The organism is Neorhodopirellula pilleata (assembly GCF_007859915.1).
In the GTDB taxonomy this organism is placed as follows: domain Bacteria; phylum Planctomycetota; class Planctomycetia; order Pirellulales; family Pirellulaceae; genus Rhodopirellula; species Rhodopirellula pilleata.
Genome location: NZ_SJPM01000011.1, coordinates 1 through 57671, shown reverse-complemented (window position 1 = coordinate 57671; position 57671 = coordinate 1). Strand labels below are relative to the sequence as shown.

The 57671-nt window shown below is 55.6% G+C and carries 29 protein-coding genes (1 of these 29 running past the window's edge); 10 read left to right on the top strand and 19 right to left on the bottom strand.

Annotated elements, in window-relative coordinates:
- The 3 genes in view from Pla100_RS21710 to Pla100_RS21700 are tightly spaced (at most 8 nt apart) and all read left to right on the top strand, a layout consistent with a single transcriptional unit that may run on beyond the window.
- On the top strand, positions 1-277 hold the end of the coding sequence (locus Pla100_RS21710; RefSeq protein ID WP_146580120.1) for a sigma-70 family RNA polymerase sigma factor. The gene continues 353 nt to the left of window position 1, outside the view; the window shows 277 of its 630 coding nt (coding positions 354-630); its start codon lies off the left edge, out of view; its stop codon occupies positions 275-277.
- Positions 278-281: 4 nt separating this feature from the next.
- Complete coding sequence (locus Pla100_RS21705) at positions 282-4043, top strand: PSD1 and planctomycete cytochrome C domain-containing protein (protein ID WP_231603330.1); 3762 nt, start codon at positions 282-284, stop codon at positions 4041-4043.
- A gap of 8 nt (positions 4044-4051) precedes the next feature.
- A complete protein-coding gene (locus Pla100_RS21700) occupies positions 4052-5557 on the top strand; it encodes a DUF1501 domain-containing protein (protein WP_231603329.1) in 1506 nt (501 codons plus the stop codon).
- 238 nt (positions 5558-5795) lie between these two features.
- On the opposite strand, the gene Pla100_RS21695 is transcribed toward Pla100_RS21700, so the two are convergent.
- From Pla100_RS21695 to Pla100_RS21685, 3 genes are read right to left on the bottom strand one after another with little or no spacing between them, the layout of a single operon-like run.
- Complete coding sequence (locus tag Pla100_RS21695; protein ID WP_146580118.1) at positions 5796-6623, bottom strand: hypothetical protein; 828 nt, start codon at positions 6621-6623, stop codon at positions 5796-5798.
- Complete coding sequence (locus Pla100_RS21690; protein ID WP_231603327.1) at positions 6620-7765, bottom strand: NAD(P)/FAD-dependent oxidoreductase; 1146 nt, start codon at positions 7763-7765, stop codon at positions 6620-6622. Before Pla100_RS21690 ends, Pla100_RS21695 begins: the two co-directional genes overlap by 4 nt.
- Positions 7766-7818: 53 nt before the next feature.
- On the bottom strand, positions 7819-8637 hold the full coding sequence (locus tag Pla100_RS21685) for a TIGR04282 family arsenosugar biosynthesis glycosyltransferase (RefSeq protein ID WP_146580114.1): 819 nt from the start codon (positions 8635-8637) through the stop codon (positions 7819-7821).
- 133 nt (positions 8638-8770) lie between these two features.
- Here Pla100_RS21685 and Pla100_RS21680 point away from each other — a divergent pair, with 133 nt between their 5' ends.
- Entirely contained in the window at positions 8771-10288 is a 1518-nt protein-coding gene (locus tag Pla100_RS21680; protein ID WP_146580112.1) for a serine/threonine protein kinase, read from the top strand.
- A 326-nt stretch (positions 10289-10614) separates the two neighbouring features.
- On the opposite strand, the gene Pla100_RS21675 is transcribed toward Pla100_RS21680, so the two are convergent.
- Entirely contained in the window at positions 10615-12873 is a 2259-nt protein-coding gene (locus Pla100_RS21675) for a DEAD/DEAH box helicase (protein WP_146580110.1), read from the bottom strand.
- Positions 12874-12892: 19 nt separating this feature from the next.
- On the opposite strand from Pla100_RS21675, the gene Pla100_RS31020 reads away from it, so the two are divergent.
- Positions 12893-13066 (top strand): hypothetical protein, encoded by a 174-nt coding sequence (locus tag Pla100_RS31020; protein ID WP_197168141.1) that lies wholly within the window; start codon positions 12893-12895, stop codon positions 13064-13066.
- A gap of 169 nt (positions 13067-13235) precedes the next feature.
- Here the strand turns inward: Pla100_RS31020 and Pla100_RS21670 are convergent, their stop codons facing one another.
- The 6 genes from Pla100_RS21670 to Pla100_RS21650 form a co-directional block, all read right to left on the bottom strand.
- Complete coding sequence (locus tag Pla100_RS21670; RefSeq protein WP_231603326.1) at positions 13236-15233, bottom strand: MASE1 domain-containing protein; 1998 nt, start codon at positions 15231-15233, stop codon at positions 13236-13238.
- A gap of 63 nt (positions 15234-15296) precedes the next feature.
- Positions 15297-16844: an NAD(P)/FAD-dependent oxidoreductase gene (locus Pla100_RS21665; protein WP_231603324.1), complete on the bottom strand. Its 1548-nt coding sequence runs from the start codon at positions 16842-16844 to the stop codon at positions 15297-15299.
- The gene (locus Pla100_RS31015; RefSeq protein ID WP_197168138.1) at positions 16832-17791 is read right to left on the bottom strand and encodes a hypothetical protein; all 960 of its coding nucleotides are present in this window, start codon (positions 17789-17791) and stop codon (positions 16832-16834) included. The genes Pla100_RS21665 and Pla100_RS31015 overlap by 13 nt, the downstream gene beginning before the upstream one ends.
- Positions 17788-19116 carry an asparagine synthase-related protein gene (locus Pla100_RS21660; RefSeq protein WP_146580104.1) on the bottom strand — a complete coding sequence of 443 codons (1329 nt, stop codon included), beginning with the start codon at positions 19114-19116 and terminating at the stop codon, positions 17788-17790. The genes Pla100_RS31015 and Pla100_RS21660 overlap by 4 nt, the downstream gene beginning before the upstream one ends.
- Before the next feature lie 97 nt (positions 19117-19213).
- The gene (locus Pla100_RS21655; RefSeq protein WP_146580102.1) at positions 19214-19708 is read right to left on the bottom strand and encodes a BLUF domain-containing protein; all 495 of its coding nucleotides are present in this window, start codon (positions 19706-19708) and stop codon (positions 19214-19216) included.
- A 408-nt stretch (positions 19709-20116) separates the two neighbouring features.
- Complete coding sequence (locus tag Pla100_RS21650; protein ID WP_146580101.1) at positions 20117-20722, bottom strand: phosphoesterase; 606 nt, start codon at positions 20720-20722, stop codon at positions 20117-20119.
- Positions 20723-20960: 238 nt separating this feature from the next.
- Here Pla100_RS21650 and amt point away from each other — a divergent pair, with 238 nt between their 5' ends.
- Positions 20961-23072: an ammonium transporter gene (gene amt, locus Pla100_RS21645; protein ID WP_146580099.1), complete on the top strand. Its 2112-nt coding sequence runs from the start codon at positions 20961-20963 to the stop codon at positions 23070-23072.
- Positions 23073-23185: 113 nt separating this feature from the next.
- On the opposite strand, the gene Pla100_RS21640 is transcribed toward amt, so the two are convergent.
- The 5 genes from Pla100_RS21640 to Pla100_RS21620 all read right to left on the bottom strand — a co-directional run bounded on the left by Pla100_RS21640 (position 23186) and on the right by Pla100_RS21620 (position 37978).
- On the bottom strand, positions 23186-25516 hold the full coding sequence (locus Pla100_RS21640; RefSeq protein ID WP_146580096.1) for a polysaccharide biosynthesis tyrosine autokinase: 2331 nt from the start codon (positions 25514-25516) through the stop codon (positions 23186-23188).
- Between the two features lie 186 nt (positions 25517-25702).
- Positions 25703-27127: a wax ester/triacylglycerol synthase domain-containing protein gene (locus tag Pla100_RS21635; protein ID WP_146580094.1), complete on the bottom strand. Its 1425-nt coding sequence runs from the start codon at positions 27125-27127 to the stop codon at positions 25703-25705.
- Positions 27128-27940 carry an SDR family oxidoreductase gene (locus Pla100_RS21630; protein ID WP_146580092.1) on the bottom strand — a complete coding sequence of 271 codons (813 nt, stop codon included), beginning with the start codon at positions 27938-27940 and terminating at the stop codon, positions 27128-27130. It abuts the gene before it with no gap.
- On the bottom strand, positions 27937-29124 hold the full coding sequence (locus tag Pla100_RS21625) for an aromatic ring-hydroxylating oxygenase subunit alpha (RefSeq protein ID WP_146580090.1): 1188 nt from the start codon (positions 29122-29124) through the stop codon (positions 27937-27939). The genes Pla100_RS21630 and Pla100_RS21625 overlap by 4 nt, the downstream gene beginning before the upstream one ends.
- A 4-nt stretch (positions 29125-29128) precedes the next feature.
- Positions 29129-37978 (bottom strand): type I polyketide synthase, encoded by an 8850-nt coding sequence (locus tag Pla100_RS21620; protein WP_146580088.1) that lies wholly within the window; start codon positions 37976-37978, stop codon positions 29129-29131.
- A 238-nt stretch (positions 37979-38216) separates the two neighbouring features.
- On the opposite strand from Pla100_RS21620, the gene Pla100_RS21615 reads away from it, so the two are divergent.
- The 4 genes from Pla100_RS21615 (at position 38217) to Pla100_RS21600 (ending at position 44280) form a co-directional block, all read left to right on the top strand.
- Positions 38217-40028 (top strand): B12-binding domain-containing radical SAM protein, encoded by a 1812-nt coding sequence (locus Pla100_RS21615; RefSeq protein ID WP_231603323.1) that lies wholly within the window; start codon positions 38217-38219, stop codon positions 40026-40028.
- A 186-nt stretch (positions 40029-40214) separates the two neighbouring features.
- Positions 40215-41309 carry a hypothetical protein gene (locus Pla100_RS21610; protein WP_146580087.1) on the top strand — a complete coding sequence of 365 codons (1095 nt, stop codon included), beginning with the start codon at positions 40215-40217 and terminating at the stop codon, positions 41307-41309.
- Between the two features lie 62 nt (positions 41310-41371).
- On the top strand, positions 41372-42703 hold the full coding sequence (locus tag Pla100_RS21605) for a polysaccharide biosynthesis/export family protein (protein ID WP_146580085.1): 1332 nt from the start codon (positions 41372-41374) through the stop codon (positions 42701-42703).
- Between the two features lie 185 nt (positions 42704-42888).
- Positions 42889-44280: a hypothetical protein gene (locus Pla100_RS21600; protein ID WP_146580083.1), complete on the top strand. Its 1392-nt coding sequence runs from the start codon at positions 42889-42891 to the stop codon at positions 44278-44280.
- A gap of 33 nt (positions 44281-44313) precedes the next feature.
- Here the strand turns inward: Pla100_RS21600 and Pla100_RS21595 are convergent, their stop codons facing one another.
- The 4 genes from Pla100_RS21595 to Pla100_RS21580 all read right to left on the bottom strand — a co-directional run bounded on the left by Pla100_RS21595 (position 44314) and on the right by Pla100_RS21580 (position 57573).
- Positions 44314-45042 carry a hypothetical protein gene (locus tag Pla100_RS21595; protein ID WP_146580081.1) on the bottom strand — a complete coding sequence of 243 codons (729 nt, stop codon included), beginning with the start codon at positions 45040-45042 and terminating at the stop codon, positions 44314-44316.
- Between the two features lie 607 nt (positions 45043-45649).
- Entirely contained in the window at positions 45650-47428 is a 1779-nt protein-coding gene (locus Pla100_RS21590) for a serine/threonine protein kinase (RefSeq protein ID WP_146580079.1), read from the bottom strand.
- An 8-nt stretch (positions 47429-47436) separates the two neighbouring features.
- Entirely contained in the window at positions 47437-54837 is a 7401-nt protein-coding gene (locus tag Pla100_RS21585; RefSeq protein WP_197168137.1) for a hypothetical protein, read from the bottom strand.
- A 105-nt stretch (positions 54838-54942) separates the two neighbouring features.
- A complete protein-coding gene (locus Pla100_RS21580) occupies positions 54943-57573 on the bottom strand; it encodes a protein kinase domain-containing protein (protein ID WP_146580075.1) in 2631 nt (876 codons plus the stop codon).
- Between the last annotated feature and the right edge of the window lie 98 nt (positions 57574-57671).

Here is a 57671-nt window from a genome sequence, read left to right as displayed (position 1 = left end):
GCCGCAACAAAGCGATCTGGAATCTCGACGATTACGGATCGGTCAATGTCTTGAAAAACTAACGTCCGCTCAGCGAATATTGATCGATCAGTTTTATCAACAAGGCTTGACGCTCAATCAGATCGCCGAAGCCAACGACACGACCATCAACGCGATCGGACAACGATTGCACCGAGCTCGTTCGGCACTCGTCAAGTGCGTCCGACGCTCCCTCGCAATCGACGCAGATCCAATCACCTTCACTCCTTCCCTTGTCGACTCGAATGAATCGGCTTAACGCTATGAATGACCATCCACTGACCCGTCTCGACGAGCTGATGCAGGCTCGCTTGAGTGACGCGTTGACCGAGGCGGAATTTTCGGAGCTTCGCGCGATCCTCCGCAGCGATCCCGACGCGATGGATCGCTATTTGGATTTCTGCGAAATCGATATCGCACTGGCTACGCCCTTGCCAACGTTTCTCGCACCCGAGATGAGTAGGATGGTACCGAGTCACGACCTTAGCATCGCGGGAACAGTAAGTGGTGGCGACTTTCAGTCGCCAAACCCTGAAACGTCGACTGAAAGTCGACGCCACGTTAGGAATCCATCACTTATTGTTCACGCGATGCTTAGCGGCGGTCCGCGTCAGCGGAGTCGTGTTTTCGGAAGCTTCAAACACGCAGCGGACTTTTGGATCGCGGCCGCTTCGATCCTGTTGATCGTCGGCGGTTTGGGGCTGAGTTCTTGGATCGCCAAATCGCAATCCAACCGGATCGCCTGGCACCGATCCATTGCGATCAACGAAGCTCTTAGCGATGTCGCATTCGAACAAGATTCCGATACCCATCCCGAAGCCGAGATCGATGCCAATTCACGGACGGTCATCCCGCGTCGAAACGAGTGGAAGACGATTCAGTCGACCGGTTCGGTGAAGCATCCGCCGCTGATCGATACGGCCGTTCCCGTAACGGCCAAGACGGCCGTTCGCCCGATCCGATTCAACCGTGACATTCGACCGATCCTTTCGGAAACTTGCTTTCATTGCCACGGCCCCGACGAACACGGCCGTCGCGCCGACTTGCGTTTAGACACGCCCGAAGGGGCCGCCGAAGATCTCGGCGGTTACCAACCGATCGTTGCCGGCGACCTCGAGAAAAGCGAAGCTTGGCAGCGAATCATTTCAGATGATCCGGACACTTTGATGCCGCCGCCGGAATCGCATCTGGTTCTGATCGACGATCAAAAACACTTGATTCGAAGGTGGATCGAAGAAGGCGCGCTCTACGAAGGCCACTGGGCGTTCGCGCCACCAGCCCGACCGTTGGTTCCCGAAGTAACGATCCAAGACACCGCTGGAGAACCATGGGGGCAAACACCGATCGACGCGTTCGTCGCGGCACGAATGGCCGAAGCCGGTTTGACACCGTCGCCCGAAGCGAATCCGCGAACGTTGATTCGACGCTTAACGTTTGATTTGACCGGCTTGCCACCCACGATCGAGCAGGTTCGCCGGTTCGTCGCCGATTACCAAGCCCGAGGCGAAGAGGCTTGGCAAGACGCGATCGGTAGGTTGCTCGAGTCGCCCCACTTCGGCGAACGAATGGCCGTCCCGTGGCTCGATCAAGCACGCTACGCGGATACCAACGGATACTCGATCGATGGCGGTCGAGACATGTGGTTATGGCGTGATTGGGTGATCCACGCTTACAACGAGAATCTACCCTTCGATCAATTCTTGGTCCAACAGATCGCCGGCGACCTGCTGCCCGATGCGACCGAAGCCGAGCGGATCGCAACGGGATTCAACCGCAATCACATGGTCACCCACGAGGGAGGCACGATTCCGGAAGAAAACCTGACCAATTACGCCGCCGATCGTGTCAAAACGACCGGCGAAGTGTTTCTCGGATTAACCATGGGATGCGCCCAATGTCACGATCACAAATACGATCCGATTTCACAAAAAGAGTACTACCAGTTCTTCGCGTTCTTCAACGAACTCAGTGACAGGGGACTCGACGGCAACGCGGGCAATAACCCCGCACCGAAGATCATGGCTAAAACGGTTCTGCCCAAAGAGGAGCTGCCCGAGCTGCGAGCCGAATTGACGACATTGCAAAACACGCTGCAAAAAACCCGTGACGGCTTCGACGCATGGCTCGCCGACGCCCAAGCCCACGAAGCATCTCGGGGAAATCGGTTTCAAACACACCGCCTCAAATCACTCGATGTGTCCAGCCCCAATCGACCGGGTGACTATGTCGTGCGAGATGACGGTTCGGTGTTCTTTGAAAATCCCAGCGGCGGGCTCAACGCGATGAGTCACGTGCTCGAGCTGCCTGGAAATCTGGCGACCGGCCAAACGATCGACGGCATCCGCATTCGATTCTTTCCGCACGGCGAGGGCGATGCGAAACGACTCACCCCGCACGCGGCGAAAGTTCCGCAGGTGACCACGGTATTGGTTTCTGCAGGGGAATTGCCCGCGAAACAAGTCGATATCTATCGTCAAAAGTCATTCGCCCAAGCGACCGCGTCGTCGGCGGCCGAGAACCGTGCGGCCTATCACGTTTTGGACGAACGCAACGACGATTGGTGGATGCCGGTCCAACCGGATCAAGAACAACACTTGACGCTCACCTTCGATGAACCGGTGCGCGTCGATCAAACGCCTTACCTCAGCGTGATGGTGTTCTTCGGTGTCAATCAATCTTTGCCGCACCACTGGCGGATCGATGCGTTCAGCGGCATCGACACCGACAGTCGCTTTGCGCCGAGCGTTGCCGAAGCGATCGCCACGCCGCAAGAATCGTGGACGGACGAGCAACGTGACCTCGTTCTGCAAACGTACCGCCAAGACGCGCCGGCACTTGAGCGATTGCAGGTCCGCATCGCCAACGTGCAAGAACGCATCGACGTGTTGACCAAACCGTATCAGACCATGGTGATGGACACGGCGGCCAAACCACGGGAAACGTTCGTGCTCGCCCGTGGTCAATACGACGCGCCGGGTGAAAAGGTGACGCCTTCGACGTTGGAGGTGCTGCCCGACTTGTTATCGCCGGAATCAGATGGTGCAGAATCGCCCGCACGTGCAACTCGATTGGACTTGGCACGCTGGATGATCGATCCGAAACATCCGTTGACCTCGCGGGTCGCGGTCAATCGCATCTGGTCGTTGTTCTTTGGGACGGGGATCGTCGCCACCTCGGCGGACTTTGGTTCCCAAGGCGAATGGCCCAGCCATCCGGAATTGCTGGATTATTTGGCAACCGAGTTCGTTGCCGGGGGATGGGATCAAAAGGAATTGATCCGCCGAATCGTTTCCTCGTCCACTTATCGTCAAGACAGTTTCGCGTCCGCCGAGAATCGCCGCATCGATCCGAAAAACCGCTTGCTCGCTCGCGGTCCGAGTTTCCGATTGTCGGCCGAGTTCATTCGCGACCAAGCACTCGCGGTCAGTGGGTTGCTCGTGCCGCGAATCGGCGGACCGAGCGTTCACCCCTACCAACCTGCGGGACTTTGGAAAGAAGTCAGTCACTTCGGCAGCACGCCGGCGACGAAACAAGTCTTCGTTCAGGACCACGGCGAAAAACTTTATCGGCGTAGTCTCTACACGATCACCAAACGGACCAGCCCTCATCCGAGCATGAGCGCCTTTGACGCTCCCAATCGTGAAATGTGTACGGTCCAGCGGGGCATCACCAACACGCCGCTGCAAGCACTCGTGACGCTCAATGACACGCAGTTCGCCGAAGCCGCTCGGGTGCTCGCGGGCGATCTACTTAAGTACTCGTCGCCGGCGGACGAGAACGAGCGATTGAAAACAGCCTTTGAACGGGTTACCAGTCGCTTGCCCAACGAAGATGAACTGACGATTTTGAAACAATTGCTCGCCGACGAACGCAAGCGATATGAATCGTCACCGGAACAGGCTGTGGCGACGATCAGCGTCGGCGAATGGCCGGTCGAACGTGACTTGGATCCGGTTGAACACGCCGCGTGGACTCAAGTCGCGGCTCTGCTCTTAAACCTCAGTGAAACGGTGACCCACCTATGAATCGTGACATGCGAAAGAATCAACCGATGACGATGGAAAACGTCCTCAACGAAAAGCACAGCCAACTGATGACCCGACGGACGTTGTTCGGCGGATCGGCGGCAGGGATCGGTGCGATCGCGTTGGGCAATCTGCTCGCCGATGACGTGAACGCCGCACCCGCTAATGTCATTCTGAGCCAGTCGTCCTCCGGCGGACTTCCTGGTTTACCACACTTTGCACCGAAAGCGAAACGAGTCATCTACTTGTTTCAGTCCGGTGGACCGAGCCACGTCGACCTGTTCGATCACAAAGACGAACTGGATCAACTGCACGGGACCGATTTGCCCGATTCGGTTCGCGGTGATCAGCGACTGACCGGAATGACGTCAGGCCAGAAAAGTTTTCCGATCGTCAAGCCGTTGTTCGGCGGCAAGCGATGCGGGCAACACGGGACTTGGATCGGCGATCTGTTGCCGCATACGCAAAGCGTGGCCGACGACCTGACGATCATCCGTTCGATGTGGACCGAGGCGATCAACCACGATCCCGCCGTGACGTACATCAACACGGGGTCTCAACAGATGGGGCACGCGTCGATGGGTGCGTGGCTGAGCTATGGTCTCGGCCGCGAGAACGACAACTTTCCGGCCTACATGGTGTTGCTCAGCCAAGGGACCGGAAAGAATCCCGGTCAGCCCCTGTTTTCGCGGTTGTGGGGCAGTGGTTATTTACCGTCCAATCACCAGGGCGTGATGTTGCGACCGGGGGCCAATCCGGTGTTGTATCTGCAAAACCCGCCGGGAGTCTCGCGTGACGGGCGTCGGAGATTGCTCGACGCGTTGGGCAGCCTGAATCAAATGCAAGCCGAGGCCGCCGGCGATCCGGAAACGTTGGCCCGGATCGAAGCCTACGAAATGGCATACCGGATGCAAACGTCGGTTCCGGATTTGACCGACCTGTCCGACGAACCGGAATCCACGTTCGAACTTTATGGCGAAGAATCGCGCCGACCGGGCACGTTCGCAGCGAATTGTTTATTGGCACGGCGGATGGCCGAGCGCGGCGTTCGATTCATCCAACTGTTCCATCGCGGATGGGATCAGCACATTTCGATCGAAGGTCAACTTCCCCGGCAATGCCTCGACACCGACCAAGCGTCTGCGGCACTGGTTCAAGATCTCAAACGTTTAGGCATGCTCGACGATACACTCGTGATTTGGGGCGGCGAATTCGGACGCACCGTCTATAGCCAAGGCGAACTCGGAGCCCCGACGTCGGGACGCGACCACCACGGTCGCTGCTTCACGACATGGATGGCCGGAGGCGGAATCAAGCACGGTTTTGATTACGGTCGAACCGACGAGTTTGCGTACAACATCGTCGAAAACCCAGTGCACATTCGCGACCTCAACGCCACGGTGCTGCACCAGATGGGCATCGACCACGAGCGTTTCACGTTCAAGTTCCGAGGCCTCAGCCAACGCCTGACCGGAGTCGAAGAAGCCAAAGTGATCGAGGAAATCTTGGCGTAAAAGTAGGCTGGGTGGAGGAGGCTTTGCGACGAACACCCGGCGGGGGAGATTGAAGATTGAAGATTGAAGAGTGAAGAGTGAAGAGTGAAGAGTGGAGAGATCGGTCGGATTGGACTGATCGGTCAGTTCATATCCAACTAACAACTAACAACTAACAACTAACAACTAACAACTAACAACTAACAACCAACAACCGCTTCTTGCCGGGTCTCCGCTGTCGCTGCGACCCGGCCTACTTTTAGGTTCGTCGGGGGCGGTAGAGGTCCAGGTTGGGGCGACCGGCTAGGCTCGCGTAGACGGCGGCGATTTGTTGCCAACCGGATCGTAGCCATTGCTCCGCATCGGCCATATCCGTTGCTGCGTCGGGGTCAATCTCGAAGTAGTAGTCGGTGGGCAAGTCGAACGTTCGTTGCCAACCGCTCGTCGGAATGTCGGCGACGATCACGCATTCACAACGCAGTGGATGGTTGTCCGTGTCGTCGGCGTGTTGAGTCAGCGGTGATCCGGCAAGCGTCAACAGGAAATCCGGCGGGACTTCTTCGAACTCATCTGCGGAATCATCGGTAGGGTCATCTCCCGATTTGTCGTCCTCTTCGACGGCCACCAAGTCGATCGATTTCACGAACGTGTCGGTGAACACTCGACCTCGCAGCAAGTCGGTTCGAATGACTTCATACAGGCCCACTTCGATCCATTGCCGTATCGTGCTCGGTCGCGGACGCAATCGGTCTTGCTGTTGGGCGTCGATGGCCGAAAACGCAAGTGGCGACAAACAGCGATCGGGCATCATCGGCATCGGGTCGTTCCAGCGAACCTCAAGGTCGTCGGATTTCAACCAGTGGTTCGCGAACCAGTCGTCTCGAAACGTCGGGCCGATGCGTTGAAATACGGCGTTGGCGAACGGTCGCGATTGCCAGACATCCGCTCCCGCGATCAGCGTCACGTCGTAACCAAGATATCGTCCATAAAGTGCCGCTTCGATCCCGATCGGCGTCGTACCTAAGACCGCGATCGTTCCAGGTGGATCGAGTGTGAGTGGATCCAAATCAGAGGTATCTTCGTTCATTGTGCGTGGGCTTGTTGTCGTCCGACTGAAAAGGGTGTCATGTCCATAAACGTGGGTTGGTTTTCGATGCCATCGGCGATCGCCACTGCGGTCGCTGGTGCGAAATGAATGCCGCTACGATAATGTCCGGCCGCGACGAAAACAGAGTGTCGGTTAGGAACGCGACCGATCATCGGAAATCCATCGAAGGTCATCGGTCGCAAACCCGCCCAACGCTGAATCTCCGGTGCGTCCGTTAGCTCGGGATTCAGCCGACCGGCGAATTGGCGGAGAGTGTCAATCTCGTCGTCGGTAGTCGATCGATCGAAGCCAACCTCTTCTTCGCATGAACCGACGAGCACGTGCCCGTCGCCACGAGCGATCAGGTAGCGGTTACCTAAGTTGACCACGATGGGATTGTTCATGGACTCACACCGCAACAACAAAATTTGTCCGCGAATCGGGATCAAGGCGTTTTCTAGGTTCAGATCGACGTCGACCAACCCCGCCCAGGTTCCGCCACACACGATGATCGGTTCGTCTTCGCTTTCCCTTGTCACGTCCGACAAGTGGGAAACGGAATCACCGTGGCGGAACTGAACGCCATTTTTTTGACAAGCAGCCACGAGCGCCTGCAGTAGTCGCGGCGGGCGAACTTGGTATTCGTCGGGTACCCACCAAGCAGCCGCGTCAGGGTGTTCTTGGATCCAAGGATTTTGATCGGCCCACGATCCTAACCAGGGTTGTTTCGTTCGCAAATTATCCGGCGACACGGCTTCGCAAACGATCCCCATCTCATCCCAATACGACACCATCCCGATCATCGCGGCGGCTTCACCGGCGGTTTCGGCTAGGTAGTATCCGCCGCAGCGAACGAACCCAGGATCGATCTCCGATTGTTGATGAAGTTGCTCGGCCCACTGCGGCCAAAGTTGATGACTAAAGCCTCGAAATCGCTCCATCGGATCGGTCGCGAGTTCGAAGTTTGCCGGCGGCAGAATTCCACCCGCAGTCCAGGACGTCGGTTGTTCGACCGGGGCAATGGATTGATCGGCGTTGCGTTCGATCAACGTCACCGCATGGCCGCGGCGTGACAGTTCCCACGCCACGGATAGACCAATCACACCACCGCCGACAATGTTCACCTTTTTCTTGATATTCACGCGAGAGTCGTTGTTCGAACGGGGATCGGCTGAGCGGCGGTTCACCGAGGAGATCATGTCGATGGAAAGTTTAAAATGCGGATTAAGTCTTCACGAAATTGATCCACCGAATCGGATCGGCGGGACGGAAACGAAGTGAGCAATTCGGCGAGATCTTCGGCGGAGTCCACATCTCGCTTTGGAGTGAGCATGGCCAGCGACCAACCCAAGCTTTCGATCGCATCGATCGTTTGGTTCAAGACCGTCTCGGTGCTCCAAGCGACGTCGTCGAAAACAGTCGCCAACTCTTCTGGACGGCGGTCACCGGCAATTCCAATGAGATAGTAACCGCCATCGAACGCCGGGCCCAAAACGATATCGTGATCGCCCAGCAAATCCCAGGTGCCTTCCAGGTCTCCATGGCTCAGAAGTGGGCAGTCGCTGCCGATCAGCACCGCAGCGGCTTCGCGTCGCTGCCCGGTTCCCCGCTTATCCATTTTCGTCGTAAACCATCGCTTCATCCGATCGCCTAAGTTTCCGGTACCCTGATCGACGACTCTCCATTTGGGCCCGGCGATTGCGCCCATCCCGACGAGCGCCTCCTTGGGGGACCCTACTAACTCACGCGTGTCCCCCGAATCTTGCAATTCGTTGAGTAATTGGACGACAAATCGCTCATGCAGGCGCGCCGATACGGTCAACAATTGAGTTCGAACGTCAAGACCTCGACGGGCTCCGAGCAAACCCAAAAAGTGTACGTCCGTGCACTCTTGGAGGGCTTCGGGGCAAACAAGCAGGGACTGAGCCAGCCTCGTCTTGACTCGTCCTGGTTCCCAATACTTCGCCATGATTCCGATCGTCGTTTCAAAACGTTCTGCGTTGGCTGGAAACATGGATCAAAAACCGTTAGAAAACTGCATCGTTTCGGATAATGTTCGGCTAAACTAAACCGAATCGAATTAAGACGCGAGCGTATTACCTGTTGCCGCGTTTGCCTTTTCTGGTGGGATGACGACCGGCTTGTCTATGTCTTCGATTACTTCCGAACGCTTCGTGACGATGGTTGCCAAGAGCAACCTCATCGACGAGAAAACGCAGGAGCGTTTTGTTGGGAAGGTGCGGGAAAAGTGTGGAGGCGAGTTGCCGACGAATGTTAAGAAATTAGCCACCGCCTACAAGAAAGCGGGGCTGTTAACCGATTGGCACGTCGAAAAGATTTTCGCCGGAAAGTACCGCGGCTTCTTTTTGGGTAAGTATAAACTGCTCGGTCATATCGGGACCGGTGGGATGAGCAGCGTGTATTTGGCCGAGCACACTGGATTGCACGATAAACGGGCGATTAAAGTACTGCCTAAAAAGCGAGTCCACGACGCGTCGTATCTCGCTCGATTTAAATTGGAAGCCCAAGCAATCGCGTCGTTGAACCATCCCAACATCGTGTGTGCCTACGATATCGATAACGAAGGCGACACGCATTTCATTGTGATGGAGTACGTCGACGGTCTCGACTTGCAGATGCTCGTGCGACGCGACGGCCCTTTGGATTTCTCGACGGCGGCCGACTTGATCGCTCAAGCCGCTCGAGGTCTGCAACATGCTCACGAGCGTGGCGTCATTCACCGGGACATCAAACCCGCCAACTTATTGATCGATCAAGGCGGTCGACTGCGGTTGCTCGACATGGGACTGGCGTTGATGGCGTCGGAGTCGGATCATTCAGTGACCGTCGCGAACAATGAAAATGTGCTCGGGACGGCCGATTACTTGGCACCCGAGCAAGCGGTCAACAGTCACCAGGTGGATCATCGCGTCGACATCTATGGTCTCGGTTGCACGTTGTATTTTTTGCTGACCGGTCGTCCGCCGTTTTCCGATGGCACGCTCGCTCAACGGATCATCAAGCATCAAAACGAGATGCCCCGCAGCATCCGAGAACTTCGCCCGGATTGCCCCGGCGAATTGGAGGGCATGTGCGTCAAAATGTTGCAAAAGGATCCCAAGTATCGCTATCAAACGGCAGGCGAAGTCGCCAATGCGTTTGAACGATTTGCCAAGGCGATCCCCAGGGGCGAACGGGTGCGGATCGGTTTAGGCGAGGCCCCCGAGGCGATCGGCGACCTTTCGTCGCTGAGCTTCAGCGGCAGCAGTAGCTCGAACGGGTTCGACCAAGAGAACCAAAACGACACGATCACCAATCGCAACGACGACACGCTCGCGAGCAGTCGATCCAAACTCATCCGCGAGCAGAATCAACGCGCAAGTGAGAGCGGCCGATTGGTCAAGGTTGAGTCGATGGGGGCTCCCTTGAGTTCGGCCAGCGGAAGCTTGCTCGATTTGGAACTGGAATCCGGTTTCCGCGAACCGAAGCGTGGCTCGAACCACAAAGATCAAGAGATTCTTCACAGCGACACACGATTGAGCCGCGCGAGTCCCCGAAGTAAACAGCAACAGGGCATCGACCCGTTGTTATTGGGCACGATCCTTGCCGCGTTGTTTATCGCGGCTCTCGCTCTGGGTTATTTTTTGGCCCGGGTGACTTCCTGATCCTAGTGCTTCGTCAAACCCTAAAATTAGGGTTAGTGAAGTGAGCCGACGGCGCCAGCCGCGGGCATTGCTCAACGCCCGACGCTACCGGCGTGTTGATTTAATCGTAACCCGAAGCGTGAGCGAGGGATGAGTCAATATCAATTATCCCTCGCTTACGCAGCGGGTTACGAAAAAAGCGCAACTTCAAAAAACGTCAGCGAGGGATTCAACGCCATTAAATCCTCTGTATGTATCCCTCGCTCACGCTTCGGGTTACGATGCAAACTAAATCAACAGCCCGCTAACGCGTTCGGCTCATCCTAAAATTAGATTTTGACGAAGGCCTAGAAATTCTTTCGTTTCTTCTTGCCGTTGAAGGGACGCTTCCCTTGCTGCCCTTTTCCGGGTCGCGGTTTGAAGCTCGATCCACCTCCGGAATGAGGGCGACCGCCGCGTCGTTCGGTCTGTTCTTCGTCGCCACGAGAAACTTCCAAATTCAACCGCTTTCCGGAAACCCAAGTCTTGCGAAGTTTTTGATAGATGTCTTCGGGCATGCCTTCGGGTAGATCGATCGTGCTGAACTCGTTCCGAATGCTAATCGGACCGATGTATTGTCCTTCGATGCCGGCTTCATTGGCCACCGCACCCACGATGTTGCCTGGCTTAACACCATCGTTCCAACCCACATCGATTCGATACCGAACCATACCGGCCTCGGGTGGTCCGAGTTGACGTGGCGGTCGCCCCGCATCGCCGCCGCGATCTTTTTCCTTTCGGTCACCATAGCGATCGCCTCGCTCACTGCGGTCGTACGAATCCTCTCGCCGATCGAAATCTTGAGGGCGTTTGCCTGCGGGGCGGTCCTTCATCAAAAACGGACGTCCTTGCTGTGCGATCTCGGCAAGGGCAGCGGCGATCATCTCGAGCGGCTTGCCAGTTTCGGCGGCGTATTCGGTGATCATCTCCTTGAATAACGTTAAGTCCTTCTCAGCGGAAACGTCCGTGATCTTTTGCGTGAAACGTTTAACACGCATCGCGTTGATCTGTTTGGCCGTCGGCACGTCGATGATTTCAATCGGCTGCTTGGTTGTGCGTTCGATCAGACGCAGTTTGCTTCGCTGCGCGTTGGTTAAGAAAATGATCGCTTCCCCATTGCGTCCGGCGCGTCCGGTCCGGCCGACTCGGTGAATGTACGATTCACTGTCATGAGGTAAGTCATAGTTGAAGACGTGACTAATGCGTGGCACATCCAATCCGCGTGCGGCGACGTCGGTGGCGACCAAGATATCGAGCTTGCCACTTTTAAGTTGGCTGATCGTTCGTTCGCGGACCTTCTGAGGCATGTCGCCGTTGAGTGCCACTGCGGACAGGCCTTCCCGGACGAGGCTTTCGGCGACGCTGATGGTGGCGTCTTTGGTCTTGGTAAAGACGATCACGCCGTCGGTTTCCTCAACTTCTAACAAACGAACCAGGGCGTCGATCTTCTCTTTGGGAGGGACGAACAAGGCTCGCTGGCGGATCGAATCGGCGGTCGCGGTTTTCTTCTTGATCGTGATCCGAGCGGGGTCGCGGAGGTATTCATCGGCGATGTCGCGAATCGGCCCCGGAAGTGTCGCCGAAAACAAAGCGACCTGTCGATCATCAGGAGTCTTCTCCAAGACAAACTGCACGTCTTCAAGAAATCCCATGTTGAGCATTTCATCGGCTTCGTCCAAAACCAAGCATTTCAGACGGCTCAGATCCAACGTGCCGCGGTTGACGTGATCGATCACGCGACCGGGGGTTCCGACGACGATTTGCACACCACGGCGAAGTTGTCGCAATTGCGGTTCGTAGTCTTGGCCGCCGTAGATGGCGACGACTTCGAAACGCTCTAGATTGGCACCATAGGTCGAGAACGATCGGGCCACCTGGATGGCGAGTTCGCGCGTCGGGGCCAGCACTAATACTTGCGGTTCGCGGACGTGCATATCGATCGTACTGAGGATCGGAAGCGCGAACGCTGCGGTTTTACCGGTGCCGGTTTGCGATTGAGCCAACACGTCGCGACCGGCCAGCATGTGAGGAATGATTTCGGCTTGAATTGCGGTCGGCGTGGCGTAGCCAGAGTTCAAGACGGCCTGCAAGACCTCAGGTCGAAGTCCGATGGCGGAAAAACCTGGGTCGTCATTCATTTCGGTTTCTGACTCGACCGCAACGCCGATAGGATCGTTCGCCATCGGCTCAGGCCGATTCGACGGCTTTTGTGGCTCGGCTTGGGCGGTCGCTTCGGCTAGCAACCGAGCGGCCAGTTCTGCGGCGGCCTGTTCCTCGGCGAGGCGCTTTTTCTTCTTCTTTTTCTTTTCAGGTTTCATAAGCAGAGAGGACACCTCCTCCGAAACCGGAGATTCGATCGGAGCCGACTCGTCGGTGATCGCTAACAACGCGTTGACTTCTTCTGCCGGTGAGGGAATACATTCGAGGGTGTTATCTTGAAAATAGCTGGCCAACAGGGCGTCCGGGCTCGGCCCTTGTTCGGCGGCAACGGACATGGCTTCTTCGAAGAACGACGAGGCATCCGTCGCATTTTCGTTTTGTTCGGTGGGTTCAAAGGAGGTCGACATAGGGGCCTTTCAAGGCGCAATGATCCCCAAGGCGATTCACGAGATCGACCGCAAGGGAGTGGTGGAAACAGATGGCGTGGCGAGGGAGCCGATTGTTGAAACAATCAACCAGCAAAACACAGATCGCGACGCTGCTTTCGTTCCCAAGGCGGTCAATGTATCCGCCGGTGATGGCCAAGTTCACTTGATGTGAACGACCCGAAAAGACTTGTCGCGTAGGAAGCCCGTGAAGAACCGCCTAGTTTGAAAGCGGTCCGAGTCGAAGTCCTGTGACCTTCGACGGCTCGAACGACTTGCGATATTAACTCAAGGAGCTCGATTCGGACAGGTCTTAAATGGCCACGCTGATGAAATTCGGACGTTTAGCTCGGGGACGGGAATACGAGGCGGAATGTGGCCCCATTCCCGAGTGCCGACTCGACTTCAATTTGTCCGCCGTGGCGTTGCATGATGCGGTCGCTAATGGCCAAGCCCAGACCGGTGCCGGGATAGTCGGCACGGCGATGCAATCGTTGAAAGATCTGGAAAATCCGTTTCTGGTCTTTTGGATCGATTCCTAATCCATTGTCCGAGATCGTTACGACAATGCATCGCCCTCTTGTTGAGGAGCTAACCTCGATTTGTGGTTGGATCCCGTCGGCAACGAACTTCAACGAGTTGATAAAAAGGTTTTGAAACAGTTGCCGAAGTTGCGATTCGGATCCCGAAACGACCGGAAGAGCGGTCGTTTTCACGGACGCAGACTTCAATTTGATTGTGCCATCTAGGTCTTTGAGAACTTCCGCAACGATCAGATTCAAATCAACCAAGTTCAACTCGAAGTTTCCGCGACTAATCCTGGAATACTCGAGAAGGTCGTTGACCATTTGAGTCATGCGGTCGGCACCTTCGATCGCCTTGTCGACGAAATCCAAGGCTTCAGTGGGCAACTGGTCTGCGAAGTCTTCCTTCAAGAAACGACAATATCCGTTGACCGCGCGGAGTGGTTCTTTCAGATCATGCGATGCGATGACGGCAAACTGCTCGAGATCTTGGTTGCTTTTCTCGAGTTCCTCTTCAATTAACTTGCGTTCGGTGATGTCGGTCAATACAACCAAAACGCCCGGTTCCTTTCGGCCTGCTGAAGGTAACGGCATCTTGTCGGTTTGGACCCATCTCCGTTCCCCACTGGGCAGGACGACCGATTCTTCATAACCGATCTTGGCCACTCCGGTGCGAATCACTTCTTGGTCATCGTAAAGGTATTGGCCATGGGGGCCTGGGTGAATTTCCTCGGTCGACTTGCCTTGAATCTCCTCGATGAGCATTCCCATCCAAGCAGCGGCGGACCGGTTCAGCCTCAAGATGCGGTTGTTGCGGTCCTTGTAAAATACCATCGAAGGGATGGTGTCGAGCATCAATTGGGTTTCGCGTTGCAGATTCGCCAGTCTTCGGCCCGTCTGTTGGCTGCGCCGCGTCAATCGACGACTGCGCTGCAAAGCGGCCGATAACACCAACGCACACACGCCCACCGTGGTCAAGAATACTTGGCTGACGATTGTTCTCGTGGAGTTGGAAATGTCCTCACCCATCGCTCCGTAACCTTGAGACGTGCAAGTGAGCATCACGATGGCGACAACGAAGCTTCCCATCGCCGCGCCAACGATTTCAAACCGAACAACCATCCATAGCATCACCGGCGCGACCAAGAAGGAAACGGGGACCGATATGAATCGAAAAATGACAATGGAAATTCCGGCGAGCAATCCCAACAACAAGAACAAATAAGCGAAATTGCAACGAGATCCTACCAAATCTTTGCATCGGAATTGATTTCGACCGTTGGCCCAACCGATAAGCACCAACGTTAAAGGTGATACCACCATGATCCCCACGACGTTCCCGAAGTACCAGGATGGGAAACTCTCATACCAAGGGTTTCCATAAGCAAAAAGCAAAGTGAGTGAACCGATTGCGCCGGACAAAATCGGTGAAATCAAACATCCACCAATCGTGAACACAGCTATTTCGCTGGGTTGGTCTAGCCGAAACCGTCCGGGCAATCTCCATTGCAAGATTGTCGCACCCAGCAACGTGCGACTGACGTTGGCGAGCATGAAACCGAACGTCACGACAGGCTCTTTGTCTTGAATATAACCGTTGTAAATCACGCCGGAGAGAATGCTTGCGATACCCCAAAGCCACCAACTTTTCTTGGATGTGTAAGCAAAAACAGCCAAGGCGAAACCCGCCGGTAACCACACGGCGGCGAAATTGCCCGGGAACGACAAAGACCGACTAAGTAGCGCAAGTACCAAGTAGCAAGCGATGTAAGCGACAAACTTGAACAGCAGCATCCAGCGTGTTTCGGACTTCTTCATCAACTCAATCCATTTCATCTTCATTCTTACTCGAACGAGACCAGCTTTTAGCAAGGCCTCCTATTAAGCAAACGTGTAGCCGTACAGATTATCGTCGCGACAAGCAAGTTCGACGTGGCAGATCGTCTGCAGACAATCATGGACGATCGCCGGATGAAGCGGTTTCTGGTACGAGAAAGACCGCATCAACGAGGTTTCAATCTGCGACACGACATCAACGACCTCAAGACGGTCGGCAAACCAAGTCGCGCGATCGGGCCGAAAGCCCCCCTCGGCACGGTCTTCCTCGTCGCTGATCGCGATCGCAAAATACAGCATGCAGGCCGAATAAAACAGTTGGCTGTTTTCCATCACCCGATAAGCCAAACTGACAACCCGATCGAGCAACGCGACTTCGGCACCGACTTGTTTTTGATAACGCTCGACTTCATCTGCAGCGCCACGAGAAATTAAATCGGCGATCCGCTGCGCTCCCGAAATCGCATGCGCCAGACCGGTGCTATGGAGTGGATCGATCGTCGCGACGGTAGTCGGCAAGGGCAACAGATCGAGTGACCAGCGATCGTTTACACCGGGCCTTTCCCATAATCGCTGGACACGATCCGATGAATACCAGCATCCGGGGTCAGACGCCAACGATCCATTGGCAAGGTAGTCCGCTAAACTGCGATGTTGGCTTACGTCCAATCCGTCAGCAAGACCACCGCCGAAGTCAGCCCCCCCCAAAGGCCGGAATCGCGTCGAAGGGAATGGCCGAACGCCTTTCCAAACTCGACCAAAACTAGTGCGTCCGTCCGACATCGGCAATTGCCAAACCCAACCATCGTTTACCAAGTGATGCACCGCAGCGGCATCAGGCGGATAAGGCGGCGGTTCACCAAGCGTCAAAGTGAAGGCGGGAACGTTCACGGCGTGAGTCCACCGAGCCGACGTTTGAGTGCGTAACCGATCCGTGACATCCCGGTAACCCATCCGCTGCAACAATGCGGCACTTCGACCGGACGCATCGACAAGAATGTCTGCAGTGAACGATGCCGGGCGACCGGCCGGAAGATTCATCCGATCGGTTAAGCCGAGTCGCCATGGAGATTGATTGGAGACCGATTCGACTTCATATCCGAGCAGCACTGTCACGCCGCGACGACGGCAGCCATCCACTAAATAGGAATCGACATCCGATCGCACCCAATGTGTATCGCCCACCTCGTCGGACATGCTCGCCGCGACTAGCAATCGCCGCGGCGCAGGGATGCTTGTGGCAAGGTCATTGAAACCATCGAGTTGATGATCCAAGTTCCGATGATCCAAGTAAGTGAAGCCGCGTTTGAGTCCCCCTCCCACACCCGGGATCGAACTGCGCCATGCCCCCCAAGTCGCCAGCGGCAGCAGTTCGGGCAAGTCGTAGTCATGGGCGATCTGCTCGATCGCACGACTCGCGATCGGCGTTGACGATTCACCAATGGCGAAGCGTGGAAATAGGTCACGGTCGACAATCGCTACCTTCCGACCACGCTGAGCCAACATCAAGGCGGTTAACGTACCTCCCGGGCCCGCACCGACAACGATGACGTCGAAACGCTCCGGCGATATTGCTAAGGTCATCGATCGCATGCCTCGGTACCGCACGATTGGCACGACGAGATCGCACACGGACGTTGTGCCGCGTTCATCGCTTGGATATTCGCGATGGTGTGCCGTTGACATGCACTGCAATGATCGACGTGGTCGATGTCCCAGGTGTCCGCAATCACGACAGCATCGGATTTCATTTCGCTTGTCCAGCGAAGTGATTCGAAGAGTGCTCGCTCGAGCTGCCGCAAGTTCGGCGGTTGATGGTCGCCCGATCGGACCAGGCTTTGCATCGCTTTGGTGGTGTGCCGGGTGGGAATGATTGCGACGAACAAGGCCCCCGCGCCGACGGCATGCTGTACCGTAGCGATCGAATCGTCGACGGAACATTTAACGTCACTGTAGGGCAGTTGCAACATCGTAAAACATCGCAAATCCATGCCGTGATCGAGAACAAACTTGGCCGCTCGATCAAAGTCGCTTAGCGTCATTTTCTTTTGCTGACGCGATAACACATCGACATTGGCCGTTTCTAATCCGATCGCGACTTCTAAACGTGGACGCAGTTGTTCCTGAAATTTAAGTAGTCGCGAGCCGCACATCGTAGCGTGGTTCTCGACAATCACTCGATCGAAGGGCTTACATCGATCCGCGATCGCCGTCCAATCCGTTTCGGGAACACTAAGAGGATCGGTGAAGTTGCCGCCATTGTAAAGCTTGATCGCCCATCGAGGTTCGCGCGGGACGGTGCCTCGATAAGGATCTCTAGAAAACGTTTGTTCGATCGCGTCGGAAATCTGGGAAGGAATCGATCCTACCGGAGTGGCGGAAGCATGATTGTGCAACCACAAGTCGCAAAACACGCACTCGAAGGGACAACGACGGGCACGTAATAGTAAGGTCAAGGTGTGGCGAGTCTTGTGATGGCCGATCGGCTCCTGCTCCACACTGATTCCATAAGCGGAAGCCGCACCCGTCGTCGAATTCATGTGCAAAGTTCTCGGAACGTCTTGCGATACTCGGCCGGGTTGGAGGGAAAGATCGTATCGAATTGCTCACGCGCAACGGCACCATGTTGGAACCGTCGTTTTTCAAAGACCGGCATTTCAATGCCAGTGACCGATCGCACCCCGGCGGCGACGACTTGGCCTTTGAGTTGATACAACGACTCATGGCTCCAATCGGTTAGTTCGATAAACGGGATCGCTTCGGCGACTTCGATGACCGATGGCACTGCGAAAGGACTGAATCCGGAAAAGCCGAACGCCCGACCGACCGCCGACGTCCGCGAGTGCCCGCGACTTTGACCGCCACTGTAGGTTTGCGAGTGCTTAATCGAATCGACACCCCAACCCTCCTGATACAGCATCAAATTGTTGAGGACGCTGCGGATCGTTAGTTCCGGGTTTTCCTCGATCGGGTAATCCTTCAAGTTCTCGTCTCCACCGTCGCCGTCGACGAGCCACTTCCAATCCGGATATCGATCGCGAATCGCCTCACATAATGCTGCGGCGAAGGTAGCCGATTGGATATCGAGCGGCTTGTAGTCTTCGACCAAAGTGATCGCACGTTTCCAATCAATCTTCGATAACGGAACTTCAACAACTTCGAGTAGTTCAGGGAAGCCACAACGTTTGGTGAACTCGGCCGCCTGCGCAAAATCCTCGGCGCGGTCGTCGACCGCCAACGTGAACGCTTTGAGCCGTGTCGGTGGCTCGCCCCGGGCGAGCAGACAGTGGTACAACGATGTCAAAACCGCGCCGCTGTCGATTCCCCCGGAGAACAAAACGCCGATCGGTGCCTTGGGATCGATCCGGTCGAGCCATGCGTCACAAACTCGACACAGACGCGAGATGTATTCGTGTCCGATCGCATCGATGTCGGCCGGCAATCGATTTCGTTGCGGCGTGAAGAAGCGTCGATGAACCGGATTGGGATCCGGACAACCGAGCAACTTCAGTTCGAGGAGATAATGAGCAGGCACCATCCGTGTGTAGCTCGGGTCGAATTGGTCTCGCAAGCCTTCCTTCTCGAGCCATCCGGCGATTTCGTCGATCCGCTCGGCAACGACTAAACACGGACCGGCCTTCAGCTTGGCCATGAAGTACCGCATCGGACGACCGATCGTGCGAACCATCCGTACGGTCCGGCCTTCTTTCTCGCAAATCGCGAACTGGCCTTCGATTTTGGCGATCGCGGTTTCATCACCGTTGCGAACGGCGGTTTCCGCGTCGGATTGGGAAATGTTCAACAGAACATTTCCGTCGGGGTCCATTAGATTGACGAGACGATCGATGGTTTGCTGAGACTGCATGGGATCCGAAATAGAAGAGTGGCGTTCATCCAAACGCCCTCAACTATAGCCGGACCCGACGCGATTTGGGATCGGTGGCGGCTTTCCCGCACTGCGTTCAGTGAACCACCGACTCGACCGTTCGAGGTGTGTGACGACGCCATCGTCCGCGTCGGAAACTGTCCAGGATATGGCGGACTCGTTGAGTGTCACCTTGCAGATCAACGAATCGGCTGGCGGGTTGGTGACCGTCAAAGAAATCGACAAACCCTTCGAGACATGCAATCTCGGCAAGATCCCGAGAGAAACCCATTTGCCATTGGCCGAAATTGCGTTGGTCGACAATGTCGTCGGCTAGTACGATCGAATTGGTGTGACGGGGGTCTCGTTGAATTGCTCCAAAGAGTTCGCCGACCGCATCGGCAGGGCCTTCCAAAACTTGAAAAAACGACCGGTCGTGGTACAGCAAGATCCCGGTGAGTCCGCGCCGAGCGTTGTTGGTTCTTGATCGAGCGAGCAGGAAATCGAGCGTTGATTCGTCAAAGCAATCGGAGGCCGCGCTGGCGTAAATCAATTGTCGCAGCCCAGATGGTTCGGCATTCGGTTCGATCATGAAGTGGCCTCGTCGAAGAGAGTTTCTGGACTTGTCAGGAACGGGTGGCTCGAGACGGAACCGACACAAGTCATCCGCATTCAGCTCATTTGGATTATTGTCGACGCTTCTCTAGCAGGTTGTTGATTAACTGAGCCGACGGCACTTGGCGCGTGTTGATTGAATCGTAACCCGAAGCGTGAGTGAGGGATTCAACGCCTTTAAAACCTCTTTACATATCCCTCGCTCACGCTTCGGGTTACGATGCTAATTAGATCAACAGCCCGCTAGCCGAGGGCCTGCGGAATGATTCCAAAGCGTTTCACTCGCCATCTCAAATATGCGTCGAATTCTCACCTCCGGCCGTTGAAAGGGGGTTCATCGTCGCAAGATTCAGCGAGCCGGTGCTGATTATGACGGTGGAAGCATCTACTTGTAGAGAGCCTGAAGACAAAGTTGGCTCCACGTTTCCAAGCGATCGAACTGCGATCTCAATTCGTCGACCGTCAAGAACTCACCTTCGGCCAGGTCGGCTTCCTTACTTGATACGAGGGGCCGATCGAGAATGAAGCGATGGACGACACCCAAGTGAACCCGGCCGACTTCATTGCTATCGTCGTAAAGCAAGCCTTCGCGTTGATCGACGTAGGGGCAATCGATCGAGACCTCCTCTTCGAGTTCGCGGCGCATGCCGGTCGTGTAAGGATCATCGACACCCTCGGAGTCTTCGCTGCTGATGTGGCCACCGACACCGATACTGCGTTTGGCGTGAAGTCTTGATTCGCCACCGCCACCGCGAGTGTAGGTGAAGATTCGGGCTAAGCCATCGGCGGGGTCGGTCCACTGCATGACAACGTAAGGGATTAACTGCTTAAAGTTTGGATCAAGTTCCATTTGGCTGCGAGGCCGATAGGACAGCTCATCGCTCGCCAGAATCGGTTGCAGGTACCGGTCGACATCAAGCTCAAATCCAGCGAGCGAACCGATCGATTCGATGAGACGGGCGGGAATGACAAGAACGTGTTCTTCGGGCATGAAATCAATCGGTAGAGGGCGTTAGGGATAGATCGGCGGACAATATACCCTCATCACATTCGTCGTCCATTAGCGATGTGAAACGACTGAGGCACGAGAACACAGAATCCAGACTCGCGAAAAGGTTATGAAAAATGCGTTTTTGACAAAATCGCTCACTTTGCAACCTAGGATTGGGAAACTCGACGAACCTCAAAACACTGAGCTTGACGGTTATAACGATTAGCCAGAGGAACCCATGCCATTCTCATTTCGACCTGTCCGCCTTTTTGTTTTCCTGTTGACGGTTTTCGCCTTGGGTGATTGTGGAATAGGCGATTCACTAGACATGGGTTTGAGCCATTCGGCTTGCCAGGCGGCCGAACCGGGTGAATCGACCGCAGAGGGGCTGCAGCAACTTCAGCAGAATTTGGACTATGTTTGGATTTTCGTTTGTGCCGCGATGGTGTTGTTGATGCAGGCCGGATTCATGTGCTTGGAATCCGGCATGTCTCGCGCGAAAAACTCCATCAACGTGGCTGTGAAGAACATGGCCGATTTTGTCATCGCAACGATCGCGTTTTGGTTGATCGGCTTTGGACTTATGTTCGGGGATAGCATTGGAGGCTGGGTCGGCTCGACCGACTTTTTGTCCGATCTGAGTAGCGACCCTTGGACCGGTGCATTCTTTTTGTTTCAAGCGGTGTTCTGTGGAACGGCCGCTACCATTGACTCCGGTGCCGTTGCCGAGCGGACTCGGTTCGGGGTTTACTTGGTGATCTCTTTGTTCACCTCCGCGATCATTTATCCGGTTTTTGGTCACTGGGCGTGGGGCAGTCTTTTTAGCGGCGAAGCAAGCGGTTGGCTCGAATCGATCGGCTTCATTGATTTCGCCGGATCGACCGTTGTCCATTCGGTAGGAGCTTGGGTCGCGTTGGCAGGATTGATCGTGATCGGATCTCGCCACGGCAAGTTTGACGAGAACCGTCAGCCTCGTCGGATCGCGCCGCACAGCCTTCCCTTGGTTTACCTCGGAACTTTCATACTGTTCTTTGGATGGTTTGGATTCAATTGCGGTAGCACGCTCAGCGCGACCACCGACATCGCTGGGATCGCTGTCAATACATTGGTCGCCGGGTGTATGGGCGGAATCGTCGGAGGAGCAATCACTTGGTTCGGCCCGACCCGCCGACCGGAACCTGAAATGATTACCAACGGTGTGTTGGGTGGCCTTGTGGCGATCACGGCCGGTTGCGCCGTAGTTGGAACCGCCGGAGCCGCCGCGATCGGAGCATTGGCGGGGGTCACGGTCTACCTTGCCGCCAACTGGCTAGAACGAACGTGCAAGTTGGATGACGTTTGCGGCGCGGTGGCCGTACACGGATTCTGTGGTGCCTTGGGGACGATCTTGCTCGCTTTGTTTATGAACAGCCAACATCTCGCCGACGGCGTTACCCGATGGCAACAACTCGGGACCCAGTGCATCGGTGTGGGGGCCGCGTTCGGGTGGGCATTCGGGTGCAGTTTTGTCTTCCTAAAGGTGCTCGGTCGATTCACTGCGTTGCGGGTAAGTCGCGAGCACGAAGAACTCGGGCTGAATGTTGCCGAACATGGAGCAACATCAAGCATGCTCGAGCTAGGAAACAAGATGCAGTGGGCGACCGAGTCGGGCAACTACTCCGACGCGGCCAAGGTGCAAGTCGAATTCGGTACTGAAGTCGGCGACGTCGGGAAATGCTATAACCAGATGGTCGATGCGATCCAACAAGATCGACTCGCCATGCAAGAATCCGCAACGATCGAACGCACCCGGGTTGTCGAACTGAGTGATCACATCAGCGAGATATTGCGTGTGATCGACTGCGTATCGGAGGGCGACTACAGCCAACACATCAACATCGATGGCGATGATCGAATCGCACTGTTGGGCCGCCAGCTTCAGACGTTCTTCGAACAGAAGCAAGCGTCTGAAATCGCCGAACGTGAGAAACAGGAACTGGAGCGAATTCAGATCCAGGAACGCGTGGTACAAGAACGCCAACAAGCCCAAGCGTTCCGCGAAAAAGTCAACCAGTTGCTCGGAGTCGTCGAGTCAGCGGCCAATGAAATCCAAGGCGTCGCGGATGTCATCGAAGACATCGCCGACAAAACGAATCTCTTGGCACTCAACGCCACGATCGAAGCCGCTCGGGCGGGCGATGCTGGAAAGGGGTTCAATGTCGTGGCAACGGAAGTCAAGAATCTCGCCAGTCAAACGTCGATCGCAACGGGCGACATTCGCGGACGAGTTCTCGGGATTCAACAATCGACAGACATCGCCACTGCCGCACTTCGCGGTGCAACCGAACCAAATTCATTGGTCGAGGTTTAGGCGATTGTTTCGCGAACAAATCCTTACTCCGGCTGCGGTTTCTGCATAGTCGCTCCGAGCTACTGAAGAGAGCAAAACTCGCAACTTCCATGAGCTTGAGTAGGGACCATCGACTAATGCGCCTTTCCGTTGACCGGGGCCTCCGCAGGGGCTGCCGAGAAACCATTCAGACTTCCTGATCGAGCCGGTTTGCTGCCTGCGTTGGTTGGTCGTGTGTAATCGCTCTTGTAATAGCCGTGGTATCCACCACCGCCATCAAACTTTTTACCTGCACCGAATGCGTTGAGCATGCAACCGGCGAATTGACCACCGGCGCTCTCGATACGGCGAATCGTGTTGATCACCTCATCACGTCTCACATTGGCGACACGGACGACGAGAATGCCGCTATCAAGCCGCGGCATCACGACGACCGGATCAGAGACCGCCAAAACGGGAGGTAGGTCGACCAAGACCAGGTCGAACTGCGTCGACGCCATCCGAAGAATTTCGTCAAACTTGCTCGACTGCAGCAACTCAGCGGGCGTCGAACTCGAGGATCCGGCTGGAATCACCCAAACATTGTCGGCACGAGTTTCCTTGATCGCATCGGCGAAAGGGGTTCGATCGTTCAATATGTCGCACAGGCCCTCTTCTCTTCCAACGCTGAAAAAACGATGTGCGCTCGGGCGGCGTAAGTCAGCGTCGATCAGCAAAACACGCAATCCGATTTGACTGAACGAGACCGCAAAATTGGAAGCTACCGTCGATTTACCGTCACCCTGCATCGGGCTGGTGAACCCGATCGTTCGAATCTTGCCGCTTCGGATGTCGGGAAGCAGTACGGTACGACCAAGCCGGAATGCTTCCGCATCTGGGCTCAATTCCGTTGCGATCAATCCGGTCACGCCCTGCTTGACCGAGTTCAGCTTACCGACGCGTCCAAGGCTGAGTAGGCCGATAGCTTCATCAAGTTCTGCCGATGATCGGAACCGACCATCACGGACATCATTGGCGACGGCGACGAACAGTCCGCCGAATAGGCCAAGCATCAGCCCGCCGAGGGCGCACAGCGGAAGCTTGGGCCATGACTTAACGCCCATCCGAGGTACTTCCAAAAACTCATAAAGGTAACCGCTCAAACCACTGGCCGTATCGAGTTCTCGCAACTGTTGAACGATCCCGTCGAACAACGCTTCTTGGCGGGCGATCTTCTTTTGAAGGATCATATCGGTGAGTTCGTACTCGATCAGATCTTTCGCTTTCGTCTCGGCGTCGGACGCCAAAAAGGTGAGCTCTTTACGGCGTTCAGCCAAAGCCGCGAGGTCGTGTTGAAGAAATCCAACGTAAGCCTTGAGCAAGCCTTCGGGAGTCAACGCACTCTCACCAAACGCCGATGTGGGGCTAGTTAAGTCTTGGTTGTCTTGTAAGAACTGCTTAACAAGCGTGATTTCGCTTTCCAGTTCCTGCACTTTCGGGTGTGCCGGTCCAAACACGGACGACAGTCGTTGCTTTTCACTGTTGAGTTGCAACAGGTGTGTGATTTGGGTGCGGGCCTCTTCCATCTTGGCCGGCATTGCCGCCTTGAATTCGGCCGTGTCAGCAGCGTTGGACTGCAAACCGGCGAACACCCCGAGTCGCTCGAGACTTTCACTGTCGATCAACGCTAATTTGTCCAAATGATCAAACGCGTCGCCCGAATCGTCCATCTCCTTGAGCGTGTCTTCGACTCGCGTCAATCGGGTGCGGACGGTTGATTCTTGAATGTCGATATCTAACAGTTCTTCCTGGAGACGACGATAGCGTTCCTGGTAAACGTTGCTGCTGCCTTCCCCTTGAAAGAACAGAGGTGCATTCTGTCGCGATTGCAGATGCTCTTGCTCGGCGGCGAGTAATTCCGACTCGACTTCTTGCTTTGCTTCATTGACCATCTCGTTGGCCCGGCCCATCAACTGTTCCACTTGCGCGATAATGAACTGCTCATATCGTTTCATTACCGCGGTCAAAATGATTTGTGCGTCGTCAGGTTCTGTGTGGGTGAACGTGACACTTAAGCTTCGTGCCGTCTTGGCGGAGCCTTCGCCACCTTTAACAATCGACAGTTGTTCGATCACGTAGTCGACGGCGTCGAATTGGGGTTTCGTTTCGTCGAGTTGCTCAACGATGGAGGGCAGCGAGACAAGACTATTCTGCTCCAAAGCTTCGCCGACGATCATCCGACTTTGAATCAGTTCGATATGGTTAGCCAGGATGTCTTCGTCAACAATTGACTGGCCCGTGCTGTCACCACCCAAGCCGGCGCTTTTTTGGTTGATCAGCACGGTCGCATTCGTTTCGTACCAAACCGGTGCATACAGTGCGTAAGCAATCCCGGCTGTCAAACCACATAAGCACAGGAATATGATCAGCCATCGCTGCCGGCTGAGGATTTCCAGAACGTCCAGCGTTTCGGAGGGATCTTCCATCGCTGAACTTGCAGGCCGACGGGCAATTCGATTGACTGGTTCGACGTTTTCCGCCTTATTCATATTCTTTCATTCCACGTGGATTGTGAGCCACGTTGCGTGACCAGATTCAATTTGCAAAAAAACAGGACTGCCCGCCGTCCGCCGCACGTTTTCATATTCACTGGCGTTGCCGGAATCGTCAAGCTAAAAAGCAGACTCGGGCAGGCTATTTTGGGATGCTAACCACCGATTGGACGCAACGGACCATTTTTCGAGAAAACGAGAGGCGAGTTCGAGAGCTATCGGAGCCTGTCCGGTTCGGCAAGAAATCGACAAGCGACCATCATAGTCCCAAACGGCAATCGATAATTCGGCTCCTATTTGAATGGGGGCGTCGAAGTAAATATCTTGAATTTCGACATCGTCGATCCATTGCGAAGCTCCTCGTTTGGTGACTCCGAACCGTTTCCCCAGGCGCAAGCCGGTCAGGCTGGTCAACGTCGCGGTGGGCGTGAACGTGCCTAATCGTTCAAAGAATCGCAATCCCCCTGGGATGGTTTCGGCGATCGCGATTCCAAATTCCATTTCGGCAGCCGTGCCGTAATGTCGCACATTGCTCATTTGATCCGAAATGGATCGGACCACCGTGTCGGGGTCTCGCAATTGCTCGTGCGTCCGCCGTAGGAAAGCCAACCCGATATGGTTGCGAGTGTCATGGCGATCGGCCCAATGCCGGGTTTCGACCGGATTGAGTATCATCAGATGCCGAGATGGCGATGATGCCTGCTCGGTGATTCCCGCCAAAGTCATCATCGTGATCCCGATCGCCCAATCATTCAGTTTGACATTTACCGCCTTCAACACATCTTTGATCTGAGCACTTCGTGTTTGCGAAAACAACAATCGACGATGGCCACCAAAATTGGTGAAGCTGGCGTCGTCGTCCTGTTCTAGCGGCTCGTTGCCGAACCTAGCATGACGAGACAGTCGAATGTTGCTGCCGCGGATCGTCGTCCAAAGGTTCCTCAGCTCCGGGATGGTTGTGGACGCGACTGTCGCTGGCGGCTGGTGACTTCCTCTCGACCCGTCCCCATGGAACTCGGTTTCTCGGCCGATTGCGATCGAATCGATTTGCCGATCATCAAGACGGACCGGATCGGCATATCGTTTGGCGAACTGACCGAAGACGCGAATCGCCCCCACTCCGTCGCAGCAAGCATGATGAAAAACAAGTCGGACGGACCAACGCCGTTGATCGTCGGACTGAACAAAACAGCGGATCCCCAATCCCGAGCGTGGATCCGCGATGTGCGAATTGTCCGATGAAGCCACTGCAGGACCAGCAAAAGTGGCCTGGGAAGGATGGTCGTAGGCGATCGGTTGATAAACAAACGACCGCAGATCGCAATGAGGTTGAGACTCCCAGTACTGTCGCCGGCCGTGTCCACGGAGTCGGGCGAACATTCGCGGGTGACGCTGGATTGTTTTTATCCATGCTTGACGCAGCCGATCAAGATCGAGTGGTCCGACGAGGATCAAAACGATCTCAAAAACCATCCCTTGTCCATGAACCCGACGCGCAAGGTAACGCTCGATCGGAGTCGTCGGTAAGGATGCAGTTCTACTCATTCAGATACGAATGCTCACACCACCATCGACGACGATGGTTTGCCCCTGGATTAAATCGCTGTCTGGGCTGCTCAAAAACGCCACTACCTTGGCGGCATCGGATTCGGTTAACGTGCGGTCGCCCACCATCATTCGTTCACCGGCAGCCCGGACGAGTCCGTCGGCCCCAGGCATGCTGGCGATCGCGTCAGTCGCGATGATCCCTGGCAGGACACAGTTGAAATTTATTCCTCGATCGCCGTACTCGAGTGCGAGGTGACGGATCAAGCTTTCCAACGCCGCCTTGGACGCTCCGATCGCTCCGTAGTGCGGTACCGACCATCGTGATCCGTGACTGCTGACGGCGACCACCTTGCCGTTTCGTGGTGCGTTGGACGTGGACGACAACCGTGACAGGTGATCCGCCGCTGCTTGGGTCAACCAAATGACGGGCGAAGCGTTGGTGCGAATCACGGCTTCAAAGTTGACGGGCGTCAATTCGGCAAGATCACGAAAACCACCTGCCGCCGCATTGCTAACGATGATGTCGACGCCACCCCATCGCGAGCAGACTTCGCCGACCATCGAGAACGCATCTTCGCGGCGGGACACGTCGGCTTTCAACAAAACCACATTATCATCCGATCCCGTCGGGTTGAGTTGATCTTGAAGCCTCGACACCTCTTCGGCAACTTCAATCGCTTGAGATTGCGAGTTCAAAAAATTGATCGCCACGCGAGCTCCGCGGCCGGCTAGTTCCAACGCAATTTGCCGTCCGATTCCACGGCTCGCTCCGGTAATCAGCGCTCGTTTACCCTGAAAATCTTGATTCATGAAGTGATCGCCCTGTTGTCACATGTGTCGCTCGGGGAAATGGGCTCGTCATCGAAGGTGTTCATCCAATGACGGTGAAAAGCATCGAGCCGCTCTTCGCAACGGCCGAACAAACGTGGTCGCGAATTCCCACCTTCCATCCCGCGTTGCACTTTGGGAAAGATCGCGCCGTCTTCAGCGATCAAGCGGCGGGTCAACGCCGCCGCACCCCAACCGCGAAGTTTCGCCAAGGCTTTTCCGACGAGTCCGCCGCGATCGGCCAAACGCCCGAAACCCAATGCGATCATCGCCGATCGATTCGGCGCGAGGGGATAGAATTGATAAATCAATCCGGCACTATCCTGAAACGCACCAGTTGTGTTCGGGAAAATGTGAACGTGTCGATACGTCGGATCATGCCCACCGGTCATCCGATGAGCCAACCAAATCTCTAAACGAGTCATCCAGGATTCGTTCCTGGCTATCGTCTCGAGAGTCGTACCGCTGCCATAAAACATGTGATTGACATGTTCTTCGTCGGGTGCAGGGCCGAACGTATGAGGGTGGACCTCTTCGAGGTGGTAACCCTCTAACGACCCTTCCAATGCCACTTTCCAATTGCAATCGAAACGTAATTCTTCGTTCATGATCAGCCCCCATTGCGAATCGTTGCTACGACGGGCGAACTCGTCGGACCAATCTTTCCACCCGTCGAGACCGTCCACGCAATCGAATTTGTTGGCCGATGAATCAGCATCGATTGATTCCGGGTTCAGGTGAACCATCACTAATCCGCCGACCACTCGCACGGGATACATGTCGAGTCGATGGGCTTCCCGATTGAACCCGGGGAAATCCTTGGCGACGGGCAATTTTCGCGTTCTTCCGTCGCCGCCGTAACACCAACCGTGATACCCACACTTGAGTTCTTTACGGTTGCCGTTACCGAGTTCGACCAATTCGCATTGCCGATGAGCGCACACGTTTCGAGCTGCGATCAATTCTCCATCGTGGTTGCGAATCAACAGCGGGATACCGAGCCGATTGATTGCCACATAATCGCCCGGTTTTGACAATTGACTTTTCGCCGCAACGATCTGCCAAGTTCGATCACGAAGTTGCCGTGAGTCGTGTTCGTGGGACTCCGATGTGGTGTATTGTTTCCGATTGAGCCGAGCGGGCATGGTGGACGATGCTTGATACATATCGCTATCCTAGCCATCCGATTTGATAACCATCAAGCTGCACAATACGGTCGCGGTTTTGACCGGCAAGTTTGGCGGACAAAATCGCGCCTTGTTGATTCATTTCGCTTAACTCAACAACCACACGCAAGACCTCCCCGGGGCGAGGCAAACGGCCGACCTGGATTCTCTCAAACGATATCGGAAGGTTCGGCCGATCACCGATGCGATAAGCAAGACATCCGGCGGCATACAGCACCGCATCGACCGCTGCCGGAAGGATCGACCAACCACGCAGCGGACGCTGCTCGCCGGCCAAGTGCGCGGGACTTGGAGCCACCACCAAACCCACGGCGATCCCAACGCGATCATCACCGGCGGAAAGATCAAATCCGATTTCTCGGAGGCACTGCAATTGAGGTCCATGATAGACCGGCGCTTCGTTCGGCTGGTAAACCACCGGTTGCACCGTAAAATTGTGCCCCTCGAACAGATCCTCTCGCGTCCAACGATCAGTATCGGCCTCGCGTCCGAGTTCAATCGTGGCGCTGAAATGCGGTCGCGCTGCTTGAACGAGTCGTCCATCTCGACGTCTCAAATCACTTACCAACGTCCAGCGATCAGATTCGTCACCTGCCGGGACCAGTTCAACGGCGAACGCATCATCGGTGAGACACTTCAGTGATTGGTGGGCACGAACGTCGTGGCAGGCAATCACTTGAAGGAATTCACCAGTCTTTTCGGCATGGCGGGCTCGAGCGGCTTCGGCAAGCATTTCGATCGCGATGACGAAAGGCAACGTGGGACGGCCGTGAACGAGATGCTCCTTCAAAAAACGATCGGTTGTCGGGTTCAAGGTGATCGCGTATGACGTCGATGAAGGCGATGTCTGCTGCCGATGTCCTTCGGGATCGAGCATCGGAAAAGTGGCTGTCGCCGCCTGATCGCGATCGACCCATTCGCCTTCTGGGAAAAACTTACGGACGTACCGCCGATCGGTGATTAAGACTTCAGTTAAATCGCCGCCGTGTTCCAACTCGTCTAAGAAATGTTGCAGACCTTCGCGAGCGGGCATGAACTCCATGCCGATCATATCCAGCGCAAGTTTGGCTTCAGGTTTGGTCGCCATTCCAATGTCGCCCCACGCATGCCAATGAAAAGTAACACACCGTGTTTGAGGGCGTTGTCGCTTCAGCTGGGTGATCAGTTTGGCGAGCATGTCGTTCGCGGCGGAGTAATCCGTGTGGCCATTGGCACCGAAACGACCGCTGATGGATCCGAATCCGATGAACCATTCCAACGGGTCGTCGATGGTGGCGGCGGCGAGTGAAACGCATCCGTCGACCTTGGCACGAAAACACTTTTCGACTTTGTCAGGTCGCTTGCGATCGAACCTCGCGTCCTGCCCAGCACCTGCCCCCTGAATGACACCGCGAATCGGCCCGTCGACTTCCCTGATTCGTCGCAGGCATTCCTTCACCGCTTCCGCGTCGGCAACATCGACACTGTGGTAGATCGCGTCGATCGACCGCTCATGACAGGCCTGCAAGGTCTGATCGATTTCAATCGCCTTCTCAAGTTTTTGCCATGTGGTTACGGGATTGCCGCCCTTGGATTGAATTTGAGCCATCACCCGGCGACGCAATTCCCCACGGTCGGTCGCCGCAGCGCGCCGCATGGATTCGTCAATTTGAGGTACCGGCGCGGTCCCCAATAAATGCAGTTTCAATCCGTAGCGTGCCGCCAATTCCATCGACGTCAAAGCCGTGATCCCGCGACCACCGCCGGCAATCACCCAAGCTCCCTTGGGCGTAATCGACGGCGATTGCGTCGCGGACGATGAATCGTTGCCATGCAGTGGGGCATAGCTGGCGATGGTCGTCATACGGGTCGTTCCGGCGATGATGACTTCTTCGTCGTAGGACGGCGCGGCGAGTTCGCGCCACACCCCATCGACGACTTCGTCAGGGCTCGAGCCGGTAAGGGGATCAATGACCAACATCGGCGTGTCGCGATGACCTCGCATCCACGCTTCGATCAACATCGCTTTAGTTAAGCCCGCCAATCCACCCGATTCGGCGGCGATGCTATCGGCGGAGTCGATTCCTTGGTTACTGAGACCCAACGGACGAAAACCGAACGAACCGCCCGCGCGGACGATCGTGACGAGGGAACTTTGAGGCATGGCGTTCAGGTCGATCCGCCCTTGCATCCAGCGTTGGCAAACCCGAAACGGATTCAGCAATCCGGATTGGCGTCGGGTTTTCCAAGCGTCGGGGTCATCCACCGACCACCCCGATTCCGCATCATGAGGGGTCGTGATGAAAAGATGAGGCGACACCTCCCCACTCCATAGGGCATCCAACTCGGTTTCGAGTTCGTCCGCTGACAAGGAAGAATCGATCGCATGAATCGGATGAATCGACGATTCAGGATCGCGACGCCAACGTGCCAGAATCGCGTCGGCAATTACGTTACGTCCCACCACGACCGCAGGACCGTACCAGCGAGGCTGTTCAGCGACACCGCCGAGCCGTGGGGCGAGATGGGTGCGAATCTCAAAACGATGCGTTCCGGCCGAGGGCACCGGTATCGATGCGGAAACGGTCGCTACCGCGGAATCACTTTCGTTTTTTTTTTGCAGAGTGCGGTTCGATGTCTCGTCGGGGCCGCCGGTAAGTTGTTTCCAAACGAAGTCTCGAATCGATCCGAGCGTTGAGAAATCCGCTAAGCTCAAATTGCTATCACGCAGCGATTGAAGCTGATATTGTTGTTCAAGTTCGCCGAGTAATTGGGCTTTTTTGATACTATCGATACCGAGTTCACCTTCCATGTCCGCATCCATGTCGATGATCGATTCGTCGTAGCCGGTTTGATCGACGACTAAATCGATCATCAAACGATGCAACGATTCGAGATCCGGTGCCGCTTGACGAACGGGCGGATCGCTCGGCGATTCATGAAAGAACGCTCCGTCGACGTCGTCTGTTAAACCATCAAGTGCGGATTGGTGATTTGACGTCGTCTTTGCGAGGATCGGGCCTTCGGCCAGCAAACCGACGATGTCATTGAGTGTTTCGAATTTGGCCAATGGCATCGCGTGGATATCAATAGCGATGTCCGCCCACTGGACCATTTCGCCGATGAGTTGCGCTTTCTTGATGCTATCGACGCCCAGTTCGGCTTCAAGATCCGCGTCGAACTCGATGATCTCGGGATCGTAGCCGGTCAGGTCAACGACCAAATCGAATAAAAACGAGCGAGCGGCTTGAAGATCAACGGCCGCGATCGGTTCCGCAGGTCCATGTGTTTGCAAATCGATCGTTGAACCGATCATCGGGGTGCCCGGTTCCGCCGATCCAATTTTTGACTTGGGTCCGGCTTTAGCTTCTTGGTTCGCGGCGACCGATCGACGTCGTTGCCGTGTTACATCAACGACATCAAAACGTTTGCGATGATTGCCTTCACTTGTGTCGGACCGCATGACCAAGTCGGATGAGCCGTCACCATTGCGATGCGGTTTGGAAGACATGGTTCGCAAGATAGCGGAGTCTGTCGGGGTCTCGCTACGATCAGAAGCATGTTGATGTGGTTGATTCCCGAACGCTTCACATGCCATGTCAATCAAGGCATGTTGCGAGTGGTAGTCTTGCTGGCGATCGTCGGCGCTGAGGCAAATGGCCCGGCCGCCGACGGTTGCTCGGGCCAATCGAGTCAGCACGTTGTCCGGTCCGACTTCGATCAACAGTCCACAGCCTTCGGCGACAATTCGTTCGAGCGCACCGTGGAAACAAACCGGCTTGGTCAACTGATCGATCAGGTTGTCCATCAATTCAGTCGGTTCAGCGAGATACCGATTCGAAACCGCCGACAGAAATCCGCAGCGAGGCGGCATCAAATGTTGCCCACCGTATCGAGCACGCAACAAGTCTTGGGCCGGTTTCATTTGCGGTGTATGGAACGCGGCCGGGACGCTGATCACGACCGATGCCAAACCCGCGTCTGCTAAACTAGCCTTCGCTTTGGCGATTTCCGCTCGCGATCCGGCGATGACGGTGTTGGTCGGTGAATTGTGATGCGAGATCACGGCCGACGAAGATTGCCTCGTTAAAACGGCCTGAACCGCGGACGGCTCGCCACGGACGGACAGCAGTTCACCGTCGACTTGTCGCGTCATGATGACCGCATCACTGCGGCATTTGGCGAATTCAATGGCTTGGTCGATGGTCATCGCACCGGCGGCCCACGCTGCGGTGCATTCACCGAAACTATGCCCCAAGACGACATCAGGTCGGTGACCGCGTCGGGACAAGGAATCCGCCATGGTCGCGCCGATCGCCAAAACCCAAAGTTGAGTCCACCAAATATCGCGACCGAGCTGACGACGGGGATCATCAATCCGCGAGCCGACCGGTTCAAGACCTCGGGCGCGTAGTCTCGAGTCGATATCGCCGAGGAACTCGTGGGCGCGGGACGCTGCAACGGCATCAACGTTCGAGTCAAGTAAGGAAGGGATCGCGGCGTATTGCGAGCCTTGACCGGGAAACAACCAAGCGACACGATCCCCGTTTTGACGCTGACTGTGGTTCTCGGCATTCAATCGCAACCAACCACATTGCTTCGCGAGGGCGGAGGTTTGGCGTCGGGTAACGGGGCCGTCGAGTAAGGCTTGGGCGATCTGTGAAACTTCTTCGGTGGACCGCCCCACGATCGCTGCTTGAATCGTCGGGTAGTTCGACTCAAAATATTGATTAACTGCCGAACCAACCATCTCGTTGGGGTCAGCCGCCAAGTGACGCAGGTCGTGCTCGATTTGATCCAACGATCGTGATTGCAGACGATAGCGAAACAGGGATCGTGCCGCCGCACTTTCGGAGATCGGTCTCGAGGCAACAAGCCTGACACTTGGCGCGTCTTGGCAACGCACTTCGTCTGACCCGGCTTGGGATCGCGAGGACGATTGATTCATGGAAACAGGCATGGGCGGCGGAGCGATTTGATAACGAACTTGGAAACCGTCTTGTGCTGTTTCCGTGATCGCGTAATCGGATGGACTGGATGGGTTCTGTTCAAAAGCGATCGTAGCGGCGATGGTTCGGACGATTCCCTGTCCACCGCCGAAGTGCCCGATCTGCGAAACGATTTTGGATGCGGACGCCAAGCCGATTGACTTGGATTGCCGCGAGTCCGCTTTCCGAGCTTCGCTGACGTCGGTGGCCCAGGATTCGGTTTCTCCATCGATGATTCCAAGAACGGGGCGTCCCTGTGACGTCGCGTCGCTGAGTCGCTGCAACATCATGATCGCCACACCCTCTCCTGGGAAGATCCGAGATCCGTCATCGGGTAAATCCTTTTGGCAGCCCGACTCGACTAATTGATTCTTTCGGTACAGCTGTTCGAACGCGACGAGGTCCATCGAACGGTGGGCCATGCCACACAAGACCGCATCGACATGTCCTCCCCGGAGTTGTTCCGCAGCGGTTAATATCGCTAACCCACTGGACGCTTCATCGGCATCGATCGCACAGGCTCCGCCCATCAGATCAAACGTGCGAGCGATTCGCGAAGCCAGCGTGCTGGCGGTGAATCCTCCGGTCTCATCGAACAAGGCGGGATAACGATCCATCAGAATGCCGCCGAGTTGTTGCGTCACTTCGTCGATCGGGATACCGGGTTCGGATCGTCGGCGCAAGATTGCTTCGACATGCTGCTTGATTTCGGGAAGTCGCAATCCGATTTGCAAAGCGTTGCTGAACTCACCACCGAAGATGGTTCCTATGACGACCCCAATTCTTTGGCGATCGATGGCCCATTTGCCCTTCATGAGATCGTCCGTCACGCCAGATTCTTGCAGTGCCTGAGCGGTGGCTTGGATCAACATCAACTGGGCAGGATTGGCGAACCGGATCGTTTTAGGCGGGATCCGATAGCTTTGGGCGTCGAATCGAAAGTCGGTGATGTAGCCGCCGCGGCAATGGGGCAGCGAACCGGGGCAGCTTCGGTTGACGCCAATCCATCCACTTCGATCCGACCGCATCGGCCAACGGCCCTGGGGCGGGTCTGAAATTTGGGTTTGATCGGATTGCAACAAGTCAGTCAGCGCCCGAATGTTTTCAGCGCCCGGCAAGATCACACCGCGTCCGACAATCGCAATCGGTTCGGATTCTCGATCCCGAGTGGGGCTCGATGGGGCGACGCGAATGGATCGAGATCGTCTCGTCGGTGAAGATTGACGGATGATGGCATGCGCGTTCAAGCCTCCGATACCAAACGCGTTGACGCCGGCGACCCGGGTTGGTTTTGAATTTCGTTGAGGCCACACTCGAACCGAATCGACGACTTCGATGGGCGCGTTCTCCCATTCAAAAGACTCGTTCGGGTAGTCGAATTGAATCGAAGGCGGAAGCTCTCCCTTCTTCATTGCGATCAAACACTTTACCAGTCCAACCAAACCGGCCGCTTCGAGCAAATGTCCCAAGTTACTCTTGGCACTTCCGATGGGCAGCCGACTCGCCAAGGTGGCATCCGAAACGAGATCGGGGTTGGATCGCAGCAATGCCGATAAGCTCTCCAGTTCAGTGGCGTCTCCCACCTGGGTGCTCGTCGCGTGACATTCGAGATAGTCAAGATCCAATACGGTGTTACCTTCAGGCTCGGGAACCTCGGCAGCGGCACTCGCGCGACGGATGGCGAGCTGTTGCCCTTCACTGCGCGGTGCCCAAAGTCCCTTGCCTTTGCCATCCGAGGCGACACCGACACCCACGACCGTCGCGCAAATGGGAAGACCTAAACGCTCGGCGAGGGAGCGGCGAACTAAGACGATGGCAACATAACCTTCACTGCTGATCAATCCGCTGGCGCGACGATCGAATGGGTAGCACCCTTCATCGCTACAAGCTCCCGATTGAGAAAACAACGCGAGGTTATCGACATTATTGAACGTCGCACCACCGACCAAGGCGATGTCCATCCGATCCGCCTGCATCGCTGTGACCGCATGATGCAATGCCAACAAAGATGACGAACAAGCCGCATCGATCACTTCACGGCGCCCTCGAAAGCCGGTCAAGGACCCTGCTAACGAAGCGACACTGTAAGCATTGAAATGCGGCGAACCATCGGATTTCCAACCGGGGCGGCCCCGTTGAATCGCCGTCGTCAGCTCCGTTTGCAAGGTTCTTAAGTCGGAATCATCGGCGGCGGCGTTCAAGTCTGTTTCGAATAAACATTCGGCAGTTGCGGGCGCGAGCGTGTGCATCGCTAAGGCGCCACCCATTTCGGTCCCTCCGCTATGCCCAACCAAAATCCCGGCACGCGACGGATCGATTCCCGATACTTGATCGATGCGGTGGGTTCCGAACGCGGCCCCGACCGCTTCCATCGCGACTTGGCAAAACTGGCGATGCGTCAGGTCGAAATGCCCTAGCATTTCGATTTCACGTTCGCGTTCGTGATTCAACGGGGATGGCGTGACGCAGCCACCGAGTTGCGAGTAGGTCTTTCCAGGCACTCCTTTGGTCGGATCGAAGTACAGCGAGCGGTCCAGGCGGTCGGGTGGCATGGGGGCGATCCCGGAACGTCCCTCCCACAGCATTTCTTCAAAGTCATGAACGTTCTCGACACCACCGGGTAAACGCACTTCGTAACCACAAACGACAACTTCATCGGGGTCGGTGGCGAGCGGATCGGACTCGACCTGATGCTCGGGTTGGTTTTGTGACACGTCGGGCTTTTCAGGAATGAACGCCGACCAATGACGAACCATCTCAAGTAATTCGTCGGTGCCGATCTCGGGAGGTGGTTCGAGATCGGTTCCCGAGATCACCCGATCGATTTGGTCGCGTGCGAACGTCGGGTCATCGCGAAAATAAGGAAGGAACGTTTGAACGAAGGGTGCCGCCATGCGGTCCAACTCGGCCTGTTGTTGTCCTGAGATCGCGGTGAGCTTGGCGGGAGATGTTCGCGCCACTCGCGAAGGACGAGCAAGCCATTGTTCGGTCGCGATGTGAAACGCGGTATCCAAGTCAACAACCGAAGTGCCCGATCGAGTGGTTAAATGATAGGTGGAATCGTGGTATCGGGGCGTCGTTAGAATCACACGAACTGCTTTAGCGATCCAATCGACGTCGACAATGTTTTTGCATTCGGCACCGTCGAATCCCAGATTGTTGAACCATTGACCACGTTCAGGAAGCCCGAATCGTGAGGCGAGCATTTGGTACATCGAAAACGCACCGTAGATTGTTCGATCCGCCGAAATCGGCGACAACCCGGTGCGGTCGATCACGATCGACGGACGCAAAATCGTCAGTGCATCTAGGTGTCCTAACCTGCGAGCGTCTTGCAAACGTGCCTCCGCGATCGTCTTGCTACGTTCATAGTCGTTTGCGTGGGACTGTCCGACGTCGGATTCGTTCTCGCGAACGACTCCCGATCGTTTCCCGCAAACATACGCAGTCGAAACGTGGTGGAAGTTCCGGATTTCGTGTTCGCAACAGAAATCCAGCACCCGTTGGGTCCCCTCCACGTTCGTGCGATAGGGCTCGTTCTCCTTCGATTGATTCGCCGGGGCAAAACTCAGACTCGCGGCGCTGTGCAAAATCCGTCCGCATTGAGCGTTAATCGACCCAATGGCGTCCGCCGAAAGTCCAAGAGAGTGCCGATTGAGGTCGCAATGATATACCTGAGGGCGCGGCAAGTTGGTCATCCAACTTTCTTCAAATCGCTTTAGGATTTGTTCGACACGTTGGGAGGCAGACTGTTTTCCACGATCCCGAGCGAGCACGACCAAGTTCAGCCCATTGCGTAAACATTCCGCCATCACATAGGAACCAACCATTCCCGTGCCTCCGGTCAGCAGAATGTGGTTTCTCATAACTGAAATCTTTGCGGGCTGGGCTGCCGTCGAATCGGGCTGTAAGAAAGACGGTATTCGGGTAAATCACGTTCGACAGAGGTGGTCGTGGACCATCGTAATTGCCGATCGTTCGGCCGCAGCACATCCTTCATGCCTTTTTGGCTTTGCATTCCTAAATAAACGGAGTAGTTTGCTTGGAGGGATTTTAACGGAAGTCAAGATTCAACCCACTGATTCGTGCTTGGAAATGGTGATCATGCAGACGTTACCCGAATCGACCGCGTGTCTCAGCAGTATTGATCCTGAGCAATCGATCGCAGGCCCGCTTGGTTTCCCCCACGAACTTCCCAATGGACTCGATCATCCGGATAAGAAACTGCGATGTCTATTGATCCAGCCTCGGTTTGAACAAACGAACTATTGGAATTTCGTTGAAAGTGCCCGTGCGATTGGTGCTAAGGCCACTGCGCCGCCTTTAGGGTTGATGACGGTGGCGGCGTTGCTTCCTCAGACATGGGAGTTTGAGCTGGTTGATTTGAACGTCGGACCACTTGAGCAATCTTCGTGGGATCGGGCAGATTTGATTTGCACGGGCGGGATGTTGCCGCAACAGCCAGGAATCCTTGAATTGGTACGCCGGGCTAACTGCGAAGGCAAGTTTGTTGTCGTGGGAGGCCCCGATCCGACTAGTCAGCCTCAGATCTATCACGAAGCCGATGCGGTCGTGATGGGCGAAGGCGAGTTGACGATCCCGATGTGGCTCGACGCGTGGCGCGCGGGCAATCCGAGAGGCGTCTTCGAAAGCCCACTTAAACCAGACGTCACTCAAACTCCCACTCCGCGGTTTGATCTGGTTCGCTTCGACGACTACCTTCACGTCGGGGTTCAGTCGTCTCGCGGGTGTCCATACAACTGCGAATTTTGTGACATCATTGAACTCTTTGGACGCAGACCGCGCGTCAAAAAACCTGAACAATTCTTAGCCGAACTTCAGAAGCTCTATGATTTGGGTTATCGCGGTTGGGTTGACTTTACCGACGACAATTTCATCGGCAATCGCAAACTGATCAAGCCGCTCTTGGTTGCGCTGAAACAATGGAACGAGGAACACAACTATCCGTTTGTATTCTCAACCGAAGCGAGTGTGAATCTAGCCGATGACATCGAACTGCTCGAATTGATGCGGGATGTCCAGTTCCGATATGTCTTCTTGGGGATTGAATCGCCCGATGAGGAAACATTGATCCACACGCAAAAACGAATCAACACCGTTCATCCGATCATCGAACGGGTTCGCACGATTTACGACTACGGCATCTCCGTGGCAGCCGGATTGATCATCGGTTTCGACACCGATAAACCGGGAACGGACAAGCCCATGATTCGCTTCATTCAAGAGAGTGGGATCTCGTTGTCCATGATCGGTTTATTGAGTGCATTACCCAACACGCAACTCACTCGTCGATTGACGAAAGAACGTCGATTGATCGATTCAAATCATCGCTGGATCGATGATCCCAATGCCAAGTACGAACTGCGAAGTTTGGAATCGAAAGACCAAACAATCAGCGGGTTGAACTTCGTCACCACTCGTGACCGCGTTGAAATCTATCGTGAGCTGCACAATATCATCGAAGCCGTTTATTCACCAAAAGCATTCATGGACCGTGTGATCGACACGACAAAGCGATTGAAGATCCAAAACAAACACATCCCCGATGCGTGGGAGTTCAAGCGGATGTTCAAAGGATTTCGGACGATCGCGTGGCGAATGTTGGCGGATCGACGAACTCGCTGGCTGTACATGCGCAACTTCATTCAAGCGGCGATGATGGGGCCCACCAAGTTCGAATACGCCCACACCATCACCGGAAGTTTTCTGCACTTCGATGCCCAGACTCAAAAGATGCTCGTCGCATTACGGCAATCGATTGACTTTGCCGAGAACCATGCGGAGTATCCTCGCAGCGTTCACGACATTCCGCCCTTGATGAATGAACCACCCGATTCGTCATTGCCGTTGGCACCGGTAACTTCTTGTCGCGAACCGATCAATCACGCCAGCTGAGTTAATCTGTAACGGTTGTCCGGATTCCCAGAGTCCTTCTGAATCATCCGTTTATCACGATTGAGCGTGATCGTCCCCAATGGCTTCGGCTTGTTTAGGCAGAAAGAGGGGGAATTTTTTCTTGACACGTCGAAAACAGTATGCGGAGCCCCCGTCCCGAATTCAGTTTACGAACGAGTCCAGACTATGATGAACCGACACTACCCAACGGCGATCGGCCTGCTGGCGTTGATGACGCTGACCGGCTGTGCGTCCATCACCGACAGTTGCTACGAGAAAACTCAGACCGTCCGAGCTTTCAAAGAGTATGTCAAATGCGGCAATCCAGAATGCTCTTCCTATCCCCATGATTACAAATGTGGATGGATCGATGGCTTCTATGAAGTCGCCACGGGCGGAGAGTGTTGCCCGCCTGCGGTGGCGCCGGCCCGCTATTACAAACCAGAACAGATCCTGAAGCATTGCGACAAGAAACGCCACGCCTACTACAGTGGCTGGCAAGATGGTGCCTCGCGTGCCTCGCAGTTCCCTGACACACACTATCTGCGAATTTATGAAACCTGCGAGTGCCCGTTCCCACGCTGCGACAAACCTTGCGGCGATTCGGCGTGCGGCCCGTGCGGGGTTTCCTTCGTTGGCATGAGTGCCTCGGATGACTTGATCGAGGCAATGCCGATCGAACATTCCTATTCGGAGGAAATGTTCCAAAATGAGGCCGCACTTCCATTACCTATCGAAGACGAAGTGGGCGTTCAATCGAGTTCCAACCGCATGGCTCCGACTGTTCCTGAACCGGCCGCTGAAGATAAGGTGCAATCAATTCCCGTGCCCCCAACGGCGGAAGTTGAAGAGACGGTCCCTGTCGACGAAGCCCCCAAGGCGATTGAGCCGATGCCTGCTCCGGCAGAGATCGCTCCTCAAGCCATTCCCGCCCCTAAACCAGACGCGAGCACGTTTTTTCCGATGCCCGCCGAGTTGCCACCCGGTTCGTTCTCTCGGACGGATGACGAGGACTTCTCAGCTGACTTTACCGACGGGTTCTCCCTCAATCCTGTCGTTCCAACCACGGCGACCCCCGTCGCCAAAGACTCCGGTGAGTCCTTCAAGGGCAAGACAGTTGGTTTCGTCCGACTGGCCGAGCCGCTGCAGAACACGTCATCACTGGTTAGTGGTTCAGTCGCGAAAGACCCTACTCATGTCAGCCCCGTTGCGATCGTCGAAGCCGAAGGGTCATCCTTCAAAATGCTCGAAACAGAATCCACCACTAAACCCGCTCGATAAATCGACGAGTTCATTCACTCCACCAACCATTCATTCACCCTGCATTGCGAAGGGACTCAGCAATGATTCTCCAGAATCAAATCAAAAACTTGCGTCGATCGCTGGTGGTGGCATCACTGCTCGCCGCTGGCACCATTGCGACGACCGGATGCCAAATCCATCATTCCGTTTCATCGGCTTGCAAAGCAATTCCCGCCAATCGACTCGACCCGTCGTTGTTTGATTGCCCACGGGAAGCCTTGGCACCGTTGCCGTTCTCGACGCTCGGGCAGGTCAAACCAGATCAACACATCATTGGCCCCGGTGATACGCTGGCTGTTTACGTGTTCGGCGTCTTCCCGGCTAACGAAGAGGAAACGCCGGTTCAGCAACGGACCCAAGCCGTCAATCAACGTTACTATCCACCACGCGGTAGCGTCGTCGGGCCGTTGACCGGCTTGCCGATTCGTGTCGAAGGAAATGGCACGATCGCGATGCCGCTGCTTGGCGATGTCTCTTTAGATGGCCTCACGATGCCTCAGGCCGTCGACAAAATAACGCAGGCTTACGTCGCCCAAGACGTTCTACAAGATGGTAAGGAACGTGTCACGGTTGACTTGTTAATTCCTCGCGTTCGTCGAGTCGTGGTTTTGCGCGAGGACACTCCGTCAACGAGCGTTGCTTTGGTGCCGCCGGGTGCCGTCAACGAGATTCACCGTGGTAGCGGCGAAGTAATCGACTTGCCGATTTACGAAAACGACGTGTTGCACGCCATGGCGCAAACCGGCGGATTGCCAGGGACCGATGCCGCTCGCGAACTCTATGTGATCCGCAACGGCGTGGGTCTGAATCCGACATTCATGAGTGGCGGGCAATTGCAAAGCATCGTCAGCGGTGGCGAAGGCGGCCAGTGCAATCCAGGCGTGATTCGAATTCCGCTTGCCGGTTGCCCCTGCGACGGAATTCCATTCAGCCCTGAGGATGTAATCCTGGGTGAGGGTGACGTGGTCTTCATCCCCCGTCGCAACGAGTACTTCATCACGGGCGGATTGTTGCCGGGAGCTCGCATCCCGCTTCCACGTGACCAAGACATCGACGTGATGGAAGCGATCGCCATGGCCACCGGGTCTCCCGGCGGACCTCTCGGACTCAGCGGGGCGGCAATAGCAAACGGCACGCCCGGCTATGTCCGCGAAGCGACTCAAGTGATGGTCTTGCGTACACTGAAGGATGGTCGCCAGATCAACATCCGATGTGACCTCGACCGCGCCATCACCGACAAAAAACAACGCATCCGAATCCTTCCGGATGACGTCGTGATGCTGCACCAAAAACCAGGAGTCGCGTTCTTCAACACGTTCCTGAATTACTTCAGCGGTGATTCACTCCTGCTTTCGGTCCGCGACAGCAACTAGATCCGGAACTGAGATCACTCAGAAAATTACGAAACACCGCCACGTTCTCGTGGCGGTGTTTTTTTGTTGATGAGCTCTGCATATTCATGTCCCTCCGGAGAAGATAAAATTCGATTCTCGAATTAGACTAGACGGCCACGCCAAACTGTTCGATTGTCACGACCAACTTGCCCAAACCTGAGCCCATGTTGCAGCAACAAAAATTGAAGATCGCCACGGTTGTGATGGCACTGATATTGGCGGGTCTGGTCGCATCACAGACTCTCCAGCAAAATCGCTCGACCATCCAAGCAGTCGATTCGAATTCGATCGAAGAGAATGTGCCGGCGTTAACCGTCGGGGAAATCGCTGCATCGGCAAGCACATCCGAAGTTTCCGAGGACGTCTCTCAGAGAAACTCTCGAGTCGGCGCTCTGCGGGTCGGCCGAATCGGGGCCACACCGACTCTCGAAGAGATTCAAAGCCTGCAGAAACTGCCGTTGCTCGACTCTCAGGTCAATCGAGCCTATACACTTGCTAAATCAATGACTTGCCGGATGCTGACTCCCGGCGCGTCGGTCAATCCTACAATTTCGCTACCTCTAGCGGGCGAAGCAGGGACGATCGGAAGGGTTCCCGCTTTCACGATCGGCCTGACGATGGATCCCAATGGCCGCAACAAACTTCCGGCGGTCACCCGCAGGCAAGTGGACGATTACTTTGAGAAACATCGTCTTGTCATTGAACCGATGATTTACAGCAATGATCAGGGCCAACTCTACTTTGGAACCGATTGCCAAGCCGCATTCTACGAAATAGACCGTCCCGGCGTCGCTGTCAAAGCCGAACCGATGATCGAATCCGCCGTCGAACGTTTTCGATCGCTCGGGATCGCGGCATCAATCCAGACGAACGAGGATCTGAAGTCTTCATTGGCGACTCGGTTGAATTCCAAATTCGGCCGCACTCTGGTGATGGCATTCACTTTCGAGCAAGCAGCTCTGACGGTGACGTCGATCGGTCAAGAAGGACGCAGGGTCACCGAGTTGTTGTTCTTTCATTTGCCTCCATCGCAACCGGAGCCCTCCGATGCGATCGGTTCGAGCAATTCTCGTAATCCGATTTTGATGGAAGTATTCTTAACCAGTGACGAACGCCGTAACCTTCATCGGCTTGATCGTCGGGAAGGAGAGCTCAATGCTCCTACACCCGACATTTTGTCTGACGTTCGTTTCGATAAGATGATTTTGATGGGTCTTTACCCCGCCGAACCGGTTGTTACCGATATCCATTATCGTTCCGGCGGGATCATTGATATGGAATTGGTCAGTCAGTTGATGAACGGATACAAAGATCAGCCACCGATGTCACTCGATGACGTGCTCGACCAATTCGGGTTACTCTCTGGGGCAAGCTTGGCCGATCAACCCATTCCAAGCATGAAAGTCAATGGAACGACCGAAGAGGATGAGCGATGGTTACGAGAAGTCGCTCGCCTAAAATACGAGCGTTTGGAAAAATCGTTGCAACCGGTTGAACGCGCCGATCAACCTGCCGCCTTCCCTAAAGTCCCGTTGATGACGGGCCTAGGTAAATAGGTAGCGAGATTCGGATCGACACGCCGGGCGGATCTAAAGGCCTCGAGCGACTCGCGAGAGGAGACTGCCAAGAATCGCGTTCCCCAAATCGGTGCCGTTTGATTGAAAACGATCGTGCGGCGACGGTGGAAGCGGTCGCGAATTCGAGAAACGTGAACCTGGTACGACATAAGCGGGGGGCGTTGGACTTCGCAATGATGCTTGAGGAGGGAGCGTCGGCACCGGTGCAACTCGTGGTACAGGAGCGTATGCGTTTGGGAATGTCGGTGAGTTCAACGGCGATGAACTAAACGGATGGACGCAATCAGGACGACCGAAGTCTCCTCGGTAGCCGGATCGGTAGGCGTATGTTTGTAATAATCGCACTTCATTGGCAAGTAAACGATAGGCGACTTCGGCCTCGTTCCAGCACGGTCCGAGCGCCGCTCGGATGATCGGGCAACCGCTTGCGAAAACGGCCTCAGGGACTCGCTGGTGCAACGATTGAACTTCGTTGAACTCGTAGAGCACTCGCGAGAGATCGGAAACTCGCCGGGTGGCACTGCGCAGGTCCGATGTCTGATCTTCGAGCCGGTCGATCAAACGAAGCGAGAATCGATCGATCGTACGTACTCGATTCGCTTCGTCTTCGAAGTGAACGATGGCATCCCGGTATTGATCAGCCGCCAAGTAAAGTGACCGTGCGTCTTGGGCGGATGCGGACGTCGAGCAAGTGACGATCAATGCGAACGAGCCGACAAGGGAAGCGAGCAAGAGTTTCATCTGCGAATTCCTTTCCGTCTCCGTTGGAGAACGGCGATTGAAGTTCCAAGGCCATCCGTGATCCAGTCGCCCGATCCTGTCCGGGTGACGAACCGACTCAACGCGATCGGCGTGCCAAGGGTCCCTTCTTGTTCGACGGGTTATTTGCAAACCATTACTGGGCATAGGCTTACAACGGCATCAGGAAGTCCGGGGAGGTCGCACCGTTGAAGGAAATATGGAGTCAAAAAGATTGCGCGCCATCATCGAGACGGCAGTGAGTTGACATCACACTGAGCTCGCTCCGAACTCAAATCCGCATGGAATCGTCTCTCGTTGCGTTTCCTGGCTTGCGGGCTGTTGATTTAATCGTAACCCGATGCGTCAGCGAGGGATTGAACGCCATTCATTCTCTTTTAAGTATCCCTCGCTCACCGGGCTGTTGATTTAGTCTTCATCGAAACCCGAAGCGTGAGCGCGGGATACATACAAAGGACTTAATGGCGATGAATCCCTCGCTCACGCTTCGGGTTACGATTCAATCAACACGCCCTCACGCATCGGGTTTCGATGAGAACTAAATCAACAGCCCGCTAGGTGGGAAATCCGATGTCAATTCCCATTACCGTTACTTGACTTCAAAAACGTCGTCGGACTCGAGCGTAGGAACGAAGCCGGACGACTCAGGTAGTGCGTCAACGGGTCGGCTCGCCCTGGTGGTTGGGAGTTCCGTCGCCGGAACGGTTTCTTCTGCGACCGAGTCACCGCCAAGCGAAAGCACGATCATTCCACCGATCAGGACCGCCGCCGCGATACCGCCGCCGACAATCATCGCCAATCGCCGCGCGTGAAGACGACTGACGCCGTCGTGAGGACGGACGTCGATCTTGGTTTCCACCTCGGTGCCCACCTTGCCCCATAGTTGTCGTGGGTTGACCGGTGATTTGGGTAGCGAACGAAACGCGGTGCGCAGTGATTGCCGCAGATCCGTGTACGAACCGAATCTGGCTTGAGGAGCCTTGGCCAGCAATCGCTGCAACAGTTGATCGATCTCGTCGGTGACTCCAGCCACGGATGGCTTGAGTGCTTTGACGCGTTCTTCGCGGTGGGCGATGACGGTTGACAACGATTCATCGCGTGGAAAGACCGCTTGGCCGGTCAAGCAAAAATGCAACAGGCAACCAAGACTATACATATCCGCGTGAGCGGGTTTGGATTTGTCGCTTGTGAGGGATTCCGGAGCGGTGTAGTCGAGGTGATGCTTCGGAAGCCACTGAATCAATTGGTTGGTCTTGAGCAAACGTTGTTTCCGAACCGAAACGACATTGGCCAAAATCAGGTCCCTCACATAGATATCACCGGTCTGAGTCAACCAAACTTTACGAGGACGCAGTTCCTGATGAACGAGTCCGGCGCGCAGCGCCGTTTGCAAACCTTTGGCGAGACTATCAATGCAATAAATAGCTTGGTGCGGTGACAGCGGACCGTGTTTGCTGACGAAGGCAAACAAGTCTTCGCCGGTAATCAGTTCGGTCGCTTGATACAGTCGATGATCATGTGAACCGCAGTCGATCACACGTGGATGATACTCCAACGACAGACGCGAGACTTTATTGAAAACGGATTTGAGAACACCAAGTTCTTTGTCGAATTCCTCGTTCAGTCGCGTCAACACGACGACTTCGCCCGAGCTGATTCGGGAAGCGACGTAGGTATCTCCCCAACTTCCGGTGCGGAGGTGTTGGTCGAGTAGGTAGGGGCCGACGACGAGTTGGTCGGCTTGTCCCTGGTTCAGAAAACCGGACTGAAACGGGGTAGCCCCTCGTTGCTCGATGACTTCCTGCAAAATCTCATCGGGACTTCGGACGACTGACAAAATACCAAACGGGTTGCGACCACCGGACTTGGCGGGAACCCGCTTGGGGGCAGGCGACGTCAGCGGACTTGACGCGTCGGCGGGTGAGGACTGCCCAAACCCCATTGATGCCAAGTCGACGCCCTGGAGCATCTCGCCCGCGATCGACGCGGCGTCGCTCGGTTGGACTTCGGCGGCAACGTCGGCCTCTTCGATCACCTCTTCAACTTCGACGAGTTCGACGTCGTCTTGCTCGGCCGCGTCGCGCCGGTTCGCGGGCAGCGGTTGACCGCTGCGTAGTGCCTCGAGGTACCGTTGCCGAGAGCGAGGATCGAGCAAGCAATCGCGGGCGTCGGCGAAATCGAGCAACAATGCGTTGCACTGCTCGGCAGCATCGCCATATTGATAAACGCTCACTTTCGCCACGCGCCGGTAGTAAGCGGACTTGATCCGGACCTCGTTGTCTTCATCCTCCTCGACACCCAGCAATAGAAAATAGTTGGGCGGACACGCCGACTCAGGAATATCCAGCCAGTGGGTGTAGGGGTTCATGGTGTCAGTTATTGGCTCACAGCAGTAGTGGTTTCACGGGCTCGCAAAGGTTGAGATTGCAATTCGATGATTGGGAAAAGTTCCCAAACCTTAATGCGATTCTCCTCGCCACAGGTTGCTGCGAACGCAGGATACTCCTTGCCGGGATCCGGATCGGACAAAGCCACGCCGACGATCGGGCCGGTATGGGCAGGTCGCTCAGGCAGATCGTCAGGTCTGCGATCGGATGCTTTGATTTGTCGCTCGGACTCCTCGTCGATCGTGATCGCAAACTTCTCGCCGGTGATTGCGTCCCAAATATAAGCCATGCCGCGATCGTCGCCCATCATGATCCACCGCCCATTGTCGCTAATGGAAAAAATCGGCTGGCCGTGTTGCGTCGTCAGGTAAGGGATGTCCCTCTCGATACTGCCATTGGCAAGATTGATGATCGAGAAACCGCCTTTGCGACGAACCACGATCTTCTTCACACGCGAACCGCTCGGATCCCGGTCTTGGCGTCCGTAGCGGTCGGAGTTGATAAACCAAACCGATTTCGAACCGATGCTGTCGAAGAACGGTTCCTTGTCGTTGGTGACCATGAATTGCGGCTTCAGCAGCGCCGGTTTGAGTTCGTCGTCCAACTTCCACCCGGTGAAACGGTATTCTTTCTTGTTGTAGTTGCCGTGAGCGATCAATAATTCATCATCTGGAGAGAAGGCTAGCGTTGTAATGCCGGGCGATGCGTCGGAGACTCGGGTGGCATTGCCGTTTTTTTCTTCGATCCAGGGCTTCGCGTGACGGACTTCTTCGATCAGATTCAATTGCATCGTTTCGATATCTGCGACAAACAGTCGATGAACAGATCGTTCACGAACCGCGAATGCGATTTTGGAATGCTTACTGGCGAACGCCATTGCCGTAATGATGCCTTCGAAACTTCGGTACTGAGAAACCGGTTTGACCGTTTCGCTGACGAGTTCGGAGATATCGAATAGTTTTAAGATATCGCTCTCAACCCGATTGCCGCCTGCGGTGCCGATGGCAAGGAATTGTTTGTCGCTGTCTTTCCAGTTGGTGGTTGTCCAGCTTTCCGCGGTCGAGAACTTTCGTGAAGAGCCGTCTTGGTTGAATAGCATCATTTGCGGAGCACTGAATACGCCCGCCGCTTGTGGCAAGGCATAAAGTTCCTTTATGCTGAGGTCCTCAATCGACCAAGCATGTGCTTGAAGCTGAGAATAGCGATAGTCCCAACTCAGCAGTGCGCCGTTATCACCGTCGGTCGAGTCAGGGTCCTTCTCCTCGACAATGATGTTCCCATCTTCGTCTAACTTGTTTCGATTGGTATCTTGTTTCTTATCCGCGATCGCCCTGATCTCATCGGGTTTGCGGTATCGTCCCAACTTTTCCTTAACCGGTTCGAGCGACGAAGGCCTCGCCGCATAAAGAAAACGGTCCGAGAAAAGCAATTCCACGGGGCGGAACGTTTTCTCAAGTCCGAACTTGAAGTTCGTCGGCGCGGCGAAATACAGATTGCTAAATCCGCCTGAATAGGTCGCCTGAATTTTGGCCATTTCGGTAGCGACGATCTCACGTCGACTCTTGGCCAATCGGCGGCGTTCTTGGGAAAGCGATTCCGCGGTCGAGGTATCGGTTTGTTCCATCGAGAGGATGCGATTGAGACTTTCCTTGGCGATCGACTTGGCCGCTTCATTGCCTTCGATCAAGTCGAGCACACCGATCGCGTTGGCCGTGTCGGCCGTTCCAGCGATGAGCGCTTGCCGGGCTGCGTCCCAGGGGTCTTCCTCGTCGGCGTTCTCGTCCAACCGTGGCGGCTCGACGTCGCGAACCTCAGTCGTGTCGGATAGCCCACCATCGGGAACCTCTGCTCCGGGTGCTGGCAGGCTCGACGGGAAACGCCACGATCGAATCGAACGATCGGCACCGCCACTTACGAATCGTCCTTGTTCTTTCAGCGGTGCGATCGCGGCGATCGAGCCGGCGTGACCTTTGAAACGAGCGATTTCGCGATTCTCGTCCAAACTCCATGCACGAATCAATCCGTCCGAACCACCGACAACCAAGAACTTCGAGTCGGACGTGAAGTTGGCCGACGTGCTTGGTACCGTATTGGCAACGACCAAATGCGGTGGGATCGGTCCTGTCGCTCCGTTGATCGCGGAAGTCTTCCATACAGCCGTGGAATTTTTTTCGTCTTCAAAAACCGCCAACGCGTACTGTCCATCTGCGGAGATCGTCGCGAACCGCACGTTGGCTTGGACTCCTTGAAAACGAGCCTGTGGACTTTTCAGTGCCGCACGGTTCCACAAACTGATTTCACCTTTCATGGTTGCGGCGAGCAAGTAACGATCGGCACCATGGAAGCTTAATGAGATCACCGGATCGTCAGCGGCTTTGACTTTGCCCAACACTGAAATCGCTTGCACAGTGACGTTTCCTCCGGCGTGTCCGAGCAGCAGTCGGCTGTTGTCCGATGCGAACGCGATCGAATTGAGTCCTTCCACGGGCGGCATCGCTTCGAGGAGTTCGCCTGAGGTGCCGTCATAGACTTCGCAACGTCCGTCTTGAAAACCGACTGCGATTAATCCGCCATCTCGAGAATAAACCACTTCGGTCGTTTGGCCGGTCAAGGAGATGGTTGCTTGAAGTTGTTGGGTAACTGTTTCCCAAATCAACAGAGCATGATTGCGGTCGGAGGTTGACTCACCGATCGCAGCGACTCGGACACCGGTGGGATGGATTGCTAGTTTTTGCACGTTGACTTCGCCGGCTTCCAGTGATCGAGGGGTCCCCTGAGTGACCGGCACCATTTTCACCCGGCGGGTTCCGTCGGCAACGACGGCAAAGGAACCATCGGGCAGGAACCCGATGTCACTGATTCGCGACAACGTTCGATCCACTTGATCCCTTCGCGTCTTCGCATCGATCACGGTCAGGTTCGCGTCCGTTTTCGACGCCACGACGAATTGAGTGCCGCCGATCGGTTGTATCATGCCGACGCTGAGGCTACTCGGGACGACTTGGGCCGGCTTGTCCGGAGTCAACAAATCATAGACCACGACTTCGCCGAGATCGTTCACCGCATAAAGCCACTGAACGCTTTCGTCAACGCTGATCGCGGTGAGCCCCAAAGCGCTGCGACTGGAAAGCTTCACCGGAGCCCCCTGAGCAGGAACAATGAAGATGGTGGAATCCTCATTGAGGACAGCAAACTCTCGGCCGTTGGTGAGCGTGACGACTTGTTTCAAACCGCCACCGCCGACATTAATTCGGCGGATCTCAGCACCGGAAGTCGCCTCCAATTCCAGCAATTGACCGGTTGACGAAATGATAACTAAACGACTTCCGTCTGATGCCCAAGCCATTCCTGTCGGGCGTCCGTCGAGCGACGCGGTCCAGTCTGAAGAAGGGATCGGGAGCGATCGGAAGTTACCATCTTCGGTTAAGAACCGAACCGTGTCCGCATTCCAGTGCACCATCCGTTTTATCGGCTGGGACAATGAGAGTTGGGTGATAATCGAACCAGACGCCACATCGAAAACAATCAAACGCCGTTCGTCAGCGGCGAGTAATTGCGATCCATCGCTTGAGAACAACAGATGACTGACGGATTGGATCGGCAACTGCGATCGAGATAACGATTGACCGTTTTTGTCCCAAACGGTGAGTTGGCCGATTCGGTCGCACGTCGCTACGCGATCACCTTTGGGGGCGAGGGTCATCGTAGTGAACGCAATATTTCCTGATTTCAACTCGGCGGTTTTGGTGCCGTCTGGATTGAGTAGTGAGACCGAGTTGGCCAACTGAACTGCTAACGTCTCGCCATGGATTTCAGCCAACGATACCTTTCCATTGACTTCATATCTGCCCGAGGCGGCAGGGGGATTGCCGACCGATGGCACGTCGGAGGCATCGACCCACTTCGTCGTGTTGGCCTCAAAATCAACCGCAAGAACTTTGCCGGTTTGCGAGCCTAGGTCATGCCGGACGAACACTCGCGTCGCCGATTGGAGATTGATTTTGACTGGCTTATTCCACGGTGTCGGCACCCCGCCGGTTGCTCGAACCAACACATTATCATCTCGTTGTCCAGGAACGATTCGGGCGACGGAACCGTCTTGCATCGCGACGGCGAAATGAGGCTCATTGGGCAGCGAGGCTAAACCAACGATCTTGGCCGGTAAGGGCGGAAGCTCTTGAGCGATGAACATGCCCGACCCGTTCTCGTTACCACCGACGTAGCGAAGGATTTTCAGATTGGTTCCGTCTTCAGCGAACGCCACGAGTGAACCGTCATCGCAAGCGGCCGTCTCGGTTGCCTTGTCTACTGTTGCGATCGCCGGGGCAGCAAGCCGCATGACCGTGCCATCGCTCGCCATGGCTTCGATCAATCCGTTCTCCCCTACGGACAAGGAGATCACCTTACCCTTCTTCGGAGCCTTCATGGTTTGAACCGTAGCCACGTGAAAAGAACCGCCGGTCGTGATCCATTCGGATTGATCCGTCAACATCGCAACGCGAGTCTGAGACGAGTTACGATCTGTCGCGGCGATGTGAGTCACCTTGCCTCGCATCGATAACTCGATGGCAACGGGTGCCGAGTCGCTCGGTCGGAGACGTGAGACCGTTCCCGCTTCTGTGGCCAAGAAAACGTCCTGACCGGCGACAGCAAAATCAATGAACTTCGCTTCACCGGAATCGTAACGAGCGTTGGCTTTCTCACCGGAGAAGACTTGGATTCGGGAATTCGAGTCGCGAACGACCACGCCGGAGGAATCCGCCAGTACGAACATTTTTGAAACAAGGGCAGACGTCTTCCCGAATTCTTTCAATTCGGTAACGGAAGAATTTCCAGCCTGATCAACGGGAATAGAAACGATCCGTTGGTCGGCCAAGGCCAGCAACAAACGCTGGGAAGTTTCATCCCATGCGGCGGCGGTCGCTTGGCCTAATGAGTCGGGAAGTTTCGCTAACAACTCAGCTTGATTACCGGAGAGTCGATAGACCGAAACGCCCGAATCGTCGCTGGCTACGATTCGATCCGCATTGCCGGAGACGGCCAAGGGCTTGGATCCAGAGGGAAGCGAAAGTTCGTCTGCTTTTTCGCCCTGAATCCGCCACCACTTCTGCCCAGACTTGGCAAGGGTGAGCTCCGGTGCAGAGGTTGGTAGCACTTCGGACCATCCAGCGTTGGCGATCGGAGTGAACACACTCATTGATGCGAACTGGCCCACCGCTGAGCCGCGACCTTGTTCGTCGATCATCGAGGTGACATCGACACCCTGGGCCTGCGATCGAATCTTCCTGTTTCCTGCCACGACAATGCGTCCGGCGACTGAACCATCTGCGGCCAGACGAACCAAGGGTGTTGGTTCTGGGGTTGGAGCGACGACGGCGTCAGCGGGAGCGGTCGCTTTCTTTGCATCATTCTTGCCACGGAACGCTGTAATCTGGATCGAGCCAGACGCATCGCAGACCCACACGCGACCTTTGGATGAAAGTGAGACGGCGGAGATCGCTTCACGCATCGAACCGATCTCGGCTTTCTCAGGTGTGGTATTCGGGATCGAACATTGCCAAGACCAGACTTCACCTGTGGACGTTCCGATCAATGCCAATCCCGAATCGATCGAGAGGGCCGTGACCTGTCCCGACGGCACGCGAGAGGAACTGAGGGTCTCGGCAGCGGCACCGCCGGACGGGTTGTGACGCAAGTACGTTAGTTGGTTGCCTCGAGCGACGACCGATTCGGTACCTGATGAACTCGAAGCAGCGATCTCGCCAGCGAATGTCGAGAGGTTGGTCGGTTGAAGTTGCGGGTAGGGGGAAACTTGGATCTTGCCATCGGCCGTTGCCATAGCGAGTATCGAGTTGAACGAAGTCGCTCGCTTGGATCGCGGTGCGGTCGCAATGTGGGTGATTGTCTCTTTGCCAACTTGTGTGACCGCGATGACTTTCTTGTCTCGAGTCTGGTAATCGATACGACCTTGATCATCAGCCAACGCGACGACCTCACCATCGTTTGCGAACGCCACTGCAGTCAACTTGCCGCCGGTGCCCGACAAGGTGTGACGTCGAACCGGCTTACCGTCGGCGAGTGAATAGAGATCCAAGTTGCGATCACGGCTGACCACCCCTACCGCGTCGTCCCGGTTGGCCGCGACCAACAGCGGGGATGGTTGCAGCGTCTTGATCTCGATTTGGGGTGCGATCGGAAGCGACCATCGAAACAACTCCCCGCCTTTGGTTGCCGTCAACAGCGTTTTTCCATCGTTGATCAACCCTAATCCGATGATGGGTTCTCGATGCGCCTGGAATTGCGACTTGACCAATTGCTCACCTTCGGCGATCCACATGGAAACTTGGCCCTGCGCATCGCCGACTAAAATCCCTTTGTCTTGGTAACCGGCGATCAGACAGGTTGGCGAAGCGGTCAACTTTCCATCGGGGAATTCACGAGCTTCGTAGTTTTTTTTGCCTAGTGACCAAAAGAGAATCCGGTTGTCCGGCGACGCTCCCAGAACCAGTTGATCGTTTTGGTACGACTTCACGGCAATGAATGAAGACGCGTCGCTGGTTAGTTTTAAAGGTTCTTCCATGTTGTTGGACCACAGCTTGACCATGCCGTCGGCACCGGCGGTCGCGACCAAATCTCCGGACCGATTGATCGCCGTTGCCGTCACCGGACCTTCGTGTCCTTTCCGCGGCGGTGCCGCGTCGCGGCGCTGTTGCCGGCTTTGTTGAAAACGGTCGAGGCCTTGTTGTTGACCAAGCGGAAAGACCTTAAACGTGCCTCCGATCCCTCCAACGATCAAGCGAGAACCGTCGTCATTCATGGCCATTGAGAACGGCGTAATATCGGGATTGAAAACTTGGCGTATCAGTTGTTTGGACTGGACGTCAAAGATCCCGATCGATTGGGTCGCACCCGTGTAGGCGACTGATTCACCGTAGCGACTGAAGGCGAGCAATTGATCCCGAGGCGGCAAGTTGGCCAGCTCGGTCGGCAGTTCCGACGTGGCAGGACCGCTGGCAACCATATTTCCCGTGGCAGAAGATTCAGCACTGGCCGCAGGGGACGATTCGTTCTTGGCCGGTACCGGCGCACCGGCGGCCTTGACGACGTTTTTTTCTGCTGGTTTGGTCTCTTCTTTGGGGGCGTCGGCGGGCGTATCTTCGGCTGGAGCCTTGTCAGCCGCGACTTCGGCCTTCGCCGGTTCCACGGGTTTCGCTTGCGCTGCGTTTTTCTCCTGTTCGGCTTCGTCTGCTTTCTCGGCGCGGTTCCGCGCAGCACGCTCCTTGGCGATCCGCATCATTTTGTCCTGGGTGCTCTCACCGCCGCATCCAGCAGGCAACGTACACAGTGACGCGCACAAAAAGAGCAAACAAAGACGTTGAAAGAAGAGCATATTGGCACCGATTGAAACGAACGGATTTCTCCGAGTGATCCTATCTTGATGCCCGATCATCGAACAGGAACTCCGCCGCGAGAGTTCCGATTCTTAACACAGTCTTTACATCAGCGAGCGGAGTCGTTCGACCTCCGCTTCTCCAAGGGATTGCGAACTTTCCCGGCGAACGGTCCGTGAGGCCACTTGGAACCGCACGCGGCCTTCTTCATCCATCTCGATCGACGCGTCCATGGGCATTTCATGCCCGGTATTCGCTTCGATTTCGTAACGTTCGAAGGACGTCCAGGCATGTGAAGAACGCTCGCTCAACCGTACCGTATCGGTTGTTCCGAGGGTCTCGACAAGCGTTACCTGCAGCGATTCACTGGCAGCGTCAAAAGTCGTGTCCGATCGCTGGAGCTTGCGTTGAACCGACGCGGGCAAGGCGGTCAGCCGGGGGATTAGCAACACGTGCTCATCGGCCGACTGCAGTCCGACGTTATGCGCGTTGCAGGCAATTAATCGAGGTTGACGGCGGGGATCGGTGCCACTGAGATAGGTCCAAGCCGCAACCGAACCGGCGATCTCGGCGGGCTCGACCGGGATCGGCTCGGCTGCCACACCGAAATTCTGGAGCAAACTCCGGATCGGAAGCGCGTGAGTCAGTTTTCCGATCGTCAGGCAAGCGTTGACCTCGTCCCCGTCGACACCGGCTTCAGAGAGCACCTGAGCCAACATCTCGCCAAATCCCTGGATCAAATCCCCGCAAGAGTTGACCAACATTCCCGGCGTCAGGACGCCTTTGATCTTACGTCCGTCGATCTTGACTTCAAACGGCGGCTGAGGGTCCTTATCGAGTTGGTCGATGGCCCGTTCGATCCCGGACAACTCTGAAATCAGCTGAGTCTTCAGTGGTTGCCCGGACGTGATCGAACCGCCACTGCTGCTTTGCCCCATCTTGGCAACACGTTTCTTGACCCACTTGAGCATCCGGCGGCTAAAACGATGGCGATTCGATCGGGAGTCGCCCACGACGGACAACATTTTGATCCGACCGGAAGTCACCGCGAGCAGACTGATTTCCATCACCAAATCATTAATCGTGACGACCAACCAGTGCCCGGCCGGAAGTCGCGGGGCCGAGCCTTCACCATCGGCTCGAAACGTAAATTGACTCAGCGCCGATGCCAGATTGCGATCGATCAAATGAATCGATGGTACTCCGCAGGCCCGAGCGGCCAGCATGATCCGTTCCCGCGCGGCGCGCCCGAACGAGGACGGGACCGTCAAGGACGCTTCGAAAACGCTATTGGCAGGTCCGACCATCGCGGAACGCTGGAAAGCACGACGAAACAAGCATGCCAACGGCATCGAAGACGGATATTCTTTGCCATCGATTGATAAGCTTGGCTGCTTGGCGATCAGCGATATCGCGTTGCCACATCCTGCTCGTCCGTTCGCCAATCGCACCAACGCCGCTTGACCGATGGCCCATCCTTGCGATTGAGAGACCGCGAAACAGGCATCGATTGAACTGCTGTTGTCGTCCAACGCAATCGTCACGGCGGTCGGTCCCGATGGAAGGGCCAAGTCGTCCGATTGCAAACCCTCGCCGAAACCACCGGCGGTCAACTGGTGACCGCCCAAGTCGATTCCGACTTGATAACAAGACGTGATTTCGCGGGTCTCAGCCGTGCCGTCCCTCGCGTCGCTCGTCGAAAACCCGCCCAACGTTTGCGAGACGATGGGCGAAGACGAAACGACGTGCGTTGATGATCGCGTCGCGTGATTGCCCGACGTGTTCAACAGGCGGCCGCGAATTCTTGTTAACCGTTCCACGACTTCGTTCATGCTGGCGCAGCGATCGTGGATCTGCTTGCCCATCATTTCGTTCATCAACGCTTGAACGTCGGCGATCACTGGCTCGGATGCTAACGACTCGATCGCACTCAACTGGGGTGGTGGCGTGCCGCAATGGGCTCGCATCAACTCAAAAAAGCTGCCTCGAAATGGTGGTGAACCCGTTAGCAATTGATGCAACGTGCAGCCCAGCGCGTAGACGTCGATCGACTCCGTCAGGTCGCGTCCTTCGAATTGCTCGGGAGCCATGAACTCGGGCGTCCCACAGATTGGGCGACGCTTACCGCCCTGTTCGTCATCGATCAATTCGTGTGAGAACGCCGCTAATCCCAAGTCCAATATCTTCAACTCGCCGTCATGGGCAAGCATCATGTTGCCCGGTTTGACGTCACGGTGGATGATGTTGTTCAAGTGAGCGTGAGCGAGCCCCTCGGCGGCGAACTGGACGCACTCAAGCGCATCGGCCAGCCCCATCGGGGCACCGGGTGTACTGAGTCGGTCGAGCGAATGGCCGTCGACATATTCCATGACCAAATAAACAATCGTCTCATACTGGCCGGCATCAAACGCGGTCACGATCCGAGGATGCAACAAGCGGGCAACAGTGCGTATTTCCGCGAGGAATTGTTCTTGCGCCGATTCGGCCTCGGCCATGTTCGCGTGCAAGACTTTGATCGCAACCCGCCGCTGCATCCGCCGGTGTTCGCCTTCGAATACGACACCCATGCCGCCCCGACCGATCAATCGAGTGACCGAATACTCCCCCATGTCGAATGGCAGCGGAGCTTCAGTCCGCGTTCCGTCGACAATGTCACCGAGGAACTGAGTTTGCGATTGAGAAGGACACAGCGGTGCCCCCCAAAGGCTAGCGGGCTGTCGGTTTAGTGTATCCATAACATGAGGGGACAGTACCCTGTTCGCTTGAGTTGAAAGGTCTGGTATTCTTTAGCCTCACGGTCACGCCGCCGGAACCAACTCACCAAGGAAGCGAC

Bases quoted from the DNA above. Each gene is read 5' to 3' on its own strand.
- Pla100_RS21695 (WP_146580118.1), bottom strand. From the start codon at position 6,623: ATGAACGAAGATACCTCTGATTTGGATCCACTCACACTCGATCCACCT.
- Pla100_RS21700 (WP_231603329.1), top strand. From the start codon at position 4,052: ATGCGAAAGAATCAACCGATGACGATGGAAAACGTCCTCAACGAAAAG.
- Pla100_RS21590 (WP_146580079.1), bottom strand. From the start codon at position 47,428: ATGAACCCCTACACCCACTGGCTGGATATTCCTGAGTCGGCGTGTCCG.
- Pla100_RS21640 (WP_146580096.1), bottom strand. From the start codon at position 25,516: ATGGAAGATCCCTCCGAAACGCTGGACGTTCTGGAAATCCTCAGCCGG.
- Pla100_RS21670 (WP_231603326.1), bottom strand. From the start codon at position 15,233: ATGAAGAAGTCCGAAACACGCTGGATGCTGCTGTTCAAGTTTGTCGCT.
- Pla100_RS21655 (WP_146580102.1), bottom strand. From the start codon at position 19,708: ATGATCGAACCGAATGCCGAACCATCTGGGCTGCGACAATTGATTTAC.
- Pla100_RS21685 (WP_146580114.1), bottom strand. From the start codon at position 8,637: ATGTTTCCAGCCAACGCAGAACGTTTTGAAACGACGATCGGAATCATG.
- Pla100_RS31020 (WP_197168141.1), top strand. From the start codon at position 12,893: ATGATCCCCAAGGCGATTCACGAGATCGACCGCAAGGGAGTGGTGGAA.
- Pla100_RS21665 (WP_231603324.1), bottom strand. From the start codon at position 16,844: ATGCGATCGATGACCTTAGCAATATCGCCGGAGCGTTTCGACGTCATC.
- amt (WP_146580099.1), top strand. From the start codon at position 20,961: ATGCCATTCTCATTTCGACCTGTCCGCCTTTTTGTTTTCCTGTTGACG.
- Pla100_RS21610 (WP_146580087.1), top strand. From the start codon at position 40,215: ATGATGAACCGACACTACCCAACGGCGATCGGCCTGCTGGCGTTGATG.
- Pla100_RS21680 (WP_146580112.1), top strand. From the start codon at position 8,771: ATGTCTTCGATTACTTCCGAACGCTTCGTGACGATGGTTGCCAAGAGC.
- Pla100_RS21615 (WP_231603323.1), top strand. From the start codon at position 38,217: ATGCAGACGTTACCCGAATCGACCGCGTGTCTCAGCAGTATTGATCCT.
- Pla100_RS21660 (WP_146580104.1), bottom strand. From the start codon at position 19,116: ATGCAGTCTCAGCAAACCATCGATCGTCTCGTCAATCTAATGGACCCC.
- Pla100_RS31015 (WP_197168138.1), bottom strand. From the start codon at position 17,791: ATGAATTCGACGACGGGTGCGGCTTCCGCTTATGGAATCAGTGTGGAG.
- Pla100_RS21635 (WP_146580094.1), bottom strand. From the start codon at position 27,127: ATGAGTAGAACTGCATCCTTACCGACGACTCCGATCGAGCGTTACCTT.
- Pla100_RS21675 (WP_146580110.1), bottom strand. From the start codon at position 12,873: ATGTCGACCTCCTTTGAACCCACCGAACAAAACGAAAATGCGACGGAT.
- Pla100_RS21585 (WP_197168137.1), bottom strand. From the start codon at position 54,837: ATGCTCTTCTTTCAACGTCTTTGTTTGCTCTTTTTGTGCGCGTCACTG.
- Pla100_RS21650 (WP_146580101.1), bottom strand. From the start codon at position 20,722: ATGCCCGAAGAACACGTTCTTGTCATTCCCGCCCGTCTCATCGAATCG.
- Pla100_RS21580 (WP_146580075.1), bottom strand. From the start codon at position 57,573: ATGGATACACTAAACCGACAGCCCGCTAGCCTTTGGGGGGCACCGCTG.
- Pla100_RS21705 (WP_231603330.1), top strand. From the start codon at position 282: ATGAATGACCATCCACTGACCCGTCTCGACGAGCTGATGCAGGCTCGC.
- Pla100_RS21625 (WP_146580090.1), bottom strand. From the start codon at position 29,124: ATGTATCAAGCATCGTCCACCATGCCCGCTCGGCTCAATCGGAAACAA.
- Pla100_RS21600 (WP_146580083.1), top strand. From the start codon at position 42,889: ATGTTGCAGCAACAAAAATTGAAGATCGCCACGGTTGTGATGGCACTG.
- Pla100_RS21595 (WP_146580081.1), bottom strand. From the start codon at position 45,042: ATGAAACTCTTGCTCGCTTCCCTTGTCGGCTCGTTCGCATTGATCGTC.
- Pla100_RS21620 (WP_146580088.1), bottom strand. From the start codon at position 37,978: ATGAGAAACCACATTCTGCTGACCGGAGGCACGGGAATGGTTGGTTCC.
- Pla100_RS21605 (WP_146580085.1), top strand. From the start codon at position 41,372: ATGATTCTCCAGAATCAAATCAAAAACTTGCGTCGATCGCTGGTGGTG.
- Pla100_RS21630 (WP_146580092.1), bottom strand. From the start codon at position 27,940: ATGAATCAAGATTTTCAGGGTAAACGAGCGCTGATTACCGGAGCGAGC.